Genomic DNA, 57671 nt, shown 5'->3' on the forward strand with positions numbered 1-57671 from the left:
GTACCTGAAGGATTAAAAGATAGAACAATCTTTGCATTAGATATGAGTGCGCTTGTAGCTGGAGCGAAATTCCGCGGTGAATTTGAAGAGCGTCTCCAAGCTGTATTAAATGAAATTAAAAAGAGTGAAGGTCGTATTTTACTATTCATTGATGAACTTCACACAATCGTCGGCGCTGGTAAAACAGAAGGCGCAATGGATGCAGGAAATATGTTAAAACCGATGCTTGCGCGTGGTGAACTGCATTGTATCGGGGCGACGACGTTAGATGAATATCGTAAATATATTGAGAAAGATCCAGCGCTAGAAAGACGTTTCCAACAAGTATTAGCAGAAGAACCAACTGTTGAAGATACAATTTCCATTTTACGTGGCTTAAAAGAGCGTTTTGAAATTTATCACGGTGTAAATATTCATGACCGCGCGATTGTAGCGGCATCAGTTTTATCAGATCGATATATTTCGGACCGTTTCTTACCGGATAAAGCAATTGATCTTGTCGATGAAGCTTGTGCAACAATTCGTACAGAAATCGATTCTATGCCGACAGAATTAGATGAAGTAACGCGCCGCATTATGCAGCTGGAAATTGAAGAAGCAGCTCTTGGAAAAGAAAAGGACTTTGGTAGCCAAGAACGTCTAAAAACGTTGCAACGTGAATTATCGGATTTAAAAGAAGTTGCAAGTGGTATGAGAGCGAAATGGGAGAAAGAAAAAGAAGATATTCACAAAGTGCGTGACTTACGTGAACATTTAGAGCGTCTGCGCCGTGAATTAGAAGAAGCAGAAGGGAATTACGATTTAAATAAAGCAGCGGAACTTCGCCACGGAAAAATTCCTGCAATTGAAAAAGAGTTAAAAGAAGCAGAAGAAATGGGCGCACATAATAAACAAGAAAATCGTTTATTACGTGAGGAAGTAAGTGAAGAAGAGATTGCTGATATTGTTTCGCGCTGGACTGGTATTCCTGTTGCAAAACTCGTTGAAGGTGAACGCGAGAAATTACTACGTTTAGAGCAAATTTTATCAGAGCGTGTCATCGGACAAGAGGAAGCAGTAAGCTTAGTATCAGACGCAGTTCTTCGTGCACGCGCAGGTATTAAAGACCCGAACCGTCCGATTGGTTCCTTCATTTTCTTAGGACCGACTGGTGTTGGTAAAACAGAACTTGCAAAAACGTTAGCGCAGTCATTATTCGATAGTGAAGAACAAATGATTCGTATTGATATGTCTGAGTATATGGAGAAACACGCTGTGTCACGCTTAATTGGTGCGCCTCCTGGATATGTTGGATATGAAGAGGGCGGTCAATTAACAGAAGCGGTAAGACGTAAACCGTATTCCGTTATTTTATTAGACGAAATCGAAAAAGCACATCCAGAAGTATTCAACATTTTATTACAAATGTTAGATGACGGTCGCATTACAGATTCGCAAGGACGTACAGTAGACTTTAAAAACACGGTTATTATTATGACTTCAAATATTGGATCTGCTCATTTATTAGATGGATTAGGAGAAGATGGCTCCATTAAAGAAGAATCAAGAGAACTTGTAATGGGACAATTAAGAGGTCATTTCCGACCAGAGTTTTTAAACCGTGTCGACGAAATTATTTTATTCAAACCTCTTACAACGAATGAAATTAAAGGTATTGTTGATAAAATTGTAAAAGAATTACAAGGCCGTTTAGCTGACCGTCATATTACGGTAGAATTAACAGACGCAGCGAAAGAGTTTGTTGTCGAAGCTGGCTTCGATCCAATGTACGGAGCTCGTCCGTTAAAACGATATGTGCAGCGTCAAGTTGAGACGAAATTAGCGAGAGAATTAATTGCAGGAACGATTACTGACAATAGTCATGTAGTTGTTGATGTAGAAAATAACGAATTAGTCGTTCATGTGAAGTAAAACAAAAAAGAGTTCGGATAAAATCCGGACTCTTTTTTTAGTGTTGTTCTACTGGCTCGTTTGGAATTGCAGCTGAAATTGCTAGTACGAATACCGCAAGAACAACTGAGAAAATAGACGCTTGGTTAAAATCGTATGTACCGCCAGTCATAGAGCCGATTACGTAGCTCATCATATGTACAAGCAAGAACGACCAAATTAATGCCCAAATGAAACGCATATTTTACACCTCTATTCGTTCAATCTGTCCTTATTGTAACACAATTGAAAAAAGAATATAGAAAAATATTTGTAGATTTTTCAACGCAAATTTGCATTCCGTTCATACATTATAAAAGAGTACTTTTATACGTTTAGAAAATAAGGCGGGGGAAAAATGAGTATTACGGAACGTTTTTTTTACTTAGAAAAAGAACCATGTGTCATTTATTTACCGGAGAAGCCAAATGGATTTTCTGTCATGCTTCTCGGTGATTACAACTACTTTATTGAGAATGGTACAAGTTTATGGACACAGCATGCGGGTAGATCTTATTTTTTACATGGCCTTATTGAGGAAGGCTATACGGTCTTTTCTTCTAATTTATACGGAAGACATTGGGGAAACGATCAATCTGTTCGTCTAGCAAAACGCCTATATGACGTTGTTCTGAGAAAAGAGACATTGAATGCGAAAATGCACATTATGGCAGATGGTATGGGGGCACTTGTTGCGCTTGAAATGATGAACAAATACCCTGAATGTATACGTTCTGTCGTTATGTTAAATCCGTGTTTAGATTTACCAGAATATGTGGAGTTTGAGAAAGAGCATAAATTTTTTTACAAGAGGCTCTTGAAGGAATTAAGTTTAGCGTATGATGCTAAAGAAGAAGAATTAGAAGCGAAAATAAATAAGAAATCATTTACGCTTCTTCCGTCTTGTGTACCTGTTAAAATTTTTGTATCAACACAAGAAAAAAGAGGAAGAAAACAGCTGCTACGTAAATACGAGAAAATGAGGCAATTGAACCAATGCGATACTTCTGTCTTATTCCATCTGCAAGATGTGAAATATAAAATGGTTAGGCAAACGACTGATTTCTTTAAAAAATATGAAGAAGAATTGTGAAGCTCCCATATACATAAATGAGGAGCTATTTGTTTCAAGGAGAAAGGGTTGGTGGTATGGAACGCGTGCTAATTATAGGTGCACTTACGTTTGTAGGTTATCACCTTGTGAATAAAATGATTGCAGAAGAAGTAGAAGTATATGGTCTTGATTTTGATGAATTCGATAATATGACAAAAATTAATGAAGAGAAGTTATTGTTAATTGGGCGAAATGCGTTATTTACGTATTATTCGATAAGAGATGAAGACGGATGGAGATCCGTAGAGGAAGAGAAATTTGATGCTGTTTACTTTTGTCTGTATGAGCCTAACCAACAAAGTGGCTTTCGAAATGAAAGAGTTATATTACAGTATTTAAAGCGAATGATAAGACTGTGTGAAGAACATAAAGTGAAGTTAAATCTAATTTCTTCTATTGAAGTAGGAAACGTAGATGAGTCCGAAAATAAACGTCTATTTGCGAAAGTGGAAGAAGGATTGAAAAAAGGAGAGGTACAATATAGTGTATTTCGAGTTCCTACATTATATGGGCCATGGCAACCATCTTTTATGATGTATCATCAGCTCATTTTATCAGAACTGGGTGAGAAAGAGTGCCATTATACGAGTGAGGAAAACGCCAGTGATCTACTGTACGTTGAAGATGTATGTGAATGCTTATGGGAAAATGGAATGAACGAGGAGCATCTCGGTATATATAATTTACTTAGTGGTAAAAAATCATTATGGAAAAAAGGTATGAACCTTTTACGTGCAGAGGATAAAGTGAAGAAAGAGAATGTGGAAGAAAGAGATGGAACTGTAGAGGTTATTTCGATAAAAAGAAATACTCCGTTAGAATACGGTTTAAATAAACAATTGGCACATATGAAAAAATATAAAGAGTTATACGAAGGATAGCGAGCGTGTTACACTATGTATGTGAAAGTTTTAATGGAGAGGAAGAACATAATATGAATGAGAAAAGCATGCAATTTTTACAAATCGCAATGAAGCATTTACCAGAAGCAAAGGCCATTTTAGATGATAATGGAATTGCGCTTGATATGGAGAAAGCTCAACCAGTATTAGAGTTATTGATGAAAGTTATGAACGAAGCATATGAGCTTGGGAAAGCAGATCAAGAATAAAAAGCATAAAGAGAATAAAAAGCATCTTTTGAGATGGAAGAGAGGCCCGAACCGTGGATAGAAGCGGTCAGGGCCTTTTTTTATTCTCGCCTGGGGGAAAACCAGATATATGAAGAGGGTAAAGGAAAAGTAGTGAGGAAAATTCTCTAGTTTAGAAGGAAAGCAGATAAAGAATAAAAATTTAGATGGAAGAGAGGCCTGAACTGTAAGTAGAAACGGTTCGGGCTTTTTTATATTTCGAAAGAACAGGTAAAGGTATGTTTCCGTTTCTTTTCATAAACAATAAGGTGAATAATGCGTTAGCTTTATGTTTTAGCTGAAATATATTCTAGACAAAAATACATTTATGTTTTAAAATTAGTACCAAGTCATAATAATTGATATAAAACGGAGGGCTGCGATGTGAACGTGGGCATTTTAGGGATCGGAAGATATGTGCCGGAAAAAGTAGTCACAAATCACGATTTAGAGAAAGTAATGGATACATCCGATGAATGGATTCGTACGAGAACAGGTATTGCGGAAAGACGCATTGCCGATGATACAATAGATACTTCATATATGGCCGTAGAGGCTTCTAAAAAAGCACTTGAAGATGCAGGGATTAGCGGAGAGGATATCGATCTTATTTTAGTAGCAACAGTAACGCCAGATCGTGCTTTTCCAGCAGTAGCTTGTGTTATTCAAGAAGCGATTGGCGCAAAACATGCAGCTGCAATGGATTTAAGTGCAGCGTGTGCTGGTTTTATGTACGGAATGATTACAGCGCAGCAATTTATTCAAACGGGAACTTATAAAAATATACTAGTAGTTGGTAGTGATAAACTATCTAAAATTGTAGATTGGAACGATCGAAATACAGCAGTACTATTTGGAGACGGAGCCGGTGCGATCGTAATGGGAGCTGTTTCAGAAGGTAAAGGCGTTCTATCTTTCGAATTAGGAGCGGACGGAAGTGGCGGTAAGCATCTTTATCAAGATGAGTATGTTATGATGAATGGCAGAGAAGTCTTTAAATTTGCTGTTCGTCAACTTGGGGATTCTTGTCTTCGCGTTCTAGATAAAGCTGGTCTTACGAAAGAAGATGTGGATTTCTTAGTACCGCATCAAGCGAATATTCGTATTATGGAATCTGCAAGAGAGAGATTAAATCTACCACAAGAAAAAATGAGTATGACAATTGAGAAGTTCGGTAATACATCAGCTTCTTCCATTCCGATTGCAATGGTAGAGGAATTGCAAAACGGACGTATTCAAGATGGTGATTTAATTATACTTGTTGGTTTTGGCGGCGGATTAACATGGGGAGCAGTCGCTCTTCGTTGGGGTAAATAAGGACTGAGAGAAAAAAAGGAGTGTATTTTGTATGGAAAAAAAGAGGGTCGTAATTACAGGACTAGGAGCTGTTACACCGGTCGGTACAGATGTTGAAACAGCGTGGGAAAACATTAAAAAAGGTGTATCTGGAATCGGACGACTTACAAGAATTGATCCGGAACTATTTCCAGCAAAAGTAGCAGCAGAAATTAACGATTTTGAAGTCGAGAAATATATTGATAAAAAAGAAGCGCGTCGTATGGATCGCTTTACACAATATGCAGTAGCAGCAGCGAAAATGGCAGTGGCAGATGCAAAGCTTGAGATTACAGAAGAAAATGGACCTCGAATTGGTGTATGGATTGGTTCTGGTATTGGTGGTATGGAAACATACGAAGAACAATTTAAGATTTTTACTGAGAAAGGCCCGCGCCGCGTGAGCCCATTCTTCGTACCGATGATGATTCCAGATATGGCAGCAGGCCAAGTATCAATCGCAACAGGAGCAAAAGGAATTAACACTTGTTCTGTAACGGCTTGTGCATCTGGTGCAAACTCAATTGGTGATGCGTTTAAAGCAATTCAGCGTGGTGATGCTGATGCAATGATTACGGGCGGAGCAGAGGCGCCGTTAACAAGTATGGCATTCGCAGGATTTAGCTCAGCGAAAGCATTAACATTCAATGAAGATCCAGCAACAGCTTGCCGCCCATTCGATAAAAACCGTAGTGGTTTCGTAATGGGTGAAGGTTCAGGTATTTTAATTCTTGAAGAATTAGAGCACGCATTAGCTCGTGGTGCTCACATTTATGCGGAAATCGCTGGTTACGGTGCAACTGGTGATGCATTCCATATTACAATGCCAGCTCCTGGCGGTGAAGGCGGCGTGCGCGCAATGCGTCAAGCTTTAGCGGATGCAGGTCTACAGCCAGAAGATATTGATTACATTAATGCGCATGGTACAAGTACGGATGCGAATGAAAAGTATGAAACGATGGCAATTAAAGAAACGTTCGGTGAGCATGCGTATAAAGTAGCAATCAGCTCAACGAAATCAATGACAGGTCACTTATTAGGGGCAGCTGGTGCTGTTGAAGCAATCTTCTCTATTAAATCAATTACAGATGGAGTAATTCCTCCAACAATTAACTATGAGACACCAGATCCAGAATGTGACTTAGATTACGTACCGAATAATGCGAGACATCAAGAAGTAAACGCGGTGTTAAGTAATTCATTAGGATTCGGTGGTCATAACGCAGTATTAGTATTTAAAGCGTATAAATAATAGATGAAATAAGGAGTTTTTTCGTAACATATTGCGAAAAAACTCCTTATTTATTTTTACGCCTTTTTCTCCTTTTGCATATACATAAGAAAAAGGAGGGATAAAGATGGGGATTGTTGAAACTGCTGAGTGGTTACATCTATATTATGGACGGCCAGAAAAGCTGTGTGAGAAGTTTACGAAGTATATCCCGCTGCCAAAAGAAAGGTTGTATCGCTTTTTAATTTCTAAAGGTATGTATCGCCCTGTTATGCGAGGAGAACGAGAAATTAAAGAGTTAGAGAAAAAGGAAGTTTGGAAAGAGTTACGTGCGGAGTATGAGAAACTGAAAAATTGGTTAAAAGGTCCAGATGTCCCTGTTTTTATTCTATTATCAGATTCCTATAATCGAACTGTACAAGAAGAGTATAACGGCAGGGCTGGATTATCTATGCGTCACGTTATTTTCTTATTCGTATGTGGGCGGAATTCGGTGGAAGAATTAAAAGTGCTATTGGCGCATGAATATCATCACATATGCAGGTTGCATCAAATTGAGACGAAAGAAACGGAATATACATTACTTGATACGATGATTATGGAAGGGTTAGCTGAGCAAGCGGTAACGGAAAGATATTCAGAAAAAAACAATGCACCGTGGACGACGTATCTTTCAAAAGAAGAGGCTATATATTATTGGAAAAACGTTGTACATGAAAGAATAAGTATAAAGCGAGGAACAAGGGAGCACGACATCTTATTAAATGGATTTCACTCTTATCCGAAGATGCTTGGCTATGCGCTTGGATTTCATATTGTCAATGATTGTGTAACTTTGCAAGGAGAAGATACACTTTCTTTATTGCCTATAGATGCGAAAGAAATATTAAATAAAGCCAATACATTTCATATATAAAAAAACAGGAGCTCTCTTTCCTGTTTTTTTAGTATTAATAGAAGAAAAAATAATAATTAGAATATATTTCCTTAGGTGGAATAAAGTTAAGAAAAATTGAACATAATGATGGATACAAACAGTAGTGAAGTGAGGGGTAGTGAATGTTATATCTACATGATGTATGGGTAAATTGGTTTGAAGGTGAAGAGAATGGGTATAACGTTTGTCATTTTTACGAATGGCGGAAAGATGATACGATTGAGCTATTAGATCAAGTGCCATTATTAAAAGTAGATTCCACATTATATCATTACATCGAGAACGAATTGTTAGAGCTTCCGCAAAAAATGTTGGAAGACGTACATCATAAGGCTTATATTCGTAAAAATCATGAACGTTTGCAGCAAGAGTATTGCTTTGTAGTTACAGATGGAAAAGGAATTATTGCGATCGATACAATTGGTTACAACGTGCCAATTCGAAAGAGCAGACTTATACCGCGCCAAGAGCAGATGGTATATGAGATGGTAGAAAACGTACAAGCAGAAAAGTATGAGTTCCAAGTAGAAGAAATGGAAAAAGAACATCATATTTTATCACCATCACCTTTCATTATGAATGGCTTAACTCGTAAAGAAAGGCAGCTTAAACAATTACTATTTATGGCGTTAGATCAATTACATACAACGAAAAACACAGCAGAAATTCGCTATTGGTTCACAGAGTGGGATCCATCAGCATACGGAATGGTTCAACATATGGAATTTGAAGATATTTGGGCTAAGCTGTACGATGAAGCGAAAACAGGTTGGTCTGAGAAGCACGAACAATTATGCGAGCGTCTCGTAAAAGGACAGCCATTTTTTGAAAAGTTATGGGAAATGGAAAACGAGCAAAAGGTAAATTAAAAAACCGCCAATCGGCGGTTTTTTTAATTTGGTGTAACTTATCTTCAGCAGCAAGCTCTTCGTGTCTAAGAACTGAACGAGCTGCCTCCGCTTTTATATGAAATCCAGCTCCAGCGGCAAGAATGTTCGGTGACTTCGCGCCTTCCTGCGAGGCAAAAAACGCCTCTACGTCAGGAGCTCCATCCCCCTCACATTCTAAGCGAGCCGCCTCCGCTTTATATGTTACCTACGTTTTCTACTTAGTCCCATTGCGTTTTCTACTTTGCGTAGTTGTTTGAATGCGACGCGGTTTGCTTTTTCGGCACCTTTGTCTAGAATTTCGTCTAGTTCTGGTGAGTTAATTAGTTCGTTATATTTGTCTTGGATTGGGCGAATCGCTTCTACGACTACTTGTGCTAGGTCGCCTTTGAAGTCGCCATATCCTTTTCCTTCGTACATTTCTTCGATTTCTTCAACTGTTTTTCCAGAGAATGAAGAGTAGATTGTTAATAAGTTAGAGATGCCAGGTTTGTTTTCTTTATCGAATTTCATGATACCTTCAGAATCAGTTACAGCACTTTTAATTTTCTTTTCAATTGTTTTTGGTTCATCAAGCATGCTGATCATTGATTTTGGATTCGGATCAGATTTACTCATTTTTTTCGTAGGCTCTGTTAGTGACATAACGCGAGCTCCTACTTTTGGAATGCGGATTTCAGGAATTGTGAATACTTCACGGAAGCGTTTGTTGAAACGCTCTGCTAGGTCACGTGTTAATTCCATATGTTGCTTTTGATCATCACCAACAGGCACGATCTCAGTGTTGTAAAGTAAAATATCAGCAGCCATTAATGGTGGATACGTTAGTAATCCAGCTGGTACTGAATCTCTACCTGACGCTTTATCTTTATATTGCGTCATACGCTCTAATTCTCCAACGTAAGCAACTGATTGCATAATCCATCCTAGTTGAGCGTGTGCCGGTACTTCTGACTGTACAAATAACGTAGCTTTTTCAGGATCGATACCGCATGCTACATAAAGTGCAGCAAGACTGCGGATGTTTTTACGAAGCCCGACAGGATCTTGAGGTACTGTAATCGCATGTTGGTTTACAATACAGAAATAACAGTCGTGTTCATTTTGAAGCTCTGTAAATTGCTTCATAGCTCCTAAATAGTTTCCAAGTGTAATCGTTCCACTTGGCTGAATACCAGAAAAGATAACTGACATAAGTAATTCCTCCTAAATTTGAATGCGTAATGGGGGAAGAGAAGGCAAACAAAAAAGCCCATTCATCCCAAAAAACTATAGGGACGAATGGACCGCGGTACCACCCTAATTATTTCACTGCTGTGAAATCTCTCTAATCCATAATAACGTTTGGATATAACGCCAAAGCCTACTACTTTCGGTTCGGTTTGGAGCTCAAAAGCCCATTCCATACTGTACAATTACTTGTTCACACCAGCCACAAGCTCTCTGAAATTGCCTCAATATGTACTCTTCTTTATCATCGCATACATATAAATTTATTTATTGTTACCTGAGTTCTTTTAAATATGAAAGAACTAAAGTTTTATAACAAAATGTTTTGCTGATTATTATATCATATGGGATAGTGTTTGCAAACTACATCAAAATAGTAAAGCTAATGAAGGTCGAGAATAATCCAAGAATGATACCGGTAATGCAAATTGGGTACGTCCATTTGAATGAATATGTTTTATAAATACGTTCTTTCTTATCGACAGGTTCCTCTACTTCTTCAATTAAAGAGTCAATTTTTTTGTTCGTACCAAATACTCTTTGGAATGCGTAAATTGTTACGTTAAAAAATCCATTTTGAAATATGAATAAAAAACCGCCTATAAGAATAAAAAATAGTGCAATATAAAAAGAGATGTTGACAAAATTCAACAAAAAATGCGATGAAACGAGGAATGCACCAATACTAGAAGCGATTATCGCTATGAAAATTAGTATACAAGTATGAAAAAAAACTTTATTCAAAATGTTCCCCTCCGTCAAAATATTACTAGAATTATTATACTATAAAAGCTATAATATGTACTAGAACTAATTTTTTGAAAATTATACGCAATTAAAGGTCTGATTGCAAGATGATGGTAGCAATGTTAACGTATCCCTTTACAAAAAAATAAAAAAATAAACATTTTATTAAAAATTTTAACAAAAAAACAAAAAACTATATTCACAATTGTTATATTATATGTATAATGAAAATTGTAGAAACTTGGAGATTATTCTTTCAATTCTACTTTTTTACAAGTGAGGGTACAGGAAGTGCAATTAGGGGAGGCAACACAACATGAAGAAAAAGATACCGTTATTACTTGCATCGACGTTGACTGTCAGTATGTTAGGAGCTTGTAGTTACCAAAAAGAGGATAATAAAGCAGGCGCGAAAGAAAAATCCTCAAACAAGCAAGTGTTAAATCTAACTGAGACAGCTGAAATCCCAACTATGGATACGACGTTATCAACAGATGCAACATCTTCTAACATCATGAATAACACAATGGAAGGGTTATATCGTCTGGGGAAAGATGATAAACTTGTTCCGGGTGTAGCTAAATCTTATGAGAAATCAGAGGATGGCAAAAAATATGTGTTTAAGTTACGTGAAGATGCGAAATGGTCTAATGGTGAACCTGTAACAGCGAAGGACTTCGTTTATTCTTGGCGAAGGGCTGTAGATTCAAACACGGGTGCCAAGTTTGCTTACATACTATTTGATGTTAAAAATGCGGAGAAAGTTAACAAAAAAGAGTTACCAGTTGAAGAACTTGGTGTAAAGGCAATTGATGATCATACACTTGAAGTGGAATTAGATAACCCTGTTCCTTATTTTGTAAGTTTAACAGTCTATCCAACATTATATCCTTTGAATGAGAAATTTGTAACAGAACAAGGAGCAAAGTTTGGATTAGAATCCAATACGACACTTTATAACGGTCCATTCGTATTAAATGAATGGAAGCATGAACAAAGTTTCAAGCTTAAGAAGAATCCAACGTATTGGGAAAATAAAGAAGTAAAACTTGAGGAAATAAACTTCAATATTGTTAAGGATCGTTCAACTGCTATAAATTTATATGAAACGAAAGCAATTGATCGTGTAGTCTTAACATCAGAGTTTGTAGATAAATACAAATCAGATGCTGACTTTAAAACGATTAAGAGACCATCTACACAATTTATTCGCTTAAATGAAAAGAATAAATTTTTAGCAAATAAAAATATCCGAAAAGCAATTGCAATGTCCTTTGAACGTGAAAACATCGGAAAAGTAATCTTAAACGATGGTTCAGAGGGTATATATGGTTTTGTTCCGAAAGGCTTAGCAAAAGGTCCGAATGGAAAAGACTTCCGTGAAGAAAACGGAAAGCTTATAAAAGAGGATATGAAAGAAGCACAAAAATACTGGGAAGCTGGTAAAAAAGAACTTGGTGTAGACAAAGTAGAGTTAGAGCTATTAAACTTTGATACTGATGATGCTAAAAAAATCGGAGAGTATTTAAAAGGCCAATTTGAAAAGAACTTACCAGGTTTAACAGTTCCAACAAAAATGCAACCATTTGCACAAAAATTAAAACTTGAAGCAAGTGGAGATTATGCAATGTCATATGCGGGATGGAGTCCAGATTATATGGATCCAATGTCATTCCTTGAAATGTATACGACAGGTAATGCGCAAAACAAAGTACATTACGCAAACCCAGCGTATGATGATTTAATTAAAAAAGCAAAAACAGAAGTTGATGTACAAGCTCGTTGGGATGCATTATTACAAGCAGAAAAACAACTACTTGAAGATGCAGCAATTGCTCCAGTATATCAACCTGGAAAAGCATATTTACAACGCCAATCTATTACTGGCCTATTAGAACATAAATATGGCGGGGAATTTAGCTATAAGTGGGTTGAACTCAAAAACTAAAAATGGTTTCCATCATGAATAAGGGTATATGCCTATGATGGGCATGTACTCTTATTTTAAAAAAATAAAAGTAAGAATATTTAAAACTATCTTATTGCTTTTGAGAAAAACGGGGAGGTGCTTGACTATGGGACGTTATGTATTAAAACGTTTCGTGTACATGGCTTTGACATTATTTTTAATTACTACACTGACTTTCTTTTTAATGAAATTACTTCCGGGTTCTCCGCTTAAAAACCAGGAGAAGTTATCACCGGCACAAAAAGAAATCATTCTTGAAAAATATGGCTTAAATGATCCAGTACCAGTTCAATACGCACGTTACTTAGGTAACTTAGCAAAAGGGGATTTAGGGGTATCATTCCAATATGATAACCGTCCAGTAACAGACATGATTGTGGATCGCATTGGACCATCAGCACAACTTGGTTTACAAGCGATTATATTAGGAACATTTATTGGTTTAATTTTAGGAATCGTTGCGGCACTTCGTAACAATACGTGGGTCGATTATGGAGCAACAATTATTTCCGTACTCGGGATGTCGGTACCATCGTTCGTATTTGCCGCATTACTACAATATTTCGTAGGGGTAAAACTTGGATGGTTCCCAGTAGCGTTCTGGAAAGGACCAGAGTTTACAGTAATGCCTACAATTGCTTTATCGATGGCAGTTATCGCAACAATCGCACGTTTCGCTCGTGCAGAGTTAATTGAAGTTATGCAAGCTGACTACATTTTAACAGCGAAAGCGAAAGGAATTAGCCAAGGCGTTATCATTATTAAACACGCCCTTCGTAACGCGTTAATTCCAGTTGTAACAATTTTAGGACCAATGGTTGCAGGGTTAATTACAGGTACATTAGTTATTGAGCAAATTTATGCTGTACCAGGACTAGGGGAACAGTTCGTTAAATCTATTACAGTGAATGACTATACAGTTATTATGGGAACTACAATTTTCTATAGTGCGATCTTCATCTTAGTTATTTTCATTGTTGATATTTTATACGGAATTATTGATCCTCGTATTCGTTTAGCGGGAGGGAAAAAATGATGAAAGATGTACAAAAATTATCTCCAGACTTATTTCAACAAGCTAATCAAAATAATGTGGATAATGAAGTCATTGCCCGTCCAAGCTTAACGTTTTGGCAAGATGTAAGAAGACGTTTGTTCCAACATAAAGGAGCAATGTTTGGTTTAGTTTTATTAACGCTTATTATCTTACTAGCAATCTTCGGACCGATGGTAAGTAAGCACTCGTATAAAGAGCAAGATTTAGGACGTGCAAAATTGCCACCGAAAATTCCAGTTATTGAAAATGTTCATTGGTTACCATTTGACGGTACAGATCAATATGGTGTTGACCAATATGAAAAACGTGATATTAAAGAGTATTTCTGGTTTGGTACAGATGATCTTGGACGCGATTTATGGACAAGAACATGGGAAGGTACACGAGTATCATTATATATCGCTCTTTTAGCAGCAGCAATTGACTTAGTAATTGGGGTTGCATATGGAGGTATTTCAGCATTCTATGGCGGTAGAGTAGATAACATTATGCAACGTATTATGGAGATTATTAACGGTATTCCATACTTAATCATCGTTATTTTAATGGTAATCATTATGGGATCTGGTATATGGTCAATTACACTTGCAATGGCAATTACAGGTTGGATAGGGATGTCGCGTATCGTTCGTGGACAAATCTTAAAATTAAAAAACCAAGAATACGTATTAGCATCTCGTACATTAGGTGCAACAAATACACAATTAATTGTAAAACACTTAATCCCGAACGTAATGGGACCAATTATCGTAATGACAATGTTTACAATCCCAACAGCGGTGTTTGGTGAGGCATTCTTAAGTTTCATCGGTTTAGGTATCCAGCCACCATTCGCATCACTTGGTTCTCTTGTAAATGACGGTTATAAATCAATTCAAACGTATCCGCATATGATGTTCATCCCTGCGGTTGTCATCAGTATATTAATTTTAGCGTTTAACTTAATGGCAGACGGATTACGCGACGCGTTAGATCCAAAAATGCGTAAGTAAAAGAGGGGAGAGGCAAAGATGAAAACATTGTTAGAGGTAAAAGATTTACAAGTCTCCTTTGATACACATGCAGGTGAAGTACAAGCTGTACGCGGCGTTACTTTTGATTTGAAAAAAGGAGAAACATTAGCGATTGTAGGAGAATCTGGTTCGGGGAAATCAGTTACTTCTAAAGCGTTAATGGGATTAATTCCGAATCCTCCTGGACGCATTAAAAATGGTGAAATCGTATTTGAAGGTCGCGACTTAACGAAATTAACAGAAAAAGAAATGCAACAAGTTCGTGGTAAAGATATCGCGATGATTTTCCAAGATCCAATGACATCATTGAACCCAACGATGACAATTGGAAATCAAATTATGGAAGGCCTTATTAAACACCAAGGGATGAGTAAAGCTGATGCACGTAAAGTCGCATTAGAATTAATCGACCTTGTAGGTATTCCAAATCCAGAAGCTCGATTAAAACAATATCCTCACCAATTCTCAGGTGGTATGAGACAGCGTGTAGTTATTGCGATGGCGTTAGCTTGTAACCCAAAATTATTGATTGCCGATGAGCCGACAACAGCGCTAGACGTTACAATTCAGGCGCAAATTTTAGAACTTATGAAGGACATTCAGCAAAAAACAGAAGCAGCAATCATTTTTATTACGCATGACTTAGGTGTAGTGGCGAACGTTGCGGATCGCGTAGCAGTTATGTACGCTGGTAAAGTTGTTGAAATCGGAACTGTAGATGAAATTTTCTACAATCCAAAACATCCATATACTTGGGGCTTGATCGCATCTATGCCAAGTTTAGATGGTTCAGAAGAAGAGTTATATGCGATCCCTGGAACGCCTCCAGATTTATTGAAGCCGCCAAAGGGAGATGCTTTTGCACCACGTAACCCGCAGGCATTGAAAATTGATTTTGAAATGGATCCACCTTTATTTAAAGTAAGTGATACACACTATGCGGCAACTTGGTTACTTCACGAGCAAGCTCCAGAAGTAAAACCGCCGGCAGTCGTTGAAAAACGCATTCTTCAAATGAAAGCAGGTGAACAACATGACTAAACAACGTGAGAAATTAATTGAAGTAAAAAACGTAAAACAGCACTTCGACGTGAGTGGTGGTGTTGTCAAAGCGGTTAATGATATTTCATTTGATATTTACCGCGGCGAAACATTTGGTCTTGTAGGAGAATCAGGTTGTGGGAAATCAACAACTGGAAGAACGATCATTCGTTTATATGATGCAACTGCTGGTGAAGTGTTATTCGATGGTGAAAATGTACATGGTAAAAAATCACGTGCAGAGTTGAAGAAATTCAACCGTAAAATGCAAATGATTTTCCAAGATCCATATGCATCATTAAACCCTCGTATGACAGTAGGGGATATTATTGCGGAAGGTATCGATATTCACGGACTAGCAAAAAACAAAAAAGAGCGTATGGACCGTGTTCATGAATTATTAAACACAGTTGGTTTAAATAAAGAACACGCAAACCGTTTCCCGCATGAATTCTCAGGTGGACAACGTCAACGTATCGGTATCGCTCGCGCACTTGCTGTAGAACCTGAATTTATCATTGCCGATGAGCCAATCTCAGCACTTGACGTATCAATCCAGGCGCAAGTTGTAAACTTACTGAAAAAGCTACAAAAAGAAAAAGGTTTAACATACTTATTCATTGCCCACGATTTATCAATGGTAAAATACATTAGTGACCGCATTGGCGTAATGTACCGTGGTCAAATCGTTGAGCTAACAACAAGTGATGAGTTATATGCGAATCCAATTCATCCATATACAAAATCACTATTATCAGCAATTCCGCTTCCAGATCCAGATTATGAGCGCAATCGTAAACGTATTGTATACGATCCATCTCAGCATAATTATGGTAGTGAAGAACCAACAATGCGTGAAATTCGCCCAGGACATTTTGTGCTATGTTCTGAAGCGGAGTATAAGAAATATAAAGAGATTTATCAATAATAAAACAGCCAATCTTCCGTTATGGAAGATTGGCTGTTTTTCTACTATATAAACAGTTTTATTGTTAACATTTGTTTGTAAGTGAATACATGGATTTGATTCAATGAGTATTACTGTGCCGGAACAGAAACAATCTCCTCTTGTTCTTCAGGTTTAACAAGTGCATAACGCTCCCAGGCTCTACTTTTCCAGCGGAAGAACATAATAATGGCACGTGTCCATTCATCAATAGCAATTGCTAGCCAAATACCAACGAGCCCCATATCTAAATGGAAGGCGAAAAAATAACCGAGTGGTAAACTCATTAACACCATAGAGAATGCGCCGATTAAAACTGGGTACTTTGCATCACCAGCTGCGCGAAGTGAATTGATGATGACGATGTTCATCGTACGCCCTGTTTCAAGTAGTACACTTAGTAAAAGAACGCTTGCACCTAACGCAATAATGTGCGGATTATCTGTAAATAGTCCCATTAATTGTGTGCGGAATGTAATAACGAGAGCAACCATACATAAAGTGACACCAATCGCCCACTTTACACTTTTCCATACACGTTCATACGCTTCATCTTTTTCACCACCGCCAACGAGACGTCCGATAATAATTGCAGTTCCCATACCGATTGCAATAGCGAATAAATAAGTGAACATAGAAATGTTCGTAGCGTATTGTCTAGCCGCTAACGATTCCGTTCCTAAATATGTTGCATAGTATAAGAAGACAATTTGGCAAGCTTGATACATAACCTGCTCAAACGCAGATGGAATTCCGATTTTTAAAATTTTCCCGATATATTCTTTTGATAAGGTGAAATAATATTGTAATTTTACACGGTACTCCATAACGCGGTACAGTAACCAGAAGAAAACGATAAGCGCTATAAGTCGGCTGACAGCAGAAGAAATGGCAGCCCCTTGTACACCTAGCTCTGGGAAACCAAATTTTCCGAAAATGAGTACGTAGTTTCCAGCGATATGAATAATATTCATTCCAAGTGAAATAAACATCGCTTGCTTTGTGAAGCCATGTACGCGGATAATTGCGGCTAATGAATTAATAATAGCTTGAAGGAAAATAGCTCCTCCGACGATAGATAAATAGCTCTGTGCATACATAAGTACATCGCCTTGTAAGTTCATCGCCATCATCATATGTTTTGAAAATAAAAGAAAACCAGCACTTATAACGAGTCCGACCACTAAATTTAATGTGACGGCTAAAGCTGATATTTTAGATGCTTCCATAAAACGTTTGGAACCGAGGTATTGAGATACGACGATAGCTGCGCCGTTCCCGATGACTTCTAGTACCAAAATAGCGATATGGAGATATTGATTCGCTGCACCAACCCCAGATACAGCATCGTCTGATAATGCACTTAACATGAAAGTATCAGCGATCCCCATTAACATAAATAGAAAAACTTCTAGAAAAATAGGCCATGTTAATAAGAATAAACTTAATTTCTCAGTAGGCCCTTTTTTTGCCTGAATTGCTGTCATGTCCGTCCCCTCTTTACCGATATCTATTTTTAGCAAAGTGTATCGTAACATACTTTCTTATCCTTTGCACTCATTTTAACCTACATATCTTTATTATGAAGGGAGTGTTATTTTATGATAAAAACAGAAGGATAATTATGCATAAAGTATTATAAAATATAAAATTTATTTTTATCTAATAATTTAGAAAAATATAAAAACAATTATTTCTGACACTTCAGTAAGGGAAATCAGCAATATGAAACGTTTACAAAGGATTAAGTTTTAACAGAAAATTTTAATAAAATAGGAATATAAATATACAAAAAATATATTTGTGTGTATAATATGAATTGTTAGAACATATATATATTTCTTTTTGTTTGAAAATGAAAGGGCTAACATTTTTGTGGAGGGTGGAAATATGAAAAAAAAGATGCCAGTTTTTGTAGTATCAACAGTAGCAATGAGCATGATGTTAGGGGCATGTAGCTACCAAAAAGATGAGCCGCAAGCGAACGCAAAAGGGGATAGCGGGAAAAGCGGTGCGAAGCAAGTTATTAACTTAATTGAAACGCAAGAAATTCCAACGATGGATCCAGCGTTATCAGCTGATGCAGTTTCTTCAAGAGTAATGACTAATACGATGGAAGGCTTATACAGTTTAGGAAAAGATGATAAGCTAGTTCCTGGTGTAGCGAAGGAATTCAAAAAGTCAAAAGATGGTAAAAAATATACATTTACATTACGTGAAGACGCAAAATGGTCAAATGGTGAGCCTGTGACAGCGAAAGATTTCGTATACGCATGGCAAAGAGCGATTAACCCAGATACAGCTGCGAAATCAGCGTACATTATGTATGATATAAAAAATGCAGAGAAAATTAATAAAAAAGAGATGAGTCCGGACCAATTAGGGGTAAAGGCGATTGATGATTACACATTAGAAGTGGAATTAGACAATTCCATTCCATACCTTGTAGATTTAATGGTATATCCAATCTTCTATCCTGTGAATGAAAAGTTTGTGAAAGAGCAAGGTACGAAGTTTGGTTTGGAAGCGAATACAACACTTTATAACGGACCATTTACATTAAGTGATTGGCAACATGAACGTAGCTTTAAAATGACAAAGAGCCCGTCATATTGGGATAATAAAGAAGTGAAGATTGAGGAAGTAAACTTTAATATTGTTAAAGATACGTCTACACCAATTAATTTATATGAAACAAACGCAGTCGATCGAGCAACGTTATTAGCGGAGTTCATCGATAAATATAAAGGAAAACCAGATTTCCAAACAGTAGAAGATACATCTGTATTCTTCCTTCGTTTAAATCAAAAAGATCCAGCGTTAGCAAATAAAAATATTCGTAAAGCAATTTCACTTGCTTTTGAACGTAAACCGTTCGTTGATACATTATTAAATAACGGTTCTAAGCCAGCAACAGGATTAATTCCTGATAACTTCATTAAAGGACCGGATAAAAAGGACTTCCGTGCTGTAAATGGAAATATTGTAAAACCAAACGTGAAAGAAGCGAAGAAATATTGGGAAGCTGGTAAAAAAGAGCTTGGTAAAAATGAAATCGAATTAGAGTTATTAAACGAAGATGTTGAATTATCGAAGAAAACAGGGGAATATTTAAAAGGTGAGTTAGAAAAGAATTTACCAGGTTTAACAGTGAAAATTAAACAACAACCATTCGCGCAAAAACTAAAATTAGAAGATGCGGGCGATTTCGTCATGTCATTCTCTGGATGGAGTGCAGACTTCCCAGATCCAATTACATATCTTGATATGTTTGTAACTGACGGATCACAAAATAAAATGAAATATTCTAATCCGAAATATGATGAGATCATCATGAAAGCAAAAAAAGATGGAAGCGATGTAAATGCTCGTTGGAAAAGCTTACTAGAAGCAGAGAAAATGTTACTTGATGACGCTGCGATTGTACCGGTATATCAACGTGGTAGAGCATACTTACAAAGAGATTCCATTAAAAATATGTACAACCATAAATATGGCGGCGATTTAAGCTTTAAATGGGCGTCAGTAGAGAAATAAGAAAAAAGCAGGTAATTGCCTGCTTTTTTTAATACGTACGTTTCTTATAAATACCTTTCCCGCCGACCTCGTTCCAGCCGGATTGTACATCCAAACTTTTATTAACAAACTTCATCTTTTCTTTTCCGCCAAAGAGTTTTTCACCAATACTATTTGTAATGACGCCAATCAATGCTGTTATTCCGATGATGAGGGCAGCAACAGTGACAAAATCAATAAAAAAAGCAATCATTCGCAAATTCCCCCTTTGCCTGTCTGTATGTTTATTGTATGAGATAAAAGATAAAAAAGAAAGAAATGTCAGAAAAATGTTCAGTTTATTTTAGAAATCTTATAGACATGGATGCGAATGTTTGTTAAAATAAGAACAAATGTTCTTTGAGATTCTCACTTATATAGTCTTACATTTCTTAATTGATTTATCAGAAAAAGGTAAGAAAACGTTCTTTTTTCATAGAAAAGATTATGAGAAAATAACTGTATATCATTATGAGAAATCTATGAAAATCAAGTGTTAAGAGGGTTGAAGATTATTGTTAAAGAACAGCTGAAGTAAGTGTGATTATGTTACATAGCAGTGAAATGCACGGAAGAGTTTTCTCAATTAGAAGGAAATTTACTGTATATTTCTTGCAAAATCTATTGTATAATGATTATAGTAGTTACTTATTAAAAGTAATTGTTGTTTACTAAAAGTTGTTGCTTACATGAAAAGCAATTTTTGCACTTTGTTTTAAGACAAGGTATCGCGAAAAATTGCTGAATTTAGAAATTTAAACTGTAATTAGTACAGAATTTGTACTCTTTAAGGAGAGTGAGCTTTGTATGGTAACATTATATAGTTCTCCAAGCTGTACGTCTTGTAGAAAGGCGAAATTATGGCTAGAGGAAAATCATATTCCTTATACAGAACGTAATATTTTCTCAGATCCGTTAACGATTGAGGAAATTAAAGAGATTTTACGTATGACAGAAAGCGGAACGGATGAGATTATTTCTACTCGTTCGAAAGTTTTCCAAGAATTAAATGTAAACTTAGAGTCTTTACCACTTCAAGATTTATATAAGATGATTCGTGACTATCCAGGGATTTTACGTCGTCCAATTATGATTGACGAGAAACGCCTTCAAGTAGGTTACAATGAAGACGAAATCCGCCGTTTCTTACCACGTACAGTAAGAACGTTCCAATTACGTGAAGCACAGCGTCTTGTAAATTAATTATAATAATATGAAAACCTTCTACCTATTATATAGTAGAAGGTTTTTTTTAATGTTTCAAATTTCGTAATCGAACTCGTTGAACGATAAAGCCGATGCATAAGATGGTGAAAATAAATAAGTAAGGAATGCCTGCAGTGAAACTTGGGTTGTTATGAAAAAAGGTTGCAAGTCTGTCTTCATGTGTGACCATTTTTCCTGCTGTATAAGCGAGAATTGCTGCCCCGCAATAAATGAGGAATGGAAAGCGTTCCATAAGTATTAAAATGAGTTTGCTGCCCCAAATAATAATCGGGATAGAAATGAGTAAACCGATTATTACGAGTAAAAATCTTCCGTGAGCTGCCCCTGCAATGGCGATAACGTTGTCAAATCCCATAACAAGGTCCGCGAATACAATTGTACGCACAGCTTGAAATAAAGTTGTTTTTCCTTGAATAGAAGAAAGATCGTTGCTATTATCAGTTAGTAAATTTACTGCAATGAATGTAAGTAAAATGCCCCCGATAAGCTGCAGAAATGGAATGTCGAGCAAATAGACAGCTAGTATAGTAAGGATAATTCTTAGTACGATTGCTAAAAGAGTACCGATCAAAATAGCTTTATTTCGTTTCGATTCAGGTAAATTTCGGCTAGCTAGTGCGATGACAATTGCGTTGTCACCACCTAATACAACATCGATACCGACAATCATTAGTACAGATGTTAAAAACTCTAAGTCCATTCGTCTGCCTCCATTTATGATGTTTTAATAAGCGAACTATATGTATGTGGTGAAAAGGACTAAAGCATCTTCTCTAATAAAAGTTTCACTTTATTACAGTGTACGGGGGAAGATGGAAATGTATGTCCAAATTTTTTATAAGTGAGGCATCGCGACAATGATATATTTGTGTATACCATTGAATGAAGATAGGTATATAACTATTTTTGTAAAATAAATCGATTTTATTTCCATTCTGGAGAATCTTATCATAAAATGAGAGTACAAGAATCTATTGATTTGTCATATGAGTGGGGAATCCCTTCATAACAATTCTAAGCAGGAAGGGAGAGTTGTATTTTGGATATTGAAAGAATTAATGATCATACGATGAAATTTTTTATTACGTACATTGATATAGAGGACAGAGGCTTTAATCGTGAGGAAATTTGGTATGACCGCGAAAGAAGCGAAGAGCTCTTTTGGGAAATGATGGACGAAGCTCGTGATCATGACGATTTCTTTATTGATGGGCCGTTATGGATTCAAGTGCAAGCAGTCGATAAAGGGATTGAAGTACTTGTAACGAAAGCAGAACTTTCAAAGGATGGACAAAAGCTAGAACTACCAATAGGTGTAGATAAAATTATAGACATTCCTCTAGATGAAGGTATTGAATCATTATTCCAGCAAGAATTAGTGGAAGAGGTAGAGGAACAAGCAGGTACAAACTTTAACGAAGATGGTACGTTTGGCTTTTTAATTAAGTTTAATGATTTTGAAGATGTCATTTCATTAAGTCATCGTCTTATCTTTGAAGATATAAAAGATGAGCTGTATTCATTTGAGGACCGCTATTATGTATATGTGGAATTCGATGAAGTGCTACATGATGAAGAAGAAATTGATCGCATTTTAAGCATTGTTTTAGAATACGGGGAAGAATCAACTTTAACAATTCATCGTGTAAGTGAGTATGGGAAACAAATTGTGAAAGAGCATGCGCTTGAAACAATTCGCAATAATTTTCCTGCTAAAACGTAGGCCGATTTCTGTAGTATGAAATCGGCTTTTTATATGAAGAATAGGAAAGCTTTCTTAGTAAGGAGGTAAGAGATGAAAAATACGTTAAAGTTGATTTTCTTTGTTTTACTATTGTTCGCATTATTCGTGTCATTACGTATGTTTATTGATGTAGCGTTTTATTCGGATGTAATTGGGATAAAAGATGTTTCGGTTTTAGGTATTATTAGTATTTTATTTACGGTATCTGCATTTTTAATTGGTTGCGTTATTTTCTTAGAGAACCGCCATCCGTCAAAAACACTTACATGGCTCATTGTGTTAGGGATTTTTCCGGTATTTGGATTCTTCGCTTATTTATTATTCGGGCAGAACTTTCGGAGGAAGAGAATGTTCCAAAAGAAGGCGTTGCTCGATGAACAAGCGTTTTTACAATATAAGGGGCATGAAGATTACGAAGAACGGATTTTGCGCAATCATAAGCATCAAGAGCTGTTATTTCGTTTAGCGGATCGCTTAGGCGCTTTAAATATTTCATTTCAAACTGAAACGAGAACATTAACAAATGGAGATGAAACGTTTCAGGCTATTTTAGATGGATTAAAACGAGCGAAACATCACATTCATATGGAATATTACATTGTGCGTGATGATAAACTTGGAACAGAAATTAAAGATATTTTAATACAAAAATCAAAAGAAGGCGTAGTCGTTCGTTTTTTATATGATGCGGTTGGAAGTTTTAAATTATCAAAATCATATATTGAAGAATTAAACGACGCAGGTGTCGAAATGATTCCGTTCTTCCCTGTACGTTTTCCGATTTTAAACGATAAGATTAATTATCGAAATCACCGAAAAATCGTTATTATTGATGGGAATGAAGGATTTGTAGGTGGATTAAATATTGGTGATGAATATTTAGGAAAGGATAAGTACTTCGGCTTTTGGCGAGACACGCATTTATATTTGCGTGGGGAAGCTGTGCAAAGTTTGCAGCTTATTTTCCTTCAAGATTGGTTTTATATGACTGGTGAGGCTGTGCTAGCCCCTGAATATTTACAAGCGAAAGCAGTTGAGGGGGAGCATTGGGGCGGCGTGCAGCTCGTTGCAGGTGGGCCGGATAATAAATGGGAAACAATTAAACATTTATATTTTGCCATGATTGCTTCTGCGCGGAAATCCATTTGGATTGCAACGCCGTATTTCATTCCGGATGATGATATTTTATCCGCATTAAAAGTAGCGGCACTTGCTGGTATTGATGTTCGGTTGTTAATGCCGAGTAAGCCTGATAAGCGAACTGTCTTTTACGCATCGAGATCGTACTTCCCAGAGCTTTTAGATGCAGGGGTAAAGATATATGAATACGAAAAAGGTTTTCTCCATAGTAAAGTTGTCATTGTCGATTCTGATTTAGCTTCAATTGGGACAGCGAATATGGATATGAGAAGTTTTCATTTGAACTTTGAAGTAAATGCCTTTTTATATGATACAGATAGCATTCGAAAACTTGTTCAAGATTTTAAAGACGATTTAGAAGAATCAAGTGAAATTCATGTCGATCGTTTTCATAAAAGGCGTCTTCATAGACGAATTGTTGAATCAACGTACCGGTTATTATCGCCTTTATTATAAAAAGAGATGTCCAAAATTGGGACATCTCTTTTTTAAAAGGAATTTGTAATAAATTGTAGAATATAAGGAGCTGAAAGGGTGTGATTCCAATATTTATCGCAAAAAGAGAAAACGGAGAAAAAATTCATCTACTCGATCATCATGATGAAGAGCTTTTACACCATATGCGTAAAAGGGAAAGTTTCTTTTGCATAGCTTGCGGGAAGGAAGTACTAATGAGATTAGGAAAACAAAAAAGGTGGCATTTTGCTCATAAGAAAGTAGATTCATGTTTAGCCTTTTATGAAGCAGAATCTACATATCATATGTACGGTAAAGAATTGTTATATCGGTGGTTCAAACGTCAAAATGTTCATGTAGAGATAGAGCATTATCTACCAGAGATTCAGCAACGACCGGATATTTTTATAGAGAGAGCAGGGAGAAAAATTGCGATTGAATATCAATGCGCCAATCTTTCTATAGAGCAGCTCTGCAAACGAACCTATTCGTATTGGAAAGCTGGTATACGGGTCATTTGGATTATTGGTGGAAATCAATTGAAGAAGCAATCAGCATATTGGATGAAATTCTCCTCACTTATGGCTTTCTCCTTACAATCTTATCCTCAGCCACTTCTTATTTTCTTCTGTTCGAAACAAAAATCATTTATGAAATGCACGTTTATTACATCATTTTCTACAAGCGTTGCTTTTTCACATATTATATATTTACCACCTGAAACGACTACTTTTGAAATGCTCTTTTCTTCTGTTCCTTTTCAAAAGGAGATATTAGAACGAGAATGGAAGAAGCGAAAGGACTATTTTCGAAAAAATGCTTTGCCTATTTGGAATTATAATCATAAGTCACTATTACGCCTCTTATATCAATGTAAATGTACCCCAGCAAATTTTCCTTCTGAAATTGGTGTGCCACTCCCGTCCACATTTGCTTTTCGAACAAATCCATTTATATGGCAAGCTGTTATATACATGAAGTGTATAGGTGAGCTTGCGGTAGGGGATTGTATTTCCTTCGAGTACGTGTGTAGTTATATAAAAAAGTATTCGAAAAGGCGTATGCTCCCGTACTTTTCACAGCATATATGGAAAGTGGCAGTTACTGAATATATGACATTTTTATGTTATGCAGGTGTCTTGCAGAGAGTAGGGACTTATAAGTACCGGAAAATACGGGGGATATCCATGTTAAAAACAGAGGAGGAAGTTATGAAATATGATGAAAGGAGTTTAGCGTATGCCTTATCTTTATTTGAGGCAAAGTACAACATGAGAGAAGGAAAAGCGGATATAATAAAGACTGATCGTGAAGGAATTACATAAGAAAAATCGAATTGTATGTAAGTAGAGATATTTAAAGGAGGGCTTAAAGCATGTCTGAACAAAACACAGCAAAAACATTACCGGATCGTAACGAAATTGAAGAATCAAGTACGTGGCGATTAGAAGATATTTTCCAAACAGATGCAGAATGGGAACAGGAATTCCAAGCTATTAAAGAGCTATTACCGAAGTTAACTGAATTTAAAGGGAAACTTGGTGACTCTGCGAACAATTTACTTGAAGCATTGCAATATGAAGATGAAATTTCAATGCGATTAGGTAAGCTATATACATATGCACATATGCGTTACGATCAAGATACAACAAACTCTGTGTATCAAGCGTTAAATGACCGTGCAACAAATTTATATTCACAAGTATCTAGTAGCACAGCATATATTGTGCCTGAAATTTTATCGATTTCAGAAGATACATTGCAAACATTCTTGAAAGAAAATAGAGACTTAAGTGTATATGAACATGCGTTAGAAGAAATTACGCGTCAACGCCCTCACGTATTATCTGAAGCGGAAGAGGCTTTATTAGCAGAAGCATCTGAAGTAATGAGTGCGTCAAGTAATACATTTGGTATGTTGAATAATGCGGATTTGAAATTCCCATCTATTAAAGGTGAGGATGGAGAAGAAGTAGAAATTACACATGGCCGTTACATTCAGTTTTTAGAAAGTAATGATCGTCGTGTGCGTGAAGATGCATTCAAAGCTGTATATGAAACGTACGGGAAATATAAGAACACATTTGCAAGTACGTTAAGCGGAGCTGTGAAGCGTAATAACTTTAATGCACGCGTTCGTAAATATGACTCTGCACGTCAAGCAGCATTAAGTAATAATAATATTCCTGAAGCGGTGTATGATCAACTTGTTCAATCTGTAAATGACAATTTACACTTGCTACATCGTTACATTGATATTCGTAAGCGAGCACTAGGGCTTGATGAGCTTCATATGTATGATTTATATACACCACTTGTACCAGAAGTGAAAATGAATGTGAAGTATGAAGAAGCGCAAGACATGTTATTAAAGTCTTTACATGTACTTGGGGATGAGTATGTTGATATTTTGAAAGAAGCATATGAAAATCGCTGGGTAGATGTGTATGAGAATAAAGGAAAACGAAGCGGAGCATATTCATCTGGTGCATATGGAACAAATCCTTATATTTTAATGAACTGGCATGATAATGTAAATAATTTATTTACACTTGCTCATGAGTTTGGCCATTCTGTCCATAGTTACTACACAAGAAAAACGCAGCCGCACGTATACGGGGATTATTCAATCTTTGTTGCGGAAGTAGCATCAACTTGTAATGAAGCGCTTCTAAACGATTATTTATTAAAAACGACAGAAGATAAGAAAGAGCGTCTATACTTATTAAATCATTATTTAGAAGGATTCCGTGGTACTGTATTCCGTCAAACGATGTTCGCAGAGTTTGAGCATATTATTCATAAGAAAGTACAAGAGGGACATGCGGTAACACCAGACATGCTAACGGAGATCTACTATGATTTAAATAAGAAATATTTCGGTGATGCTTTAGTAATTGATGAAGAAATTGGTTTAGAGTGGTCTCGTATTCCGCACTTCTACTACAACTATTACGTATACCAATACGCAACAGGATTTAGTGCAGCAACGGCTCTATCTAAACAAATTTTAGAAGAAGGGCAACCAGCAGTAGAACGTTACATTAATGAGTTCTTAAAAGCAGGAAGCTCAGATTACCCAATTGAAGTGCTGAAAAAAGCTGGAGTAGATATGGCATCTCCAGAACCGGTAAAAGAAGCATTGCAAGTATTTGAAGAGAAATTAAATGAATTAGAAGCATTATTATTTGAAGAGAAGTAATAGAAAAGACGAGGAATTTGCCTCGTCTTTTTCTTGATGTCATTTTGTCGATATTTGTCGAGAAAATAAATCGAATTGTCTTCTTTTTTCTAAACTAGAAGGCAGTTTTACAGTTCATTAAAACCCTTTAAATCGTTTTTTATGGTTGAAATAAGAGAGAGCGATGACAATGACTCCGAATAAAAGAGGAAAGGCAATCATTTTAGGAAAAGCTTGTAGTAGGGAGAGGATGTACAAGAAAAAAGAAACAATGATAGCTAGAATGATAAGTAAAATATACGTTTTTTTCATACAAAACACCTCCAAAATAGCTTTTTTATAGCTTATTCAAAAATGAAAACGTTTAGAATGTGACAAAAGTGTGAAATTCGACAAAAGGGGTTGTCATCTGACGTCGAATCTTGTAATATAATAAGCGTGAACGAATTCACATACAAACATATACCCCTTTGTTTGAACGTGAAAATTTCTCCCATCCCCTTTAATATTTTTATAAGCCGTAAAGAAAAAGACCTGGTGTTTACACCAGGTCTTTTTCTTTTGCTATCCATTTCCAATAACGCTCACATTTTACTTCAATCATTTGTACTTTTCGTTTCAGTTGTAATTTTTTTAGTTCACGTTCAATTTCTTGCTTCGAGCAGTCATATATAAATGCTACTTCTTTTGAAGAGATAAATTGTGTCGCTTCCAGTAATACTTCTAAAGGTGGTAATGGCTCTGGCTCGATTTCACATTTTACAAGTTCTTTCAATAATTGTACGTAGACGTCGTAGGAATACGTTCCAGCGATTTTAATACCTTCTTCATCTGAATTTGCATGAAAGAATACGAGAGAAGGTATTTCTGTAATATGCATCTCATTTGTGAATTTTAAGTCACATTGGAAAGCCTTTTTTGCGCTAGCGGAATATAGGTCTTTTTTAAATTCTTCTACATCAATATTGCTATCTTTTGCGCATGCAAGTAATAATTCGCAGTCAGGATTTGATACATTTTCAAGGAAAATGTATTCTTGGAGTTTTCGCAAAAACTTCGAACCTGCTTTTCGGCCCTGCAACTCCGCTGCTTTAATTGCCATCGAAACTAAATATGGTGTTGACGATGCTTCTTGCATATGTACCTTTCCATCACATGAAAAACCTTGTAAACTTGTTGTCTTTTCCCACACAAATCGAATATTAGCAGGTTTATTCCATTTGTGTGAGGAAGCGTTCGTTCCGTCCACTTTTCCTGTTACGATATGACGAATAGAGAAGTATTTCCCATATTCAAGCCATAGTTTAATAATAAAGGGTTCAATTTCCCAGCAATCTTTACAAAGTGGATCAATAAATAAATATGCTTCTACAGACTTATGCTCACATGCGGAAGGAGATGGCATATTGATATGCTTTGCTTCCTGTTTATCCATTATATTTCACCTGTTTCGTCTGGAGTATTAACCATATGCTGAGCAGTTAATGCTAAACGTTCAAAAACGAACTCTCTTATATGACCGTGCACTCCTGTGTCATCCATTGCTTGCTCCATGCACGATAGCCAAGCCTCTGCTCGTTTTGGAGTAATCTCAAACGGGAGATGGCGTGCTCTTAACATAGGATGACCATGTTCTTCCGTATACAAATTAGGACCACCTAAATATTGTGTTAAAAATTGCTTCTGCTTCCTAGCTGTTTCTGTTAAATCATCCGGGAAGATGGGAGATAGGTCAGGGTGTTTACTGACATAGGAATAAAATGTGTCTACTAATATTGCAATGCATTGTTCACCGCCAATTGCTTCAAATGGTGTCATCGGTTGCTTGCTCATCCTTTTAAACTCCTTTTTCCATGAAATGTATATCTATTGTAGCAATGGAATGTTAGGGAGGGCAAATAAACAGCCTTCATAACGTTCTTTGCTTATTCTACAGATGTAAAAGAATCTTTTCTTTTTCAAAAAGCGAGATGTATCCACTAGTAGAACGTATTCACTAGTGGAATTTTCACTTTAGCGTGCTTTGTTTTGTTTGGCAAGGAAAAAGCGTTTTACTTTATTATTTGTATGACGGATTGGTATGTTATGCTGCGTTAATAAATGAATAAATGCAGCTTTGCCTGCTTCTTCATCTTGCACTTCAAATTCAATTTCATAATCATCGTGATTGTAATAGAAACTATGATCAAAGACAAGCGTTCCGCCTTCAAATAGTGTTTCGGCTCTTTCAGTTGTTAAACTACCCATATAAGTTAAAGCAGAAACAGGAATTTGTAATGTGTGTAGTTGATCTACTACAGCGCCTTGAATAATTGTATTTGTTTCCATCATCAATCTTGCTTCATCTGCTGTTATAACTTGATGCGTTTCTAACAAGCCGACTTCTGCAGGTTGTTTCAATGTTAATGTATAAGTTTCTCCTTTATGACGAATACGAAGTGCAGAGCCAGCTTCTTTTAATGAGAGGCTCGGTGTTTCAAAGTAGTGATTCACCTGTTTCGTAAATCCTTCAATAGAGAATGATTTACATAATGTATGGAATTCTTCTTCTGTAACAATATTTTTAAATTCAATTTCAATTTCTTGTGTCATTGTATGCGCGCTCCTTTTGAAAAATAATTCTTTACACATTATCGCTTTTTCACAAATTTGGTTCAATGTTTTATTTGTTTGCGTCCATGTTATGATACAATAATACTGTTAAGTAAGACAGGAAGTTGAGATGGAGGAGTTAGAGCATGCAAAATAAAATCCAAGTTAAGAGCGTAGAAAAGAGAGATAATGCTCTTATTTTTTGTGCGGAAAATAGTGAAATAGAGGTAAAGGAGTTAAGTGCGCGTAATCACGTACTTGTAGACTCAGATAATTTATCATTTTTATATATCTTAGAAAACGAATCATCTTTCATTTATGTAAGCATTCCGCATACATGCTGGGAAGCAATGCATGAAGCGATGAATAACGACGTGGTTATGTTCGTTCGCGTGAATGACATTGAAATGGAATTAGAAGGTTTGAAAGAAGAAGTAGAATATTTAGTTGAAAATATTGAAGGTAATGCAAATTACGGAGAAGAACTAGTAACTGCTGTAGAAAAAGTATTTCTATAAGCAAATGGATTGATTTTGGTGGTGGTTGAAATGAATCGAAATTGGGAAGAATTTTTAGCACCTTACCACCAAGCGGTGGCAGAGCTGAAAGTGAAACTAAAAGGAATGCGTACTCAATTTGCAATGTTAACAGAGCATTCTCCAATTGAGTTTGTAACAGGAAGGGTAAAGTCGGTTGCAAGTATTATTGATAAAGCGGAGAAGAGAAATGTACCGTTAGACAGGCTAAGAGAAGATATGCAAGATATCGCGGGCCTTCGAATGATGTGTCAATTTGTTGATGAGATTAAGCCTGTTGTAGAATATCTTCGAAAACGAAATGACTTTGAAATCGTGGAAGAACGTGATTACGTCACGCAGAAGAAAGATAGCGGTTATCGTTCTTATCACGTTGTCATTAGTTACCCAGTTCAAACGATTCAAGGTGAACAAAAAGTATTGGTAGAAATCCAAATACGTACGCTAGCAATGAACTTTTGGGCAACAATTGAGCATTCTTTAAATTATAAATATAGTGGACGTTTTCCTGAAGATATTAAAATACGCTTGCAACGTGCAGCGGAAGCAGCATTTTTATTAGATGAAGAAATGTCTTCTATCCGTCTTGAAATTCAAGAAGCGCAGAAAGCTTTTTCAAGAAAGCAAGAAACGAAAGATTCCGAATCATAAACTAAAGGGTGTTGGGCGATGAAATTTACAATTATGTCAAAGGGAGATCAATCATCAGATGCACTGGCAAGCACGATGAAAGAATACTTGCTAGATTTTGGATTTATAATGGATGAAAAGGAACCCGATATTGTAATTTCTGTTGGGGGAGATGGAACGCTTTTATATGCGTTTCATCGTTATTATAATCGATTGGATGAAACAGCATTTGTTGGTGTACATACAGGGCATTTAGGTTTCTATGCAGATTGGTTACCGACAGAAGTAGAGAAATTAGTAATTGCAATTGCTAAAACACCATTCCAAGTGGTGGAATATCCGCTTTTAGAAGTGATTATTCGCTATGTGAATGGGAGTAAAGAGTCGCAGTATTTAGCGATGAATGAAGCGACTGTAAAAAGTGCAGAAGGTACATTAGTAACAGAAGTGGAAATACGCGGAGAGTACTTTGAAACGTTCCGTGGGGATGGCCTTTGTATTTCTACTCCTTCGGGAAGTACTGCGTATAATAAGGCGCTTGGCGGAGCAATTATTCACCCTTCTATTGAAGCGATTCAAATTGCGGAAATGGCATCTATTAATAACCGGGTGTTTCGTACGGTAGGTTCGCCGCTCGTATTGCCGAAACATCATACATGCGTGCTGAAGCCGACTGCAGGAATGAACTTACAAATTACGGTGGACCATTTAACGATGGTTCATCAAGATGTGAAATCAATTCAGTATCGCGTGGCAAATGAGAAAGTACGATTCGTTCGTTTCCGTCCATTTCCGTTCTGGAAACGAGTTCGTGACTCGTTTGTTGCAGATAAATAGAAAGGGTTTATATATTTGAACAGATTTACATTGAAATGGGATATAGACTCGGCTGAGGACGGAACTTTGGTTAGAGAATTTTTAAAAACAAAAGGGATCTCCAAAGCCGCATTAACGGATATAAAGTTTCATGGCGGATCTATAGAAGTAAATGGTCAACATGCGAGCGTTCGTCATCAGTTGCAAGCTGGTGAAGAATTACGTGTCTTTTTTCCAGTAGAGGAAAGAAGTGAAGGGATGATTGCTGAAGATATTCCTTTATGTATCGTATATGAAGATGATGCAGTTCTTGTCATAAACAAAGAGGCAAACATGTCAACGATCCCGTCTAGAGAACATCCGGCAGGAAGTGTTGCGAATGCGCTCTTATCTCATTATGATAAGCGACATCTTGCAAGTACGGTGCACATCGTAACGAGGTTAGATCGTGATACTTCAGGGCTTATGCTTATTGCAAAAAATCGTTTCGTACATCATCTTTTATCGAAACAGCATCAACAAAAAGCTGTGAAAAGAACGTATGAAGCGATTGTTCACGGTGAGATGGTAGAAAGAGAAGGAACGATTGACGCACCGATTGGACGAAAATCGGATAGCATTATTGAGCGAACCGTTTGTGAGGAGGGGCAAAGAGCCGTTACTCATTTTAGAGTGATCGATAGCGTCAATCATAAGACGCACGTATCACTTGAGCTCGATACAGGGAGAACGCATCAAATTCGTGTGCATATGGCGTACATAGGACATCCGCTACTTGGCGATAATTTATATGGTGGAAAAAGAGATGAAATGAAACGACAAGCGCTTCACAGTACATCCTTGACGTTTTATCATCCTATTTTAGAGAAAGAAATGTCTTTCACTACACCGATTCCAAGCGATATGCAAGCGGTATTAAGACATACTTAAAAAGGGAACAAAATTCTTATGTAACGAAGAATTTTGTTCCCTTTTTCTTAGCGGAATAATATTAAAATTTGATTGTCGCCCGTGCGCTTTATAACGAAAAAGCCACTTTCAGATTTTGTAGCAATGCCATCGTTATTTGGACGACAATATCCATGCGTTTCGCAAGTACCGTCATCACGTACTAACATTTGTCCAATTAATCCGACAGGAAGCCACTCGTTACGGTCTTTTCTTGCTATATATTTGCAAGCTGGATCCCATTCTGTATTTAAAAGAGGTTGTATGTCTTGCGATTCCGTACGTACATATTGACGTTTTCCGAAGCTATCTGTTTTATAGCGTTTTTGCCAACTTAAAGCACCGCTATTTCCTATAAGAGCGGGGGTGGCACTAGATATTCCTAAGATGAATGAATCGTTTGAAGTAGCGATTCGAATTTTTTCTTCGCTACTAAATGTAACGAAATAACCTACATCAATAAAAGTATTGTCTACTGTTTCAAACATTTGCGCAAAATCAGTTCCGCTTGCATTGTAAGAAGCGCCCTCAATGTACATTTCTCCATTATGAGCAAGCCACTTTGCACCGATATTATGATCGGTTTCATTTGTGCCGTTTGCAATAAACCAAGAATAAGATTCATCTGCTGTGCCGAAGCGCCCCATAATATGGCTACCTGCAAAATGAGCTGTTGATGTATGATTACCTTCCGCATGAGAAGAGAATCCGTTAGCGATAGTCGCGGTTCCTTCTGCATGCGCTGCTTCGCCTAAAGCGATTGTATGTTTACCTTCCGCATGAGAATAAGAGCCACCTGCTGTCGTTTCACTTCCTTCACTATGGGAACTATGTCCAGTTGCTTTCGTTTTTGATCCTTCTGCATGAGAGAAAGAACCTTTTGCATGTGTCAGAAGTCCTTCTGCATGTGAAGCTGTACCCTCTGCATGAGAGTGAAGACCCTCTGCATATGCATACCGCCCATCTTTTTTTACTTTTTTATTTTCAGATGTAGGGGTCTGAATGATAATCGTTTTTTCTGTTTGTATATCACCTGACGGTACTAATGCTTCTTTAATTTTTTTTACTTGATTTATAATAGCAGCTGGAATTTCTGCTTCCGCTTTTTTATTTATTGCTACAGGGCTGTTTTCTTCGGTATTCTTCTCTACTTGCTCAGAAGGCACAATCTGTTCAATATGAGTAGAGAGAGGTTTATTTTTTTGCTGCATCTTTGCTTTTCTATTATCAATTATGCGGCTCATTACAGCATTCTGTAATGAGACATATTTTGGTCTATCTTTGTTTTTTGTGGAAGCCTCTTGTTCTTCCAGTTCTTCTACAGCTGCAGCTCGAATGCTGCACCAGTTGTTAATTCCGTACATGGGCAGATAAAAAGGCGGGCATTTTCTTTTTTGTTTAGAAGATTTTTTCTTCATTCTGTCACCTCCTGCGACAGTATATGCCGTGTCATTAAAAAAAGATGCACTTTATTGCATCTTTTTTTAATGACTTTACCCAATTTTTATCCCACTTTAATGGACGGGCTGCCCATTAAAGTGGGATTGGTGAGGGCTGATTAAAGTTTCACTTTATATGAGAGACGCCTAAAAGATACGGTAATCCTTACATATGAGTTATGAAATTGGGCGGAATTTCTCAGGGACAAAAGGCAGGGAGGAAGGAACGGAAATAATCTCCATTTCAGGATAACGTAGTCCAGTTAGTTTGCCACCAAATACAGCACCAGTGTCAATATTGACTGTATGATTTACAAAGCGAGGTTCTTTTACGGGTGTATGTCCATATACAACCCAAGCTGTTCCTTTATACTCCTTCGCCCAGTCGCGACGGACAGGTGAACCGTCAGCATGTTTTTCTCCTGTAATATCGCCGTATAATACAAAGGTTTGTACTTTTTTATCTTTTCTTCCTATGTAATCTTGCCGAATGCCGGCGTGACACACAATTAACCTTTTTTCATCGAGCACATGATATAAAGGGGATTGCTCGTAAAGTGTGATGAATTTTTCTTTTATCATGTTTTGTTGATGAGAAGGTAGTGCTTCATATTCGGCAACAGTTGTTTCGAGTCCATGAGCGATTGTCACATTACGTCCAAGGAAAAATCGGTATAGTTTATTGCAGTGATTTCCCGGAGCGTAATACGCTACTTTTTTATTTATGACAAGTTCCCATACAATTTCAATCATACGTAATGAATGAGGACCGCGATCTGTGATATCGCCAACAAAAGCAAGATTGCGTTGATCAGGGTGAATCGGCAAGTCACTATTCCAGTTATATCCGAGTTTTTTCGTTAAATCTTGAAACTCTTGGAAGCATCCATGAATATCCCCTATAATGTCATATTTCATATTTAAACCTCCATCATATTTTTCATTAGTATATCTAAAAAAGGATAGAGATAAAAATATACCGTTTTTGTGCTTCAGTTGAACATAAAGATTTTCGTTCTTGAGTGGACGTTTAAAACAAATCCAATCGCTATCATGTATGTGAGTAAGGAGCTTCCTCCGTAGCTCATAAGGGGTAGTGTAATGCCTGTAATAGGTAGTAATCCGATTGTCATCCCGATATTTTGAAATACTTGAAAAGTAAACATTCCGATTGTACCAGCGCAGATGTAACTGCCGAAAGGGTCATTACTTTCTATAGCGATATGAATCATGCGGAAAATAAGTAGGAAAAAAAGCGCAATAATGACGCTTGCGCCTAAAAATCCGAATTGCTCAGCGACATTCGTGAAAATAAAATCTGTATGTGGTTCTGGAAAGTATACTTGTCCATTTTCCCAACCTTTTCCTTGCATTTCTCCTGATCCAGTAGCTAAGAAAGCTTGTCTTAATTGATAGCCTTGCGCATCATATTTGTATGGCGCTAACCAGCCGTAGAAGCGATTTAGTTGATATTCTTGTAAAATGTGTGCTTTAAAGAATTTTGTATGAGTGAAAAAAATATACGTTAATGTAAAGCCAGCTACAAAGATACCAGAAACTAACCCGAAAATAAAACGCCAACGTATACCAGAAACTAATATCATTGCTGCGAGCATAGCTGAAATTACCATTGTGTTTCCTAAATCAGGTTCTTTTGCAATAAGTAGTAGTGGCGGCAAACTTGTTGCGCATATTTTTCCGAGTAATAGAAAATCGTCGTGTATTGTTCGGTAAAAATATTTCTCATTGTGATTGGCTATAATTCTTCCGGTGACGATAATTAAAAACAACTTCATAATTTCGGAAGGCTGGAAATTTCCGATGCCTGGGAGCCTGTACCAAGCGGTCGCACCTTTAATTGTAATGGCACCTGGTACTTGAAATTCTAGCCCAATAAGTAGTACCAATGCAAAGCTATATAAATACCAAGCAATTTTTTGATAACGGTCAAAATCAATAATCATAATCATGCCAATGGCTATGAATCCAATGAAGTACCACTGGATTTGTTTTAATACAAAATTTACATTTTGCAAAAATGGTGGTAAAGAGGCTTGTGCACTTGCAATTGCAAAGCAACTAACAATCCCAATGGCAAATAAAATGAATAGTAATACGTAGTCTATTTGATATTGAGAATTTGGATCTTTCAATGTGTGTATTCCTTTCTATCGCCTAGTAAGTATACGGATCATGTCATGATAAAAATAATATACAAGCAGACTATGCATACATTTATTCCACTATTTGTGGGAAGTCATACATCACACGGAAGGAATAGTACCTACCGTGTGATGGACTATATGGCACGGAGTTCTTTTGTAACTATATTCAAACAATGAGAAAGGCGTATATGTGTATCAGTCGTTGGAATGAGCTCTGGATATAGTTGATAAAATGTTGTAGCATTTTTATGCCATTCGCAAGCTTTTAACAGACTCGTTTTGTAATAGTCAATCTCTTGTAGGAAACCATATTTTTTTGAATTTAAAACGAGATGTGAAAAATCTTCGCAGCCTTCAAGGTATTTGTGATGTACTTGCTGTCCAGTATGAAGGCGGAAAGAACTTAAAGGTTCCGTGATGTAGATCGCATCACCTTTGGAAAGTAAACTGATCCAAGAGGCCATATCAACACTACAATTATAATTTCTCCCATTTAAAGTACCGAAAGGTTCTGTTAATAGGCGTTTTCGAAAGAGTACAGTCGTAGGTTCACCGATAATATTTTGTCCTAGTATAAGCATATGGTTTCCAAGATCTGTCCCATTTAGTAGAGTATCTTCATCATATAATCTTTTCATGGAGGGATGTTGTTCAATAATCTCTCCATCATCATTAATCCAAGTCCGATAAGATGTAATAAGCGCGAGATTTTGATCTAAGTCTTTTTGGAAATAAAACATCATTTTTTCAATTTTACTACTATAAAATATATCATCGTCCATTAAGAAATTTATGTACTCTCCATTTGACTGCTTTAAGAGCATAAGGGCGTTATGAAATTGCCCTAGAGTAGTGGCATTTCGAATGTATGTTATATTTTTATGCTTATGTAAATAATGTCGGTATATTAATTTTTCTGTTTCATTATTTGTACTATCGTCTCCTACAATGATTTCAATATTGGAATACGTTTGTGCTAATGCACTTTCTAGAGCAATTTTAAAATAATGTGGTCGATTATAGGTGGGAATAAGGATGGAAACGAGCGGCAGATTTTTTATATTATTCATATACAACTACCTTTCAGCAATTTTTTGTGTAAGAATCATATCTTGATAACTTGTATGTTCAGTTCTGCCACACCATGAGCCATAATGGGGAGGAGTCTGCATTTCTAGTCCATACTTATTTAATAGGGTAAGAATATCTTTCTCAAGATAGGCAACTGCGAAATTCGGGATATCTTTATTTAGAACATAACAATTGTCAATTTGATGATAAAAACCTAACGTACTTAGTCCTGCATTTAAGTAATAGGAAGATTCAGGGTTAATTAAAAAGAAAGTAATAAAACATCTCCCATCCTTTTTTAAAACTCGAGAAATTTCACTTAAGTAATGTTCCAATTCTTTCGGAAGGAGGTGGGTAAATATAGACGTTAAAAAAATAAAATCAAATGATTCATCTTCATATGGAAACTTGTATTGGGAAGCATCTTCTTTTCCATCAGGATTATAGAATTGATTATATATATCGACATGTTCAAAATGGAAATTGTTACGTCGTGTTGAAATGTTGTTTTTGCACCATGTAATTCCCTTATTGAACAAGTCAAATCCATAATAAGTACCATCATCGCTTAAATAGTTCATTAATGGAACCGCCATCCGGCCGATACCACAGCCTACATCTAACACTGTTTCATTTGATTTTAAATTGCCAATTTCAATAAAATACTGCATAAACTCTTTTCCAACTTCTTCAAAATGACCACCTACATATTGAACAAGTTCTGGAGGTGGGATTAATGTAATTTTTTTCTCATTTTCGTTCAAAAAATTCACACCTTTCTTATAGTAAAGTAGGAAATTCCTACTTTATATTGAGGGGAGCTTTGCTTTTATTCATTACAAGATTGGTTTTCATGAATTAGTAGTATAATAGTACCCCTCAACTAAATATTTTTTTATTCTATTCTTTTCTCCAAAAAATACCGAAATCATCGATTTGAGTCATAGGAGTTTTTATGTTTCTTTCACTTCTGAAATCTGTTACAGCCTCTGCGCATGTTATCAGTCCATAATCATCAATAATAATAAAGCCACCTATTGAAACTTTATCGTATAAATTTACAAGACTATCCATCGTTGATTCATACATATCACCATCAAGGCGTGCAATTGCAATTTTTTCTATCGGTGCTGAAGGCAATGTATCTTTAAACCAACCCTTTAAAAATTTCACCTGATCATTTAATAAATCATATTTTCTAAAGTTTTCTTGCACTGTTTCTAAAGAAACTCGTAAGTAATCGAATGTGTGCAAATAATCACCGTAATCTTTCGGATATTGTTCTAAGTTAGGTGCGGGCAGACCTTCAAACGAATCGGCAACCCATACAGTACGATCCTTAATGTTGTTTGCTTGTAAAAAACCATTCATAAAAATGCATGATCCTCCGCGCCATACACCAGTTTCAATAAAATCACCTTCTATATTTTCCCTGACTACAGTTTCCATCGCCTCTTGTAATTGATTCATACGTTTTCGCCCAACCATACTATGTGCAGCTCTTGGCCAATCCTTACCACCTTGACGCTCATTGTTTGAAACGTTAGGATTAACGATTTTTAAATTGTGATTTTCTATATACTGCTTAAGAAATAAAGGAAGGGGAACCGTAACTGGTTCATATGATAGTTCTTTAGAAATATGTAACGAAGCAGGTAAGTATGGCTCGTATTCCAACCATATTTCAAATAAAATTGTTTTCTTTAATAACTCGAGATAAAGCTGGACAGCCGATTTATTTTCCATATAAGTGCCTCCTGAAGAATGTCATACAACATTATGACTATGTAGAAAAGAAGGATTTAATGATTGAATTTACCAATGAAAAAGCAGTAAAACTGATATCAGTTTTACTGCTAAGTAAAAATTTAAGCGATTTTTTCAATAATAATGGATGCACTCGTACCAAGAGCTAATGATAATCCAAGCCCTGTAACAATTACTTCAACTAATGATGGAGTTGTCGTAATTTGCGTAATTGCTTGAATAACGATAGGTGCTCCAAGTGAGATTAAACTTGATCCAGTACCTGGTACAGGTACTCCATTCACTTGGATTGTAAGACCTCCTAATGCACTGACTGTTGCAGTATTAGCGATAACAGTAATTTTATAGAATCCAGTTTCACTAATTACGAAAGTATCAGCATCTAATTGAGAAATTGCTGTACCAAACTGAGATCCAACAGTATTAAATGGTAGTGGATCATTAATTCCTAGATCTAAAGAAATCCCACCGGAGTTAAATGCATATAATCCTGCTGGAAGTCCTAGCCCTGATGGTCCAGTCGGTCCAGTTGGCCCAGTCGGTCCGGTAGCCCCAGTCGGTCCAGTCGCACCAGTGTCACCAGTTGGCCCAGTCGGTCCAGTCGCACCAGTGTCACCAGTTGGCCCAGTCGGTCCAGTCGCACCAGTGTCACCAGTTGGCCCAGTTGATCCAGTCGTACCAGTGTCACCAGTTGGCCCAGTTGGTCCAGTCGTACCAGTTGTACCAGTTGGCCCAGTCGGTCCAGTAGCACCAGTTGTACCAGTTGTACCAGTTGGCCCAGTCGGTCCAGTCGGTCCAGTTGGCCCAGTTGGCCCAGTTGGTACAGTTGGCCCAGTCGGCCCAGTTGGTCCAGTCGGTCCAGTTGGCCCAGTCGGAAGGGTAAACGGTGGTATTGGTGGTAATGTTGGTCCTACAAGATTAGGGTCAAATGCACTAGCTGATAAAGATTCATCGGGATTCAATCCATCTGAATAATTATTATTTGACATAAATTCACCTCCATAAAGCGTTCATTATATAGTAGATGCAAAACCGAAAGAAAATGACACGGACATTTGAATTATTGAAAAGAAATCTTAAACTGCTTGTGCAAGTTAAAAAAGTGGAAAGTTTATTGTATGTATAACATATGATTGATTTGGAAGAGGGTGATTATGTTGAACAAGCAAGGAATTACAATTAGTTTATGTATGATTGTTCGAGATGAGGAAGATACAATAGGTCGATGTTTAGATGCAGTCGAAAAAATTGTTGATGAAATTATTATAGTTGATACAGGTTCCATTGATCGAACGAAAGAAATTGTAGCTCAATATACCTCTAACATATATGACTTTCCATGGATTAATGATTTTGCAGCAGCAAGAAATTTTTCTTTTTCAAAAGCAACGCAAGAGTATATATTGTGGCTAGATGCAGATGACGTATTATTAGAAGATGCTCAAGAAGCATTGAAACTTTTAAAAAGAGAATTAGATCCTAAAATTGATGCTGTTTCGATGCCGTATCATCTTGCATTGGATTCTAGCGGGAAACCTTTATATTGTACAAAAAGAAATCGACTTGTAAAGCGTGAAAAACAATTTCAATGGTTTGGAAAGGTTCATGAGTATTTAGCTATTTCTGGTGAAACTTTTAGTAGTAATGTTGCTATTACACATAAAAAAGAAAAAAAGGTAACAAATCGTAATTTGAAAATTTTTCAAAATGCTGTAGCTGCAGGAGAAGAATTGAGTCCGAGAGATTTATTTTATTACGCTAATGAATCTATGGATAACCAAAAATATGATGATGCAGTTATGTTATATGAAACATTTCTTAATCAAGATGAAGGATGGTATGAAGAGAAAATTTATGCATGTGGTAAGTTAGGAGATTGCTATGCAAAGCTTGGATCATGGGAAAAGGCAATTGAATCTTGCGTGAAGTCGTTTCGATATGATGTTCCTAGAGGGGAGAATTGTACAAGAATAGGATATATATATATGGAACAACAAAAATATAACGAAGCGATATTTTGGTTTAAACTTGCAACGGAAGTACCAATGGCGACGGAGAGTCCATTTCATAGTCCAGCGAGCTACACATGGCTTCCCTATTTACAAATGTGTATTTGTTATAGCAAGTTAGGAGATCAAGACAAAGCTTATTATTACAACGAATTAGCGGCTGCTTATGTTCCAAATAATGCTGCAATCGAATATAACCGCAAATATTTTCGGAGTGTTTTTGATAAACAATATAAATCGTTATAGGCAGCTTTTTTTAGAAATGGCTCATCGCGATTCTAACTCTAATAGATTGGCTATATAGTAAAGTATCGGCAATGTAACTAGTACAGGTTACATTTATAGACTTTAAATGAGATTTATATTTCAAATTCAATTTGCATAAGGAGTGTGTAAAATGAATTCCCCAAAAAATTCTTTATACGAAGAAAAGTCTGGGCATTATTATAATGCAGTGAATCCGAATTTATTAAAGCATATAAAAAAGGAATGGAAAGAAGTTCTTGATATCGGTTGCTCGAGTGGTGCATTGGGAGCTGCCATAAAAGAAAATGGCACACGTGTATCTGGAATTGAGGCATTCCCAGAGGCGGCAGAACAAGCAAAAGAAAAACTAGATCATGTCGTTTTAGGCGATATAGAAACAATGGATATGCCGTACGAGGAGGAGCAATTTGATTGCGTTATATTTGGTGACGTATTAGAGCATTTATTTGATCCTTGGGCTGTAATAGAAAAAGTAAAGCCATATATAAAAGAAAATGGTGTGATTTTAGCAAGTATACCAAACGTTGCTCACATTTCAGTATTAGCACCGTTACTTGCTGGAAATTGGACGTATACAGAATATGGTTTATTAGATAAAACGCATATTCGTTTCTTTACATTTAATGAAATGCTCCGAATGTTTTTAAAAGCAGGATATTCGATTAGTAAAGTAGATCGTGTATATATTGATCATAAAGTGTATGAACCGTTAATTGAGGAGTTATATGGAATTTGTAAGAAATATCGTCTTGGAAGTGGCTTCATGGCTGAGACGGTCGTATTTCAGTATATTATTGAAGCAGAAAAATCACAGTTATGAGTGCTGGTGAAAAAACAATATTATTTGTTACGTGTATAAATGATCGGAAAATGTATGCACAGTGTGTACGGCATATATTGAGATTGGCAGTGCCTCCAGGATATATTGTACAATTTATGCCAATTCGGAATGCGAAAAGTATGACGAGCGGATATAATCAAGCGATTTCGCATCCAGCGAAATATAAAGTATATATACACCAAGATGTTTTCATTATGAATGTGGCATTTTTATACGGATTACTTCAATTATTTAACGAACATGAACATCTTGGAATGATTGGAATGATTGGAGCCCAGTATGTTCCTCCAAACGGGATATGGAATGAAGGCAAGGGAGTTGTTGGGAAAGTAATTGGTTATATGAACGATTTATTTTATATGGCAACGCAAGAACAACCGTACCATGAGTCAAAAACATTTATACCTGTGGAATGTATAGACGGTTTATTGATGGCAACGCAATACGATATTCCGTGGCGAGAAGACTTGTTTGATGGGTTTGACTATTATGATGTATCTCAGTCATTTGAATTTAGAAAAGCTGGCTATACAGTTGGGGTTCCTGTACAGCGTGATGCGTGGTGCATTCACTATCATATTGATGTAAATATGACCAACTATGACAAGTATAGAAAGATATTTGTGGAGAACTATATGTCAGATGTAAATCAAGATGAATAGAGGGGCTACAAAATGAAGGATCGTACAATATTAGTTGTTGTTTGTGTAAATAATGAAGAGCTATTTGAACAATGCGAGAGACAAATAAGAAACCTTTTTGTTCCCCCTGATTATGTCGTGCAAATTTTTCCGATACGAGATGCGAAAAGTATGGCAAGCGCATATAACCGAGCACTTTCATATCCCGCGAAGTATAAGGTTTATATACATCAGGACACTTATCTTATTAATCGAGAGATGTTTTATACACTTATTTCCCTGTTTAAAGATAATGAAAAGCTCGGCTTAATTGGAGTAGCTGGAGCTCAATTTTTACCGAGTAACGGGATATGGTGGGAAGGGAAAAATTTAGTAGGGAAAGTGATTGAGTATAGAAGACGGAATTATCAACTATTAAATTTAGATCAGGGGTTTTATGGAAGCCAATCTTTTATGTCGGTGCAGGCAATTGATGGCTTATTCATGGCAACGCAGTATGATATTCCGTGGCGAGAAGATTTGTTTCAAGGGTTCCACTTTTATGATGTATCACAGTCTTTAGAGTTTCAAAGGGCTGGTTATTTAATTGGTATCCCAAATCAATCAAATTTATGGTGTATTCATTATAACGGAGATGAATTTGATGCGGATACATATGAGAAAGATCGAAAAGTGTTTGTAGAACAGTATAAAGATATATTATCTCCATCATAAGGGAGAGATGCAGAGTGAAAGGGATTATTTTAGCAGGCGGTACTGGATCGAGGTTATACCCAATAACGAAAGTAACGAATAAACATTTGCTTCCTGTTGGACGTTATCCAATGATTTATCATGCGGTATATAAGCTGAAACAATGCGAGATTACAGATATTATGATTATTACAGGTAAAGAGCATATGGGAGATGTTGTTAGTTTTTTAGGAAGCGGTCAAGAGTTTGGCGTGTCCTTTACGTATCGTGTGCAAGATAAGGCTGGTGGAATTGCGCAAGCATTAGGGCTTTGTGAAGATTTCGTTGGGAATGATCGCATGGTAGTTATATTAGGTGATAATATTTTTTCGGATGATATTCGTCCGTATGTTGAAGAGTTTGCAAATCAAAAAGAAGGTGCGAAAGTACTGCTGCAATCTGTAGATGATCCAGAGAGATTTGGCGTAGCAAATATTCAAAACGGCAAAATAATTGAAATTGAAGAAAAGCCGAAAGAGCCGAAAAGTTCCTATGCAGTCACAGGAATTTATTTGTATGATTCGAAAGTCTTTTCTTATATAAAAGAATTAAAACCTTCCGCAAGGGGAGAGCTTGAAATTACAGATATCAATAATTGGTATTTAAAACGTGAGGTACTTACTTATAATGAAATGAGCGGTTGGTGGACTGATGCAGGAACTCATGTTTCTCTTCAAAGGGCGAATATGTTGGCGCGGGATATAAACTTTGGTAAACAGTTTAACGGAGAATAGGTGAGAATATGGAAGTTATAGAAACAAACTTTACCGACGCAAAATTGTTAGAACCGAGGTTATTTGGAGATGAGCGTGGCTTTTTTACTGAAAGTTATAATAAGAAGGTGCTAGAAACATTAGGAGTTACGTATTCATTTGTACAGGATAATGTTTCGTATTCGACAGAAGCGGGAACGATTCGGGGGTTACACTTTCAAAAAAATCCGAAAGCACAAACGAAACTTATTCAAGTTATGCAAGGAGCAATTTATGACGTTATCGTTGATTTGCGAAAAGATTCACCAACGTTTAAACAATGGAGAGGATATATTTTAAGCGCGGATAATCATCGGCAATTATTAGTGCCAAAAGGATTTGCACATGGTTTTTGTACACTTGTCCCGCATACTATTGTTATGTATAAAGTAGATGAGTATTATAGTGCTAATCATGACTCAGGGGTACTTTGGAATGATAAAGACTTAGCAATTCCATGGCCGGTAACAAGCCCTATTTTGTCTGATAAAGATCGAATATTACCATCGCTTCAGGAATGTGAAGATAGTTTTTGAGTAGGAGAGTTGTGTATGAATATATTAGTAACAGGTGGGGCCGGATTTATTGGAAGTAATTTTGTGCATTATATGTTACAAAGCTATGAAACATATAAAATTATTAATTTCGATGCATTAACATATAGTGGAAACTTAAATAATGTAAAGTCTATTCAAGATCATCCGAATTACTATTTTGTAAAAGGTGAAATTCAAAATGGAGAGCTGCTGGAGCATGTTATTAAGGAACGTGATGTGCAAGTCATTGTCAATTTCGCAGCTGAATCACATGTGGACCGTAGTATTGAAAATCCGCTTCCTTTTTATGATACAAATGTAATTGGGACAGTCACCTTATTAGAATTAGTAAAAAAATATCCGTATATTAAACTCGTGCAAGTATCAACGGATGAGGTGTATGGCTCTTTAGGAAAAACAGGGCGATTTACCGAGGAAACCCCGTTAGCTCCAAATAGTCCATATTCTTCAAGCAAAGCGAGCGCCGATATGATAGCTTTATCTTATTATAAAACATATCAATTACCAGTTATAGTAACGCGTTGTTCCAATAACTACGGGCCGTATCAATATCCTGAAAAACTAATTCCGTTAATGGTTACGAATGCGCTCGAAGGAAAAAAATTACCGTTATATGGCGATGGATTAAATGTAAGAGATTGGTTACATGTAACGGATCATTGTCGTGCGATTGACGTTGTTTTGCATAAGGGACGTATAGGAGAAGTATATAATATAGGTGGAAATAATGAAAAAACAAATATAGATGTTGTGGAACAAATTATTACTCTCTTAGGAAAAACGGAAAAGGATATTGAATATGTGACAGATCGTTTAGGACACGACCGCCGTTATGCGATTGATGCAGAGAAAATGAAGAATGAATTTGATTGGGAACCGAAGTATACGTTTGAGCAAGGGTTACAAGAAACGGTGCAATGGTATGAGAAGAATGAGGAATGGTGGAAACCATTAAAAAAGTAAGGGGCATATAAATGAGAGAACGGATTATCATAACAGGAGCAAATGGTCAATTGGGAAAGCAACTACAAGAAGAGTTAAATCCTGAAGAATATGACATATATCCATTTGATAAAAAGTTACTAGATATAACAAATATATCCAAAGTGCAGCAAGTGGTACAAAAAATAAGGCCACATATCATTATTCATTGTGCAGCGTATACGAAGGTTGATCAAGCTGAGAAAGAACGAGATCTTGCTTATAGAATAAATGCAATAGGGGCTCGAAATGTAGCAGTTGCCTCACAATTAGTGGAGGCAAAGTTAGTTTATATTAGTACGGATTATGTATTTCAAGGTGACAGACCGGAAGGGTACGATGAATTTCATAATCCGGCGCCGATAAATATATACGGGGCTTCTAAATATGCGGGAGAGCAGTTCGTCAAAGAGTTACATAATAAATACTTTATCGTTCGTACATCATGGTTGTATGGTAAGTATGGAAATAATTTTGTGAAAACGATGATGCGATTAGGGAAAGAAAGAGAAGAAGTATCTGTTGTAGCGGATCAAATCGGTTCTCCTACGTATGTGGCGGATTTAAATGTAATGATTAATAAGCTCATCCATACTTCTTTATACGGTACGTATCACGTATCCAATAGAGGATCATGTTCTTGGTTTGAATTTGCAAAGAAAATATTTTCGTATGCAAATATGAAAGTGGATGTATTACCGGTTTCAACTGAAGAATTTGGATCGGCGGCAGCGAGACCAAAATATTCTATTTTCCAACATAACATGCTGCGATTAAATGGTTTTTTACAAATGCCTTCTTGGGAAGAAGGATTAGAACGTTTTTTTATAGAAACAAAAAGTCATTAACAATTTTAAGTTAATGACTTTTTTGTTTGCCTTTAAGAGGTTTTATGTTACTATAATTATAGTATCAGGTACTAATAACAAGTATAAGTATTTCTGGGAGGATATATCATGGAACTATTACAAGGGAAAACATTTGTTGTTATGGGCGTTGCGAACCAAAGAAGTATTGCATGGGGAATTGCTCGCTCTTTGCATAATGCAGGTGCAAAATTAATCTTCACATATGCAGGAGAACGTTTAGAGAAAAACGTTCGTGAATTAGCGGATACATTAGAAGGACAAGAGTCACTTGTATTACCTTGTGATGTAACAAATGATGAAGAACTTACAGCTTGCTTTGAAACAATCAAACAAGAAGTTGGTACAATTCACGGTGTAGCACATTGTATTGCTTTTGCAAATCGTGACGACTTAAAAGGTGAATTTGTAGATACTTCTCGCGATGGATTTTTACTTGCACAAAATATTAGTGCATTCTCTTTAACAGCTGTAGCAAGAGAAGCGAAGAAAGTAATGACAGAAGGCGGAAATATTTTAACGTTAACATATCTTGGCGGCGAGCGCGTTGTGAAAAACTATAACGTTATGGGTGTTGCGAAAGCTTCATTAGAAGCGAGCGTGAAATATTTAGCTAACGATTTAGGTCAACATGGCATTCGTGTTAACGCTATTTCTGCAGGTCCAATTCGTACGTTATCTGCAAAAGGTGTAGGCGACTTTAACTCAATCTTAAGAGAAATTGAGGAGCGCGCACCACTTCGTCGTACAACAACGCAAGAAGAAGTTGGAGATACAGCAGTATTCTTATTCAGTGACTTAGCACGCGGTGTAACAGGAGAAAACATTCACGTTGATTCAGGGTATCATATCCTAGGATAAATATAATGTTAAATGTTAAATGTTAAAGGACAATCTCTATATGTTGAGATTGTCCTTTTTATTTGTTCCTGGAAAGAACGATTTTTAACGAAAGTTCTTACCATGTAATGAATATAACTATAATAGTACACGATTTATTCAGCTACGTATGGAAGTGGGAGGGACGAGTGTGAAGAATAAAAATAAAAGTTCAACAGTTGGAAAACCGTTGTTATATATTGCGCAAGTAAGTTTGGAACTTGCCGCACCGAAAATAAAAAGAATTATTTTAACAAACTTTGAAAATGAGGATAGAAAAGAGGAAAGGAATAGAAACGAAAATGTTGTAAGTAGTGCTGTGGAAGAGGTAATAGAACAACAAGAAGAAGAGCAACAAGAAGAACAAGTAGAAGAAAAAATAGAAGAAGAGGAACAAGTACAAGAGCAGCAAGAGCCAGTGAGAACTGTTCCGTATAATAAATCATTTAAGGATATGAATAATGAAGAGAAAATTCATTTTTTATTAAATCGTCCTCATTATATTCCGAAAGTAAGGTGCAGAATAAAAACAGCTACAGTCTCATATGTTGGATCAATCATATCGTATCGTAATGGAATTGTAGCGATTATGCCGCCAAATAGTATGCGAGATATTAAATTATCTATAGAGGATATCCAATCAATTAGTATGGCCGGCTTTTAAATATGTAAAGGTGGTAGAAATTTTCTACCACCCCAATAGTTTTTTAGTTTACTTCACTTATTAGATAGAAACGTCGCGTAAGCATTGAATAGCACAGAAACAGCTTAAATCAACAGTAATACAAGTAGATGTCGATACTAGTCTTGCATTTGGTACAGCTAAAAACGTACAAATTGGGTCATCAGTAGGTGGTACAGGAGAGCTATCACCTAATACTACACTTAATACACGTAGTACAGCACAGCTATCATCATCTACACTTTCCACACGGAAAATTGGAGATCGGCAGCTAGTAAGGCTTGCGGATGGCGCGAATGCTTCAAATGGTGCTCCAGCTTTTGTGTATAAAATAAAAGGACGTGTATTTGCTACGGATGCAGTATTGTGTGCCCCTAAAAATGGAATTTCACAACCAGATCCACACGTTGTTGTAGAACAATCTTGTAATTCATTGATGAATTTTACAACGTCAACTACACAATGAGAAGAGCCATGGTGTTTATTTTCGTTACAACTCATTAATGTCACTCCTTATCTTCTTGTTTGTATTTACATTAATAAGATATTGGAGTCGAGGAGATTTGGTCACAATCTCAAGACCTTTTTTTTTAAATAGGCGAAAGAGGATAAGGGAAGGTGGATTTATGCTGTTTACAAGCTGGCTTTTATTTTTTATTTTCGCGTTAGCTGCTTTTAGGCTCACTCGTTTAATTGTTTATGATAAAATTACAGGCTTTTTGCGAAGGCCATTTATTGATGAATTAGAGATTACAGAGCCGGATGGAAGTGTATCAACTTTTACAAAAGTAAAAGGTAAAGGATTACGAAAGTGGATTGGCGAATTATTAAGCTGTTATTGGTGTACAGGTGTATGGGTTAGTGCTTTTTTATTAGTCTTATATAATTGGATTCCGATCGTTGCAGAGCCGTTACTTGCATTATTAGCTATTGCAGGAGCAGCAGCAATCATTGAAACGATTACAGGATACTTTATGGGAGAATAATATATTTCCATAATACGAGAAAAAGCGGAGTTTAAAAGAATGAGGGAACGGAAATAAAGAGTTGTTCATATAGTAAATAGACAGAATTGACAGTAGAGGAGATGTTTGCTGTGAGCAATAATCCAAGGCAAAATTCATATGACCTGCAGCAATGGTATAACATACAGCAACAGCACCATGCACAACAACAGGCATATCAAGAACAATTGCAACAACAAGGATTTGTGAAGAAAAAGGGATGTAATTGTGGGAAAAAGAAGAACACAATAAAACACTATGAAGAATGAAACACTCATGTTACTGTGAGTGTTTTTTATTATACATATAAAAAAGCGGTATTTCTGTATTAGAAATACCGCTTTTTACTAGCTAATTTGTGCAACTGTTAATGCTGCAGCACGGATGTCTACAGTTCCAATCAATTCAACTGGTACAATTTGAATTAAGTCACCAGGGTTTAAGTTAATCAGAATAACACCGCTGGATACGTCTACTTCACCAGTACCAATAACGTTAGAACGAACCGCTGTACCTGATCCAGGAATAATGTTAGCTGGTGTACCTAATGATAAGAAGAAACGACCAGCTTCTGGTGCAACAGGTGAGTTATCAAGACTAATTGTTAATGTATAACTGATTTGATAAATACCAGCTCGTAGAATTCGAATGCCATCTCCGACACTTACTGTATCATTTATTACAGGAACAGTAATATTTGGGTTTGGACTTACGCTAGGTAATAGTAGTGGTGTAAATAGTGAAGCGAACTGAGGTGCAGACGCGTTGAAAGCAAAACCGAAGGCAGGTAGTGTACTAGCTGGTTTTGCCTCGCAATCAATTTTCGTAAATTCGCAATCAGAAGAGAACATGTTTTTCACTCCTTTATCTGTTTCTACTTTCAGTTAATGAAAAGGACAGGTTCTATGTTCTAGACAAGTTCCCAATTTTAATAAATTTACATAATAATACTCTTTAAGCATGGATTGGGTGGCAGATAATTCTGCCACCCAATCCATGCTTAACTCATTATTTAGATTTAAATCGTAACATCACGTAAGCATTGAATAGCGCAGAAGCAACTTAAATCAACAGTAAGACAAGTGTTAGTCGATATTAATCTTGCATTTGGTACAGCTAAAAATGTACAGATTGGATCGTCAGTAGGTGGTACAGGAGAGGTATCACCTAATACTACACTTAATACACGCAATACAGCACAATCATCATCATCTATACTCTCGACACGGAAAATTGGAGATCGGCAGCTAGTAAGGCTTGCAGATGGCGCGAATGCTTCAAAAGGTACTCCAGCTTTTGTGTATAAAATAAAAGGACGCGTATTTGCTACGGATGCACTATTATGTGCTCCTAAAAATGGAACTTCGCAACCAGACCCACATGTTGTGGTTGCACATTCTTGTAATTCATGTATAAAACGAACGACATTAGATACACAGTTGAAATCAAAATCATGTTGATGATCTTCGTTACAATTGCAGCTCATTATGTTCACTCCTTCTCGTGAGTTCTGACATACACTATTACAATATGAGTGGGATATGGTTGATATTACGTTAATTCTTATGATAAAAAGAGGAATTTATATAGGAGGGATGTACATATTGCAATATAAAAAAAGACATCCTTATTTCGTGGATGTCTTTTCAGGTAAATCTTTTCGCACAGTATACAAAAAGCGAGATACATCTAATTTTTTTCCTCTAAAAAATTGCGGAGAGGAAATGTACAATTCTTCTTTCGCACGTGTAATTGCGACATAAAGTAGTCGGCGTTCTTCTTCTAAAGCTTCAGAAGTCTCTGTAACACGATCGTTTGCATCTTTTAAAGAAGAAGTATGAGGCAGAATACCATCGCTCGCCCCGAGTAAAAAGACACATGGAAATTCAAGGCCTTTTGCGTTATGAATAGACATAAGCGAAACAGCATCTTTTGGCGGCATTGTTTTTAATGCTTCCATTTCTTTTTGCCCTTGAATGGCTTCATCAATAAATTGTAAATAAGCTGGAATGTCGGTGAAACGATTTGCTGACTCCATTAATTCTTCTAACATTTCTTCTTGTATATCTTTATGCATCGTAAAGGAAGAACGATCGTTACTTTGTAAGTACTCTAAATACTTTCCTTTACCATGAATAATTTCTTTTAATGCTTTTTTCGGTTCTAATTCTTTTATAAATTTAATAAAATCGATACGCTCATTTACCTTTTTCACTTGAAAAGGTTTTAAGTTCGGATTTAATAATAAGAAATGAAGAAGAGAAGGGAAACGGCCTTCACCATATTTCCATTGTTCACGTTCAATAAATGAAATACAATCATCACGCCCGATATACATCGTTGGTAATATGTTTGAAAGTGATTCTAATCGAAATGGTTCAATTACTAGTCGTAAATGATCCAATACAGGCTTAATTAAAGAATGTTCATAAAATGATTGACTCGCACCGTGCTTAATAAACGGGATTTTATGAATGGTAAGCTGATCAAGTAACGAACGGCTTACAGAATGTGTGCGATACAGCAAACAAAAATCTTTATAATTTCGTTCACCACTATCTACTTTTTCTTGAATGAGCTGCAAAATTTGATTTGCTTCATCAAGAGTCGTAGCCGGTCTTGCATAAAAAGGTTGTACACCTTCTTCACGAACAGAATATAGCTCTTTATCAAACCTTTCTTGATTTAGTTTGATAACTTCATTTCCAAGTCCGACAATAAAAGGATTGGATCGATAATTCGTATTAAGGGCGATAATCGTAGTGTTATCAAATTCTTTTGGAAAAGATAAAATAATTTGGTGACTTGCTCCTCGCCAGCCGTATATAGCTTGATCGTCATCACCTGCGATAAATAAATTATTTCTTGGCGAAGCTAACAATTTTACAATTTCATATTGAGCATACGATGTATCTTGGAACTCATCTACTTCAATATAGTGGAAACGTTGTTGTAATTGGGTAAGCAAAGGAGCGTTATTTTCTAACATATAATATGTTTCTAATAAGATGTCATCGAAATCAATATAATTATATCGTTGTTTCACTTCTTCAAAACGCTCGTATACTTCTTTAAATTCTTGTTCAACGGGTGTTTTTGCTTTTACATCTTTCGGACGATTTAATTTGTTTTTCTCAAGTGAAATCATCGCGAGCATCGTTTCAGCATCATAATCGTCTTTTAAACGCAATTCTTTTAAAATTTTCTTTATCATAATTTGTTTATGTTTTTCGTTTGCTAAAATTTGCTGATTATATCCTTGACTACGAAGCAATTTTAAAAAGACAGAGTGGAATGTACCAGCAACAACGTAGCTACTTGCAGCATGATTCATACCCGGTAAATTCGCTACACGATTTCGGATTTCTTCAGCCGCTTTTTGTGTAAATGTAAGTAATAAAATATTTCGCGGATGAACTTGTTTTACATTTACTAAATAACCGACGCGAGTTGTTAAAACAGATGTTTTCCCGCTTCCGGCACCAGCCAGTGTAAGAACAGGGCCTTCTGTCGTTCGTACGGCTTCTAATTGTTTTTCATTTAAAAATACATTTTGCTGTTCGAGAGCGCGGAAATACGCCGCATCTGCATCTTCTGCCATAATTAAATGGGTAGATGTTTTCGGAATATGATATGTTGCACGTGGAATATCAGCGTGCGTTAATGATTTTTGTGAAAATTTTTCTTGTGTCATATATTCACCTTCAAAACTATAGCATCAACATTTAACTTTAGCGGAAGAAAAAGAAAATAGCAATGTAAAAAACAGGAGGGGATACCTCCTGTTTTCAAATTACAATTCTTTTATCATAACGATGTGAGGAATATTTGCTTCCATAAATACATCAGAATTCGTTACATATCCAAGTTTCTTATAGAAATCTTCAGCATGTGTTTGAGCATGCAGCTTCAATTTTGGTAGCGAGTTTTCCTTCGCATATGCTTCAAGTGCATTCATAACAATTTTTCCGATGCCTTTTTTTCGATGGGAAGCTAGTACGCAAATGCGTTCCATTTTTCCTATTCCATCAATGGTGCGAAAACGCCCAGCACCAACGGGAACATCATTATCATATATAACAACGTGTATGGAAGTTTCTTCAAACTCATCATACTCTTCTTCGGCAGAAACTTGCTGTTCCTTCACAAATACTTGCTTACGTACAGAGAATGCATCTCTTAGTTGTTCGTCCGTTTGTACGATCTGTGCATGCAAATTAGTTGTTCCCCTTTCCAAGGCGGAATGTTTCGTGTACAGTCCATGTTCCGTTTTCTAATTGATATAGAAGGTGGAAGCGGTCAATTGGTTGTTCGTAATAGAAATCTTTCATACGTAATCGACCTAGTACATCAGCATGCTCTGCATCTGATAAGCCTTGTCCAATTGTTAAATGAGGTACAAAAGCGTATTCGCGTTCTTGTGTAAAGAATCCGCTATGCATTTCCTCATTTAAGAAAGTAAGTTCAGGTGTTTTTTCTACTTTAAAATAAATAACATTATTAACAGGTGCGAATGAACCAACTTTTCCAACATGAAGGGTGAAAGGGTTCGTTTTACTTGCGATTGTATGTAACTCGTTTACAATCGATTCTAATTGTTCATCTTGTGTCTCAAAGGGTGTTTTCAATGTAATATGTGGCGGAACTAATGCGTAGTGCGGATCATAACGTTTACGCAATCCGTTCGCTTTATCTTGAATCATTTTAGATGGAAAAATTACAATGCCTAATTTCATGTTCCAATTCCTCCCTTTGTAAGTCTAGTTAGATTTTGAGAAAATAACTCTCTTAATCTATTATATCAAATTATTCTGAATACTGCTCTCTATTATTTCATTGATAGCATATGAGAGAAAGCTTTCGGTAAATCAGTTTGCCAATATTTCCACGTATGATTACCTTCAAACTCCTCGTAATGCGTGATGAAATTTCTATCTGTCAGAAGCGTATGAAGCTCACGGTTCGGCCCTACGAAATCAGATACTTGTCCATCAGTGCGCTTTACAGCTGTTTCTTCTGTCCCAATAACGTGATAAAGCTCTAGTGCCTCCGGATTTTTGAAGTCTTTTGCTAAGTTCATTACTGTTTCATCTACAAAAGGTGATTGCATAACGACTTTACCGAATGTATGCGGATACATAAGTGCGGTCATAAAGGAAACTGTCCCGCCAAGAGAATCTCCAATTAACACACGACCTTTTCCCATTTGGTACGTTGGATAATTTTCATCGATATATGGTGCAAGTTCATGAGCAAGGAAACGAATATACGCAGCGTTTTTTACCTCATTTGGGAAATATTTTTCTTTACGATCGTGTACATTTTTATATGGAATACCGACAATAATTGTGCGGTCAATTTCTTCAGTTTCACGAAGGCGCTCAATTACACGGTGTGCTTTACCAAGCTGAAAATAATCTCTGCCATCTTGTGCAATGACCACTGTATGTTTGTGCAGCGGTGTGTAATTTACCGGTAAGTAAACGAGAAGTGTAACATCTTCTTGAAGTGATGCACTATAAAATGAAATCTCTTCAATTCTCCCAATTGTTTGATTCATGTAGATCCCCCTAAATAAAAATTTACTGTAATAATTGTAAGAGCGACGCTTGTAGTGAAAAAGAAAGAAATATTCACTAATAGGTGCTTTCGTTTCTATTTTACCATAATGGTACGAAGAATCTAAAAAATTAGTATTTAAGTTAGGGAAGAAAACGGATATAATGAAGTGGGATTTTTGACAGGTGAGAGGGGAGACGGAATTTGAAACAAGAAAGGTCAATCGCGCTACCATTAGCTATTTCCATTATAGCCATTTCATTCGCAGCAGTTTTTGTAAAGATGTCCTCGGCACCATCTTCCATATTAAGTATGTATCGATTATGGATTATCGTACTTCTTATGCTGCCTATCGTTTGGAAAAAACGGGAAGAGTTTAGTAAGATTCAAATAAAAGATTGGGGATTTTTAATTGGATCTGGTTTCTTTTTAGCACTTCATTTTCTTTTATGGTTTGAATCTTTAAAGCATACAACAGTTGCGAGTTCGACGATTATTTTAGCGCTTCAACCAATCGTATCTTTAGTTGGAGGTTTTTTCTTATTTAAAGAAAGAACAACATACTCAGCCATTGCGACAATGGGAATTGCGATATTAGGTGTAGTGTGTATTGGTTGGGGAGATTTAGGACTAAGTGAACAAGCAATTTATGGCGATATATTATCCTTTTTAAGTGTAATAGCAGTTGTCGGTTATTTATTTATCGGCCAAACGACAGTAAAGAAAGTATCACACTGGATTTACAGCTTTACAGTCTTTGCATTCGCCGGTATTTTTATGGGGATTTATAATATAGTATTGCAAGTGCCTTTTACAGGTTATACAAAGTGGGATTGGACCATTTTTCTTTTACTTGCGGTCGTGCCGACAGTGTCACACGTCATTAATAACTGGCTATTAAACTACGTAAATGCAACAACAATTTCGATGAGTATTTTAGGGGAACCAGTTGGAGCATCAATACTAGCGTTCTTCTTACTTGGGGAAAGATTAAATGCTATGCAAATGATCGGTAGCATACTCGTATTGTTTGGTGTATCTGTTTTCTTATTGCAGCAACAAAAAAGAACAGCAAAAAATGTCGTAAACGAGCCTGTTTATACACAGGAATTATAATGTTAAGAGAGAAAAGAGAAGTTGTGATACTTCTCTTTTTGTTTTATAGAAATACGGGCGTAGAAGGGGGAGGGAAATGGAGTTTCTATCAAAAAAAGATGCCTGGTTATATCCGATTTTTTTCGTTATCATTGGAGCGTGTTTTGCTCCAATATTTGCAGGAAGGGAATATTTTCTTTTGTTTTTCACAATCCCATTATCTATCTTATTGATGTGGAGTTGGTTTTCAACAAAATATATTGTTGGAGAAGAAACAATTACTATTAGATCCGGTTTCGTGAAAAAGCGCATATTGATACGAGATATAAAACAAATTTCAAATACGAAAAATCCAATAGCAGCCTATGCATTGTCACTTGATCGACTTGAAATTTTTTACGATACACATCAAACAGAAATTATTTCTCCTAAAGATAAAGAGCAATTTATCAATCTCGTTACAAGTAAAAATCCACACATTGAAATAAAGTAAAAGAGTGGCTTCATAGCCACTCTTTTACTTTGGGTTTGTCATATAAGGTTGTACATGAATGATACATAGGTCCCTGAACTTACCTTCAGCAGTTGTAACAATTACGACTGCTCTACCTGCACTTTTTCCAGTAATCGTTACTGTATCACCTTTTGGATACAGTGTGATAACATCAGCATTCATATTTGTCCAAATAAGTTCGTTATTGGTTGCTTGTACTGGCAAAACAGTGGCGGACAACTCAGTGCTTTGGCCAGTTCTTATTTTCAACTTATTTTTTTCCATATGAACACCGATGACTGAAATAACAGAAGGAGCGATTGAAATTTTAGGTGGATTAGGTTGTATGTTCAAACAAGACGCAGAAGTATTGGTGATAGGTGAAAATTTTCGTGTTTGTTGTTGCTGGAAAGCTGCTAACATGTTGGAGTCCCCTTTCTGTATAAGTGCTGATAGTACTACTATAAAGGAGTAGTGTTAC

At 36.5% G+C, this 57671-nt stretch carries 62 protein-coding genes and 1 other annotated feature (1 of these 63 cut by a window edge); of the genes, 37 read left to right on the forward strand and 25 right to left on the reverse strand.

Annotation, left to right across the window (positions count from 1 at the left end; all coding sequences use genetic code 11):
- Window positions 1-1911, forward strand: the 3' portion of a protein-coding gene (gene clpB / locus BGI23_RS05930; RefSeq protein WP_044792713.1) for an ATP-dependent chaperone ClpB. It extends 690 nt beyond the left edge of the window; 1911 of the gene's 2601 nt are visible here — the last part of the coding sequence; its start codon lies off the left edge, out of view; the stop codon is at window positions 1909-1911.
- Window positions 1912-1948: 37 nt separating this feature from the next.
- Here the strand turns inward: clpB and BGI23_RS05935 are convergent, their stop codons facing one another.
- Window positions 1949-2131: a YjzD family protein gene (locus BGI23_RS05935; protein ID WP_001211115.1), complete on the reverse strand. Its 183-nt coding sequence runs from the start codon at window positions 2129-2131 to the stop codon at window positions 1949-1951.
- Window positions 2132-2287: 156 nt separating this feature from the next.
- Between BGI23_RS05935 and BGI23_RS05940 the strand changes: the two genes are divergently transcribed.
- From BGI23_RS05940 to BGI23_RS05970, 7 genes are all read left to right on the forward strand, one after another.
- Window positions 2288-3022, forward strand: coding sequence for a lipase family protein (locus tag BGI23_RS05940; protein WP_070805482.1), 735 nt, complete (start codon window positions 2288-2290; stop codon window positions 3020-3022).
- A 29-nt stretch (window positions 3023-3051) separates the two neighbouring features.
- Window positions 3052-3924, forward strand: a complete 873-nt coding sequence (locus BGI23_RS05945) for an NAD-dependent epimerase/dehydratase family protein (protein ID WP_070805483.1) — start codon at window positions 3052-3054, stop codon at window positions 3922-3924.
- A 53-nt stretch (window positions 3925-3977) separates the two neighbouring features.
- On the forward strand, window positions 3978-4154 hold the full coding sequence (locus tag BGI23_RS05950; protein WP_009879752.1) for a ComZ family protein: 177 nt from the start codon (window positions 3978-3980) through the stop codon (window positions 4152-4154).
- Between the two features lie 402 nt (window positions 4155-4556).
- Window positions 4557-5489, forward strand: a complete 933-nt coding sequence (gene fabH / locus BGI23_RS05955; RefSeq protein ID WP_070805484.1) for a beta-ketoacyl-ACP synthase III — start codon at window positions 4557-4559, stop codon at window positions 5487-5489.
- A 31-nt stretch (window positions 5490-5520) separates the two neighbouring features.
- A complete protein-coding gene (gene fabF, locus BGI23_RS05960) occupies window positions 5521-6759 on the forward strand; it encodes a beta-ketoacyl-ACP synthase II (RefSeq protein ID WP_000412651.1) in 1239 nt (412 codons plus the stop codon).
- Between the two features lie 106 nt (window positions 6760-6865).
- Window positions 6866-7654, forward strand: coding sequence for a DUF2268 domain-containing putative Zn-dependent protease (locus tag BGI23_RS05965; protein WP_070805485.1), 789 nt, complete (start codon window positions 6866-6868; stop codon window positions 7652-7654).
- A gap of 143 nt (window positions 7655-7797) precedes the next feature.
- Complete coding sequence (locus BGI23_RS05970; RefSeq protein ID WP_000966137.1) at window positions 7798-8544, forward strand: YjbA family protein; 747 nt, start codon at window positions 7798-7800, stop codon at window positions 8542-8544.
- Between the two features lie 222 nt (window positions 8545-8766).
- Here BGI23_RS05970 and trpS read toward each other — a convergent pair whose 3' ends face one another.
- Window positions 8767-9756, reverse strand: coding sequence for a tryptophan--tRNA ligase (gene trpS / locus BGI23_RS05975; RefSeq protein WP_070805486.1), 990 nt, complete (start codon window positions 9754-9756; stop codon window positions 8767-8769).
- A 76-nt stretch (window positions 9757-9832) separates the two neighbouring features.
- Window positions 9833-10049 (reverse strand) — a binding site (T-box leader).
- Window positions 10050-10155: 106 nt separating this feature from the next.
- On the reverse strand, window positions 10156-10536 hold the full coding sequence (locus BGI23_RS05980) for a DUF3899 domain-containing protein (protein WP_001044987.1): 381 nt from the start codon (window positions 10534-10536) through the stop codon (window positions 10156-10158).
- A 319-nt stretch (window positions 10537-10855) separates the two neighbouring features.
- Here BGI23_RS05980 and BGI23_RS05985 point away from each other — a divergent pair, with 319 nt between their 5' ends.
- The 5 genes from BGI23_RS05985 to BGI23_RS06005 all read left to right on the forward strand — a co-directional run bounded on the left by BGI23_RS05985 (window position 10856) and on the right by BGI23_RS06005 (window position 16547).
- Window positions 10856-12487 carry a peptide ABC transporter substrate-binding protein gene (locus BGI23_RS05985; protein WP_000727229.1) on the forward strand — a complete coding sequence of 544 codons (1632 nt, stop codon included), beginning with the start codon at window positions 10856-10858 and terminating at the stop codon, window positions 12485-12487.
- 127 nt (window positions 12488-12614) lie between these two features.
- The gene (gene opp3b / locus BGI23_RS05990; RefSeq protein WP_000534165.1) at window positions 12615-13544 is read left to right on the forward strand and encodes an oligopeptide ABC transporter permease; all 930 of its coding nucleotides are present in this window, start codon (window positions 12615-12617) and stop codon (window positions 13542-13544) included.
- On the forward strand, window positions 13541-14557 hold the full coding sequence (opp3C, locus tag BGI23_RS05995; RefSeq protein ID WP_000974101.1) for an oligopeptide ABC transporter permease: 1017 nt from the start codon (window positions 13541-13543) through the stop codon (window positions 14555-14557). The genes opp3b and opp3C overlap by 4 nt, the downstream gene beginning before the upstream one ends.
- 18 nt (window positions 14558-14575) lie before the next feature.
- A complete protein-coding gene (locus BGI23_RS06000; RefSeq protein ID WP_000854346.1) occupies window positions 14576-15619 on the forward strand; it encodes an ABC transporter ATP-binding protein in 1044 nt (347 codons plus the stop codon).
- Window positions 15612-16547, forward strand: a complete 936-nt coding sequence (locus BGI23_RS06005; protein ID WP_000166346.1) for an ABC transporter ATP-binding protein — start codon at window positions 15612-15614, stop codon at window positions 16545-16547. The genes BGI23_RS06000 and BGI23_RS06005 overlap by 8 nt, the downstream gene beginning before the upstream one ends.
- A 110-nt stretch (window positions 16548-16657) precedes the next feature.
- Here the strand turns inward: BGI23_RS06005 and BGI23_RS06010 are convergent, their stop codons facing one another.
- A complete protein-coding gene (locus BGI23_RS06010; RefSeq protein WP_070805487.1) occupies window positions 16658-18103 on the reverse strand; it encodes an MATE family efflux transporter in 1446 nt (481 codons plus the stop codon).
- Window positions 18104-18455: 352 nt separating this feature from the next.
- Here BGI23_RS06010 and BGI23_RS06015 point away from each other — a divergent pair, with 352 nt between their 5' ends.
- The gene (locus BGI23_RS06015; protein WP_070805488.1) at window positions 18456-20102 is read left to right on the forward strand and encodes a peptide ABC transporter substrate-binding protein; all 1647 of its coding nucleotides are present in this window, start codon (window positions 18456-18458) and stop codon (window positions 20100-20102) included.
- A gap of 28 nt (window positions 20103-20130) precedes the next feature.
- Here the strand turns inward: BGI23_RS06015 and BGI23_RS06020 are convergent, their stop codons facing one another.
- Window positions 20131-20334: a hypothetical protein gene (locus BGI23_RS06020; RefSeq protein ID WP_000559976.1), complete on the reverse strand. Its 204-nt coding sequence runs from the start codon at window positions 20332-20334 to the stop codon at window positions 20131-20133.
- Window positions 20335-20927: 593 nt separating this feature from the next.
- Between BGI23_RS06020 and spx the strand changes: the two genes are divergently transcribed.
- On the forward strand, window positions 20928-21323 hold the full coding sequence (spx, locus tag BGI23_RS06030; protein WP_000258267.1) for a transcriptional regulator Spx: 396 nt from the start codon (window positions 20928-20930) through the stop codon (window positions 21321-21323).
- 49 nt (window positions 21324-21372) lie between these two features.
- On the opposite strand, the gene BGI23_RS06035 is transcribed toward spx, so the two are convergent.
- Complete coding sequence (locus BGI23_RS06035) at window positions 21373-22047, reverse strand: TerC family protein (RefSeq protein WP_000362601.1); 675 nt, start codon at window positions 22045-22047, stop codon at window positions 21373-21375.
- Window positions 22048-22386: 339 nt separating this feature from the next.
- Here BGI23_RS06035 and mecA point away from each other — a divergent pair, with 339 nt between their 5' ends.
- The 4 genes from mecA to pepF all read left to right on the forward strand — a co-directional run bounded on the left by mecA (window position 22387) and on the right by pepF (window position 27889).
- On the forward strand, window positions 22387-23070 hold the full coding sequence (gene mecA, locus BGI23_RS06040; RefSeq protein WP_000350710.1) for an adaptor protein MecA: 684 nt from the start codon (window positions 22387-22389) through the stop codon (window positions 23068-23070).
- Between the two features lie 72 nt (window positions 23071-23142).
- A complete protein-coding gene (locus BGI23_RS06045; protein WP_070805490.1) occupies window positions 23143-24687 on the forward strand; it encodes a cardiolipin synthase in 1545 nt (514 codons plus the stop codon).
- An 80-nt stretch (window positions 24688-24767) separates the two neighbouring features.
- Window positions 24768-26012 carry a competence protein CoiA gene (locus BGI23_RS06050; RefSeq protein ID WP_070805491.1) on the forward strand — a complete coding sequence of 415 codons (1245 nt, stop codon included), beginning with the start codon at window positions 24768-24770 and terminating at the stop codon, window positions 26010-26012.
- Window positions 26013-26062: 50 nt separating this feature from the next.
- Window positions 26063-27889, forward strand: coding sequence for an oligoendopeptidase F (gene pepF / locus BGI23_RS06055; RefSeq protein WP_070805492.1), 1827 nt, complete (start codon window positions 26063-26065; stop codon window positions 27887-27889).
- Window positions 27890-28006: 117 nt separating this feature from the next.
- On the opposite strand, the gene BGI23_RS28320 is transcribed toward pepF, so the two are convergent.
- From BGI23_RS28320 to BGI23_RS06075, 4 genes are all read right to left on the reverse strand, one after another.
- The gene (locus BGI23_RS28320) at window positions 28007-28180 is read right to left on the reverse strand and encodes a hypothetical protein (RefSeq protein WP_000754592.1); all 174 of its coding nucleotides are present in this window, start codon (window positions 28178-28180) and stop codon (window positions 28007-28009) included.
- 229 nt (window positions 28181-28409) lie between these two features.
- The gene (locus tag BGI23_RS06065; RefSeq protein ID WP_070805493.1) at window positions 28410-29303 is read right to left on the reverse strand and encodes a ClpXP adapter SpxH family protein; all 894 of its coding nucleotides are present in this window, start codon (window positions 29301-29303) and stop codon (window positions 28410-28412) included.
- Window positions 29303-29701 carry a globin domain-containing protein gene (locus tag BGI23_RS06070; protein WP_000043380.1) on the reverse strand — a complete coding sequence of 133 codons (399 nt, stop codon included), beginning with the start codon at window positions 29699-29701 and terminating at the stop codon, window positions 29303-29305. Before BGI23_RS06070 ends, BGI23_RS06065 begins: the two co-directional genes overlap by 1 nt.
- A 180-nt stretch (window positions 29702-29881) precedes the next feature.
- On the reverse strand, window positions 29882-30460 hold the full coding sequence (locus BGI23_RS06075) for a CYTH domain-containing protein (RefSeq protein WP_070805494.1): 579 nt from the start codon (window positions 30458-30460) through the stop codon (window positions 29882-29884).
- A 146-nt stretch (window positions 30461-30606) separates the two neighbouring features.
- Between BGI23_RS06075 and BGI23_RS06080 the strand changes: the two genes are divergently transcribed.
- Genes BGI23_RS06080 through BGI23_RS06095 form a run of 4 tightly spaced genes read left to right on the forward strand, consistent with a single transcriptional unit; the run spans window position 30607 to window position 33372 of the window.
- Complete coding sequence (locus BGI23_RS06080) at window positions 30607-30978, forward strand: UPF0738 family protein (protein WP_070805495.1); 372 nt, start codon at window positions 30607-30609, stop codon at window positions 30976-30978.
- A 30-nt stretch (window positions 30979-31008) separates the two neighbouring features.
- Window positions 31009-31647: a GTP diphosphokinase gene (gene yjbM / locus BGI23_RS06085; RefSeq protein ID WP_001081482.1), complete on the forward strand. Its 639-nt coding sequence runs from the start codon at window positions 31009-31011 to the stop codon at window positions 31645-31647.
- 18 nt (window positions 31648-31665) lie between these two features.
- Window positions 31666-32463, forward strand: a complete 798-nt coding sequence (locus tag BGI23_RS06090; protein WP_000673184.1) for an NAD kinase — start codon at window positions 31666-31668, stop codon at window positions 32461-32463.
- Between the two features lie 15 nt (window positions 32464-32478).
- Window positions 32479-33372: an RluA family pseudouridine synthase gene (locus BGI23_RS06095; RefSeq protein WP_070805496.1), complete on the forward strand. Its 894-nt coding sequence runs from the start codon at window positions 32479-32481 to the stop codon at window positions 33370-33372.
- A gap of 47 nt (window positions 33373-33419) precedes the next feature.
- Here BGI23_RS06095 and BGI23_RS06100 read toward each other — a convergent pair whose 3' ends face one another.
- The 7 genes from BGI23_RS06100 to BGI23_RS06130 form a co-directional block, all read right to left on the reverse strand.
- Window positions 33420-34808 (reverse strand): peptidase G2 autoproteolytic cleavage domain-containing protein, encoded by a 1389-nt coding sequence (locus tag BGI23_RS06100; protein ID WP_000730497.1) that lies wholly within the window; start codon window positions 34806-34808, stop codon window positions 33420-33422.
- 198 nt (window positions 34809-35006) lie between these two features.
- Window positions 35007-35747, reverse strand: coding sequence for a bis(5'-nucleosyl)-tetraphosphatase PrpE (prpE, locus tag BGI23_RS06105; protein ID WP_070805497.1), 741 nt, complete (start codon window positions 35745-35747; stop codon window positions 35007-35009).
- 74 nt (window positions 35748-35821) lie between these two features.
- Window positions 35822-36982, reverse strand: coding sequence for an FtsW/RodA/SpoVE family cell cycle protein (locus BGI23_RS06110; protein WP_070805498.1), 1161 nt, complete (start codon window positions 36980-36982; stop codon window positions 35822-35824).
- A gap of 146 nt (window positions 36983-37128) precedes the next feature.
- On the reverse strand, window positions 37129-38064 hold the full coding sequence (locus tag BGI23_RS06115; protein WP_070805499.1) for a glycosyltransferase family 2 protein: 936 nt from the start codon (window positions 38062-38064) through the stop codon (window positions 37129-37131).
- A gap of 6 nt (window positions 38065-38070) precedes the next feature.
- Window positions 38071-38829 (reverse strand): class I SAM-dependent methyltransferase, encoded by a 759-nt coding sequence (locus BGI23_RS06120; RefSeq protein WP_070805500.1) that lies wholly within the window; start codon window positions 38827-38829, stop codon window positions 38071-38073.
- A 136-nt stretch (window positions 38830-38965) separates the two neighbouring features.
- Window positions 38966-39811, reverse strand: coding sequence for a TylF/MycF family methyltransferase (locus BGI23_RS06125; protein WP_000428847.1), 846 nt, complete (start codon window positions 39809-39811; stop codon window positions 38966-38968).
- Between the two features lie 122 nt (window positions 39812-39933).
- Complete coding sequence (locus BGI23_RS06130) at window positions 39934-40821, reverse strand: BclA C-terminal domain-containing protein (RefSeq protein WP_070805501.1); 888 nt, start codon at window positions 40819-40821, stop codon at window positions 39934-39936.
- Window positions 40822-40986: 165 nt separating this feature from the next.
- Between BGI23_RS06130 and BGI23_RS06135 the strand changes: the two genes are divergently transcribed.
- The 10 genes from BGI23_RS06135 to BGI23_RS06180 all read left to right on the forward strand — a co-directional run bounded on the left by BGI23_RS06135 (window position 40987) and on the right by BGI23_RS06180 (window position 49021).
- Window positions 40987-42087, forward strand: coding sequence for a glycosyltransferase (locus BGI23_RS06135; RefSeq protein ID WP_000932900.1), 1101 nt, complete (start codon window positions 40987-40989; stop codon window positions 42085-42087).
- Window positions 42088-42238: 151 nt separating this feature from the next.
- Window positions 42239-42928: a class I SAM-dependent methyltransferase gene (locus BGI23_RS06140; protein WP_001087862.1), complete on the forward strand. Its 690-nt coding sequence runs from the start codon at window positions 42239-42241 to the stop codon at window positions 42926-42928.
- Window positions 42925-43611, forward strand: a complete 687-nt coding sequence (locus BGI23_RS06145; RefSeq protein ID WP_070805502.1) for a glycosyltransferase family protein — start codon at window positions 42925-42927, stop codon at window positions 43609-43611. The genes BGI23_RS06140 and BGI23_RS06145 overlap by 4 nt, the downstream gene beginning before the upstream one ends.
- Before the next feature lie 12 nt (window positions 43612-43623).
- Window positions 43624-44304, forward strand: coding sequence for a glycosyltransferase family protein (locus BGI23_RS06150; protein WP_000654997.1), 681 nt, complete (start codon window positions 43624-43626; stop codon window positions 44302-44304).
- Between the two features lie 14 nt (window positions 44305-44318).
- On the forward strand, window positions 44319-45056 hold the full coding sequence (locus tag BGI23_RS06155) for a sugar phosphate nucleotidyltransferase (RefSeq protein ID WP_000676174.1): 738 nt from the start codon (window positions 44319-44321) through the stop codon (window positions 45054-45056).
- A gap of 8 nt (window positions 45057-45064) precedes the next feature.
- Window positions 45065-45610 (forward strand): dTDP-4-dehydrorhamnose 3,5-epimerase, encoded by a 546-nt coding sequence (gene rfbC, locus BGI23_RS06160; protein WP_000451992.1) that lies wholly within the window; start codon window positions 45065-45067, stop codon window positions 45608-45610.
- Between the two features lie 15 nt (window positions 45611-45625).
- Window positions 45626-46594: a dTDP-glucose 4,6-dehydratase gene (gene rfbB / locus BGI23_RS06165; RefSeq protein WP_070805503.1), complete on the forward strand. Its 969-nt coding sequence runs from the start codon at window positions 45626-45628 to the stop codon at window positions 46592-46594.
- 11 nt (window positions 46595-46605) lie between these two features.
- Complete coding sequence (gene rfbD, locus BGI23_RS06170; RefSeq protein ID WP_001209175.1) at window positions 46606-47460, forward strand: dTDP-4-dehydrorhamnose reductase; 855 nt, start codon at window positions 46606-46608, stop codon at window positions 47458-47460.
- A 108-nt stretch (window positions 47461-47568) separates the two neighbouring features.
- Window positions 47569-48339, forward strand: coding sequence for an enoyl-ACP reductase FabI (gene fabI / locus BGI23_RS06175; RefSeq protein WP_070805504.1), 771 nt, complete (start codon window positions 47569-47571; stop codon window positions 48337-48339).
- Between the two features lie 148 nt (window positions 48340-48487).
- On the forward strand, window positions 48488-49021 hold the full coding sequence (locus BGI23_RS06180) for a spore coat CotO family protein (protein ID WP_077316988.1): 534 nt from the start codon (window positions 48488-48490) through the stop codon (window positions 49019-49021).
- Window positions 49022-49081: 60 nt separating this feature from the next.
- On the opposite strand, the gene exsY is transcribed toward BGI23_RS06180, so the two are convergent.
- On the reverse strand, window positions 49082-49540 hold the full coding sequence (gene exsY, locus BGI23_RS06185) for an exosporium assembly protein ExsY (protein ID WP_001277733.1): 459 nt from the start codon (window positions 49538-49540) through the stop codon (window positions 49082-49084).
- Between the two features lie 125 nt (window positions 49541-49665).
- On the opposite strand from exsY, the gene BGI23_RS06190 reads away from it, so the two are divergent.
- Both BGI23_RS06190 and BGI23_RS06195 read left to right on the forward strand, forming a co-directional pair.
- The gene (locus BGI23_RS06190) at window positions 49666-50025 is read left to right on the forward strand and encodes a DUF1360 domain-containing protein (protein WP_000899669.1); all 360 of its coding nucleotides are present in this window, start codon (window positions 49666-49668) and stop codon (window positions 50023-50025) included.
- Between the two features lie 101 nt (window positions 50026-50126).
- The gene (locus BGI23_RS06195; RefSeq protein WP_003266501.1) at window positions 50127-50312 is read left to right on the forward strand and encodes a hypothetical protein; all 186 of its coding nucleotides are present in this window, start codon (window positions 50127-50129) and stop codon (window positions 50310-50312) included.
- A 78-nt stretch (window positions 50313-50390) separates the two neighbouring features.
- Here BGI23_RS06195 and exsF read toward each other — a convergent pair whose 3' ends face one another.
- The 6 genes from exsF to BGI23_RS06225 all read right to left on the reverse strand — a co-directional run bounded on the left by exsF (window position 50391) and on the right by BGI23_RS06225 (window position 55603).
- Window positions 50391-50894 carry an exosporium protein ExsF gene (gene exsF / locus BGI23_RS06200; protein ID WP_000492937.1) on the reverse strand — a complete coding sequence of 168 codons (504 nt, stop codon included), beginning with the start codon at window positions 50892-50894 and terminating at the stop codon, window positions 50391-50393.
- 167 nt (window positions 50895-51061) lie between these two features.
- Complete coding sequence (cotY, locus tag BGI23_RS06205) at window positions 51062-51529, reverse strand: spore coat protein CotY (protein ID WP_001277717.1); 468 nt, start codon at window positions 51527-51529, stop codon at window positions 51062-51064.
- Window positions 51530-51670: 141 nt separating this feature from the next.
- The gene (locus tag BGI23_RS06210) at window positions 51671-53737 is read right to left on the reverse strand and encodes an ATP-dependent helicase (protein WP_070805506.1); all 2067 of its coding nucleotides are present in this window, start codon (window positions 53735-53737) and stop codon (window positions 51671-51673) included.
- Between the two features lie 99 nt (window positions 53738-53836).
- A complete protein-coding gene (locus tag BGI23_RS06215; protein ID WP_000543279.1) occupies window positions 53837-54259 on the reverse strand; it encodes a GNAT family N-acetyltransferase in 423 nt (140 codons plus the stop codon).
- Between the two features lies 1 nt (window position 54260).
- Window positions 54261-54779: a YjcG family protein gene (locus BGI23_RS06220; RefSeq protein WP_000765876.1), complete on the reverse strand. Its 519-nt coding sequence runs from the start codon at window positions 54777-54779 to the stop codon at window positions 54261-54263.
- A 92-nt stretch (window positions 54780-54871) separates the two neighbouring features.
- A complete protein-coding gene (locus tag BGI23_RS06225) occupies window positions 54872-55603 on the reverse strand; it encodes an alpha/beta hydrolase (RefSeq protein WP_070805507.1) in 732 nt (243 codons plus the stop codon).
- Between the two features lie 203 nt (window positions 55604-55806).
- On the opposite strand from BGI23_RS06225, the gene BGI23_RS06230 reads away from it, so the two are divergent.
- Both BGI23_RS06230 and BGI23_RS06235 read left to right on the forward strand, forming a co-directional pair.
- Window positions 55807-56718 carry a DMT family transporter gene (locus BGI23_RS06230; RefSeq protein WP_044792734.1) on the forward strand — a complete coding sequence of 304 codons (912 nt, stop codon included), beginning with the start codon at window positions 55807-55809 and terminating at the stop codon, window positions 56716-56718.
- Between the two features lie 76 nt (window positions 56719-56794).
- A complete protein-coding gene (locus BGI23_RS06235; RefSeq protein ID WP_070805508.1) occupies window positions 56795-57190 on the forward strand; it encodes a PH domain-containing protein in 396 nt (131 codons plus the stop codon).
- A gap of 24 nt (window positions 57191-57214) precedes the next feature.
- Here the strand turns inward: BGI23_RS06235 and BGI23_RS06240 are convergent, their stop codons facing one another.
- Entirely contained in the window at window positions 57215-57613 is a 399-nt protein-coding gene (locus tag BGI23_RS06240) for an Ig-like domain-containing protein (RefSeq protein ID WP_000878719.1), read from the reverse strand.
- Between the last annotated feature and the right edge of the window lie 58 nt (window positions 57614-57671).

This window comes from Bacillus sp. ABP14, assembly GCF_001831375.1.
Lineage (GTDB): Bacteria > Bacillota > Bacilli > Bacillales > Bacillaceae_G > Bacillus_A > Bacillus_A paranthracis.

Coding starts and splice junctions, on each gene's coding strand:
- BGI23_RS05935 (WP_001211115.1), bottom strand. CDS start 2,131: ATGCGTTTCATTTGGGCATTAATTTGGTCGTTCTTGCTTGTACATATG.
- BGI23_RS05940 (WP_070805482.1), top strand. CDS start 2,288: ATGAGTATTACGGAACGTTTTTTTTACTTAGAAAAAGAACCATGTGTC.
- BGI23_RS05950 (WP_009879752.1), top strand. CDS start 3,978: ATGAATGAGAAAAGCATGCAATTTTTACAAATCGCAATGAAGCATTTA.
- fabF (WP_000412651.1), top strand. CDS start 5,521: ATGGAAAAAAAGAGGGTCGTAATTACAGGACTAGGAGCTGTTACACCG.
- BGI23_RS05965 (WP_070805485.1), top strand. CDS start 6,866: ATGGGGATTGTTGAAACTGCTGAGTGGTTACATCTATATTATGGACGG.
- BGI23_RS05970 (WP_000966137.1), top strand. CDS start 7,798: ATGTTATATCTACATGATGTATGGGTAAATTGGTTTGAAGGTGAAGAG.
- trpS (WP_070805486.1), bottom strand. CDS start 9,756: ATGTCAGTTATCTTTTCTGGTATTCAGCCAAGTGGAACGATTACACTT.
- BGI23_RS05985 (WP_000727229.1), top strand. CDS start 10,856: ATGAAGAAAAAGATACCGTTATTACTTGCATCGACGTTGACTGTCAGT.
- opp3b (WP_000534165.1), top strand. CDS start 12,615: ATGGGACGTTATGTATTAAAACGTTTCGTGTACATGGCTTTGACATTA.
- opp3C (WP_000974101.1), top strand. CDS start 13,541: ATGATGAAAGATGTACAAAAATTATCTCCAGACTTATTTCAACAAGCT.
- BGI23_RS06000 (WP_000854346.1), top strand. CDS start 14,576: ATGAAAACATTGTTAGAGGTAAAAGATTTACAAGTCTCCTTTGATACA.
- BGI23_RS06005 (WP_000166346.1), top strand. CDS start 15,612: ATGACTAAACAACGTGAGAAATTAATTGAAGTAAAAAACGTAAAACAG.
- BGI23_RS06010 (WP_070805487.1), bottom strand. CDS start 18,103: ATGTTACGATACACTTTGCTAAAAATAGATATCGGTAAAGAGGGGACG.
- BGI23_RS06015 (WP_070805488.1), top strand. CDS start 18,456: ATGAAAAAAAAGATGCCAGTTTTTGTAGTATCAACAGTAGCAATGAGC.
- BGI23_RS06020 (WP_000559976.1), bottom strand. CDS start 20,334: ATGATTGCTTTTTTTATTGATTTTGTCACTGTTGCTGCCCTCATCATC.
- spx (WP_000258267.1), top strand. CDS start 20,928: ATGGTAACATTATATAGTTCTCCAAGCTGTACGTCTTGTAGAAAGGCG.
- BGI23_RS06035 (WP_000362601.1), bottom strand. CDS start 22,047: ATGGACTTAGAGTTTTTAACATCTGTACTAATGATTGTCGGTATCGAT.
- BGI23_RS06045 (WP_070805490.1), top strand. CDS start 23,143: ATGAAAAATACGTTAAAGTTGATTTTCTTTGTTTTACTATTGTTCGCA.
- pepF (WP_070805492.1), top strand. CDS start 26,063: ATGTCTGAACAAAACACAGCAAAAACATTACCGGATCGTAACGAAATT.
- BGI23_RS28320 (WP_000754592.1), bottom strand. CDS start 28,180: ATGAAAAAAACGTATATTTTACTTATCATTCTAGCTATCATTGTTTCT.
- BGI23_RS06065 (WP_070805493.1), bottom strand. CDS start 29,303: ATGGATAAACAGGAAGCAAAGCATATCAATATGCCATCTCCTTCCGCA.
- BGI23_RS06070 (WP_000043380.1), bottom strand. CDS start 29,701: ATGAGCAAGCAACCGATGACACCATTTGAAGCAATTGGCGGTGAACAA.
- BGI23_RS06075 (WP_070805494.1), bottom strand. CDS start 30,460: ATGACACAAGAAATTGAAATTGAATTTAAAAATATTGTTACAGAAGAA.
- BGI23_RS06080 (WP_070805495.1), top strand. CDS start 30,607: ATGCAAAATAAAATCCAAGTTAAGAGCGTAGAAAAGAGAGATAATGCT.
- yjbM (WP_001081482.1), top strand. CDS start 31,009: ATGAATCGAAATTGGGAAGAATTTTTAGCACCTTACCACCAAGCGGTG.
- BGI23_RS06090 (WP_000673184.1), top strand. CDS start 31,666: ATGAAATTTACAATTATGTCAAAGGGAGATCAATCATCAGATGCACTG.
- BGI23_RS06100 (WP_000730497.1), bottom strand. CDS start 34,808: ATGAAGAAAAAATCTTCTAAACAAAAAAGAAAATGCCCGCCTTTTTAT.
- prpE (WP_070805497.1), bottom strand. CDS start 35,747: ATGAAATATGACATTATAGGGGATATTCATGGATGCTTCCAAGAGTTT.
- BGI23_RS06115 (WP_070805499.1), bottom strand. CDS start 38,064: ATGAATAATATAAAAAATCTGCCGCTCGTTTCCATCCTTATTCCCACC.
- BGI23_RS06125 (WP_000428847.1), bottom strand. CDS start 39,811: ATGGAAAATAAATCGGCTGTCCAGCTTTATCTCGAGTTATTAAAGAAA.
- BGI23_RS06130 (WP_070805501.1), bottom strand. CDS start 40,821: ATGTCAAATAATAATTATTCAGATGGATTGAATCCCGATGAATCTTTA.
- BGI23_RS06135 (WP_000932900.1), top strand. CDS start 40,987: ATGTTGAACAAGCAAGGAATTACAATTAGTTTATGTATGATTGTTCGA.
- BGI23_RS06140 (WP_001087862.1), top strand. CDS start 42,239: ATGAATTCCCCAAAAAATTCTTTATACGAAGAAAAGTCTGGGCATTAT.
- BGI23_RS06145 (WP_070805502.1), top strand. CDS start 42,925: ATGAGTGCTGGTGAAAAAACAATATTATTTGTTACGTGTATAAATGAT.
- BGI23_RS06150 (WP_000654997.1), top strand. CDS start 43,624: ATGAAGGATCGTACAATATTAGTTGTTGTTTGTGTAAATAATGAAGAG.
- rfbC (WP_000451992.1), top strand. CDS start 45,065: ATGGAAGTTATAGAAACAAACTTTACCGACGCAAAATTGTTAGAACCG.
- rfbB (WP_070805503.1), top strand. CDS start 45,626: ATGAATATATTAGTAACAGGTGGGGCCGGATTTATTGGAAGTAATTTT.
- rfbD (WP_001209175.1), top strand. CDS start 46,606: ATGAGAGAACGGATTATCATAACAGGAGCAAATGGTCAATTGGGAAAG.
- fabI (WP_070805504.1), top strand. CDS start 47,569: ATGGAACTATTACAAGGGAAAACATTTGTTGTTATGGGCGTTGCGAAC.
- BGI23_RS06180 (WP_077316988.1), top strand. CDS start 48,488: ATGGAAGTGGGAGGGACGAGTGTGAAGAATAAAAATAAAAGTTCAACA.
- exsY (WP_001277733.1), bottom strand. CDS start 49,540: ATGAGTTGTAACGAAAATAAACACCATGGCTCTTCTCATTGTGTAGTT.
- BGI23_RS06190 (WP_000899669.1), top strand. CDS start 49,666: ATGCTGTTTACAAGCTGGCTTTTATTTTTTATTTTCGCGTTAGCTGCT.
- BGI23_RS06195 (WP_003266501.1), top strand. CDS start 50,127: ATGTTTGCTGTGAGCAATAATCCAAGGCAAAATTCATATGACCTGCAG.
- exsF (WP_000492937.1), bottom strand. CDS start 50,894: ATGTTCTCTTCTGATTGCGAATTTACGAAAATTGATTGCGAGGCAAAA.
- cotY (WP_001277717.1), bottom strand. CDS start 51,529: ATGAGCTGCAATTGTAACGAAGATCATCAACATGATTTTGATTTCAAC.
- BGI23_RS06210 (WP_070805506.1), bottom strand. CDS start 53,737: ATGACACAAGAAAAATTTTCACAAAAATCATTAACGCACGCTGATATT.
- BGI23_RS06220 (WP_000765876.1), bottom strand. CDS start 54,779: ATGAAATTAGGCATTGTAATTTTTCCATCTAAAATGATTCAAGATAAA.
- BGI23_RS06225 (WP_070805507.1), bottom strand. CDS start 55,603: ATGAATCAAACAATTGGGAGAATTGAAGAGATTTCATTTTATAGTGCA.
- BGI23_RS06235 (WP_070805508.1), top strand. CDS start 56,795: ATGGAGTTTCTATCAAAAAAAGATGCCTGGTTATATCCGATTTTTTTC.
- BGI23_RS06240 (WP_000878719.1), bottom strand. CDS start 57,613: ATGTTAGCAGCTTTCCAGCAACAACAAACACGAAAATTTTCACCTATC.